Origin of the sequence: Algoriphagus ratkowskyi, from assembly GCF_002150505.1 — a bacterium.
In the GTDB taxonomy this organism is placed as follows: Bacteria; Bacteroidota; Bacteroidia; order Cytophagales; family Cyclobacteriaceae; genus Algoriphagus; species Algoriphagus ratkowskyi.
In genome coordinates this window covers 57,672-115,342 of the sequence record NZ_MSSV01000012.1, presented here as the reverse complement: position 1 = coordinate 115,342, position 57,671 = coordinate 57,672, and the positions used below count along the sequence as shown (strand labels likewise).

Annotated in this window: 49 protein-coding genes (2 of these 49 cut by a window edge); 30 read left to right on the top strand and 19 right to left on the bottom strand. The window is 40.4% G+C overall.

Features of this window, described 5'->3' with window-relative positions; all coding sequences use genetic code 11:
• From BVH02_RS13995 to BVH02_RS13965, 6 genes are all read right to left on the bottom strand, one after another.
• A protein-coding gene (locus BVH02_RS13995) for a beta strand repeat-containing protein (protein ID WP_086502081.1) crosses the window boundary here: on the bottom strand, window positions 1–3,139 show its 5' portion. It extends 1,958 nt beyond the left edge of the window; only the first 3,139 of its 5,097 coding nucleotides appear in the window; its start codon is at window positions 3,137–3,139; its stop codon lies beyond the left edge, outside the window.
• Window positions 3,140–3,372: 233 nt separating this feature from the next.
• Window positions 3,373–4,995 carry an LVIVD repeat-containing protein gene (locus BVH02_RS13990; RefSeq protein WP_086502080.1) on the bottom strand — a complete coding sequence of 541 codons (1,623 nt, stop codon included), beginning with the start codon at window positions 4,993–4,995 and terminating at the stop codon, window positions 3,373–3,375.
• A gap of 666 nt (window positions 4,996–5,661) precedes the next feature.
• A complete protein-coding gene (gene rho / locus BVH02_RS13985; RefSeq protein WP_086502079.1) occupies window positions 5,662–7,488 on the bottom strand; it encodes a transcription termination factor Rho in 1,827 nt (608 codons plus the stop codon).
• A 675-nt stretch (window positions 7,489–8,163) separates the two neighbouring features.
• The gene (recO, locus tag BVH02_RS13975) at window positions 8,164–8,853 is read right to left on the bottom strand and encodes a DNA repair protein RecO (RefSeq protein ID WP_086502077.1); all 690 of its coding nucleotides are present in this window, start codon (window positions 8,851–8,853) and stop codon (window positions 8,164–8,166) included.
• Window positions 8,854–9,062: 209 nt separating this feature from the next.
• Window positions 9,063–9,647: a thymidine kinase gene (locus tag BVH02_RS13970; protein WP_086502076.1), complete on the bottom strand. Its 585-nt coding sequence runs from the start codon at window positions 9,645–9,647 to the stop codon at window positions 9,063–9,065.
• Between the two features lie 7 nt (window positions 9,648–9,654).
• Window positions 9,655–9,879, bottom strand: coding sequence for a 2Fe-2S iron-sulfur cluster-binding protein (locus tag BVH02_RS13965; RefSeq protein WP_317045434.1), 225 nt, complete (start codon window positions 9,877–9,879; stop codon window positions 9,655–9,657).
• 135 nt (window positions 9,880–10,014) lie between these two features.
• Between BVH02_RS13965 and BVH02_RS13960 the strand changes: the two genes are divergently transcribed.
• The 3 genes from BVH02_RS13960 (at window position 10,015) to BVH02_RS13950 (ending at window position 12,446) form a co-directional block, all read left to right on the top strand.
• Entirely contained in the window at window positions 10,015–11,139 is a 1,125-nt protein-coding gene (locus BVH02_RS13960; protein ID WP_086502075.1) for a hypothetical protein, read from the top strand.
• Window positions 11,140–11,288: 149 nt separating this feature from the next.
• Window positions 11,289–11,849, top strand: a complete 561-nt coding sequence (locus tag BVH02_RS13955; protein ID WP_086502074.1) for a Pycsar system effector family protein — start codon at window positions 11,289–11,291, stop codon at window positions 11,847–11,849.
• Between the two features lie 21 nt (window positions 11,850–11,870).
• Entirely contained in the window at window positions 11,871–12,446 is a 576-nt protein-coding gene (locus tag BVH02_RS13950) for an HD domain-containing protein (protein ID WP_086502073.1), read from the top strand.
• On the opposite strand, the gene rodA is transcribed toward BVH02_RS13950, so the two are convergent.
• From rodA to BVH02_RS13925, 5 genes are read right to left on the bottom strand one after another with little or no spacing between them, the layout of a single operon-like run.
• Window positions 12,443–13,717, bottom strand: coding sequence for a rod shape-determining protein RodA (rodA, locus tag BVH02_RS13945; RefSeq protein ID WP_086502072.1), 1,275 nt, complete (start codon window positions 13,715–13,717; stop codon window positions 12,443–12,445). The genes BVH02_RS13950 and rodA overlap by 4 nt on opposite strands.
• Window positions 13,717–15,519 (bottom strand): penicillin-binding protein 2, encoded by a 1,803-nt coding sequence (mrdA, locus tag BVH02_RS13940; RefSeq protein ID WP_086502071.1) that lies wholly within the window; start codon window positions 15,517–15,519, stop codon window positions 13,717–13,719. The genes rodA and mrdA overlap by 1 nt, the downstream gene beginning before the upstream one ends.
• A complete protein-coding gene (locus BVH02_RS13935; RefSeq protein ID WP_086502070.1) occupies window positions 15,519–16,040 on the bottom strand; it encodes a rod shape-determining protein MreD in 522 nt (173 codons plus the stop codon). The genes mrdA and BVH02_RS13935 overlap by 1 nt, the downstream gene beginning before the upstream one ends.
• Window positions 16,030–16,866, bottom strand: coding sequence for a rod shape-determining protein MreC (gene mreC, locus BVH02_RS13930; RefSeq protein WP_086502069.1), 837 nt, complete (start codon window positions 16,864–16,866; stop codon window positions 16,030–16,032). The genes BVH02_RS13935 and mreC overlap by 11 nt, the downstream gene beginning before the upstream one ends.
• 7 nt (window positions 16,867–16,873) lie before the next feature.
• Window positions 16,874–17,902, bottom strand: coding sequence for a rod shape-determining protein (locus BVH02_RS13925; RefSeq protein WP_086502068.1), 1,029 nt, complete (start codon window positions 17,900–17,902; stop codon window positions 16,874–16,876).
• Window positions 17,903–18,218: 316 nt separating this feature from the next.
• Between BVH02_RS13925 and BVH02_RS13920 the strand changes: the two genes are divergently transcribed.
• The 3 genes from BVH02_RS13920 to infB all read left to right on the top strand — a co-directional run bounded on the left by BVH02_RS13920 (window position 18,219) and on the right by infB (window position 22,911).
• Window positions 18,219–18,695 (top strand): ribosome maturation factor RimP, encoded by a 477-nt coding sequence (locus BVH02_RS13920; RefSeq protein WP_086502067.1) that lies wholly within the window; start codon window positions 18,219–18,221, stop codon window positions 18,693–18,695.
• A 5-nt stretch (window positions 18,696–18,700) separates the two neighbouring features.
• Window positions 18,701–19,945, top strand: a complete 1,245-nt coding sequence (gene nusA / locus BVH02_RS13915; protein ID WP_086502066.1) for a transcription termination factor NusA — start codon at window positions 18,701–18,703, stop codon at window positions 19,943–19,945.
• Between the two features lie 62 nt (window positions 19,946–20,007).
• Complete coding sequence (gene infB / locus BVH02_RS13910) at window positions 20,008–22,911, top strand: translation initiation factor IF-2 (protein WP_086502065.1); 2,904 nt, start codon at window positions 20,008–20,010, stop codon at window positions 22,909–22,911.
• A gap of 415 nt (window positions 22,912–23,326) precedes the next feature.
• Here the strand turns inward: infB and BVH02_RS13900 are convergent, their stop codons facing one another.
• On the bottom strand, window positions 23,327–24,970 hold the full coding sequence (locus BVH02_RS13900; protein WP_086502063.1) for a carbon starvation CstA family protein: 1,644 nt from the start codon (window positions 24,968–24,970) through the stop codon (window positions 23,327–23,329).
• 227 nt (window positions 24,971–25,197) lie between these two features.
• Between BVH02_RS13900 and accD the strand changes: the two genes are divergently transcribed.
• The 7 genes from accD (at window position 25,198) to BVH02_RS13865 (ending at window position 32,241) form a co-directional block, all read left to right on the top strand.
• A complete protein-coding gene (gene accD / locus BVH02_RS13895) occupies window positions 25,198–26,040 on the top strand; it encodes an acetyl-CoA carboxylase, carboxyltransferase subunit beta (protein ID WP_086502062.1) in 843 nt (280 codons plus the stop codon).
• A 130-nt stretch (window positions 26,041–26,170) separates the two neighbouring features.
• Entirely contained in the window at window positions 26,171–27,472 is a 1,302-nt protein-coding gene (gene nqrF / locus BVH02_RS13890; RefSeq protein WP_086502061.1) for an NADH:ubiquinone reductase (Na(+)-transporting) subunit F, read from the top strand.
• 81 nt (window positions 27,473–27,553) lie between these two features.
• Entirely contained in the window at window positions 27,554–28,705 is a 1,152-nt protein-coding gene (locus BVH02_RS13885) for a formimidoylglutamase (protein WP_086502060.1), read from the top strand.
• Window positions 28,705–28,932 (top strand): cytochrome b5 domain-containing protein, encoded by a 228-nt coding sequence (locus BVH02_RS13880; RefSeq protein ID WP_086502059.1) that lies wholly within the window; start codon window positions 28,705–28,707, stop codon window positions 28,930–28,932. The genes BVH02_RS13885 and BVH02_RS13880 overlap by 1 nt, the downstream gene beginning before the upstream one ends.
• The gene (locus BVH02_RS13875; RefSeq protein ID WP_086502058.1) at window positions 28,933–29,775 is read left to right on the top strand and encodes an N-acetylglucosamine kinase; all 843 of its coding nucleotides are present in this window, start codon (window positions 28,933–28,935) and stop codon (window positions 29,773–29,775) included.
• A 96-nt stretch (window positions 29,776–29,871) separates the two neighbouring features.
• Window positions 29,872–30,684, top strand: coding sequence for an N-acetylmuramic acid 6-phosphate etherase (gene murQ, locus BVH02_RS13870; protein ID WP_191278339.1), 813 nt, complete (start codon window positions 29,872–29,874; stop codon window positions 30,682–30,684).
• 156 nt (window positions 30,685–30,840) lie between these two features.
• Window positions 30,841–32,241 (top strand): pseudouridine synthase, encoded by a 1,401-nt coding sequence (locus BVH02_RS13865; protein ID WP_086502056.1) that lies wholly within the window; start codon window positions 30,841–30,843, stop codon window positions 32,239–32,241.
• A 56-nt stretch (window positions 32,242–32,297) separates the two neighbouring features.
• Here BVH02_RS13865 and BVH02_RS13860 read toward each other — a convergent pair whose 3' ends face one another.
• Together BVH02_RS13860 and gltX are read right to left on the bottom strand one after the other, a co-directional pair.
• Window positions 32,298–32,501, bottom strand: coding sequence for a hypothetical protein (locus BVH02_RS13860; protein WP_086502055.1), 204 nt, complete (start codon window positions 32,499–32,501; stop codon window positions 32,298–32,300).
• Between the two features lie 12 nt (window positions 32,502–32,513).
• Window positions 32,514–34,052: a glutamate--tRNA ligase gene (gltX, locus tag BVH02_RS13855; protein ID WP_086502054.1), complete on the bottom strand. Its 1,539-nt coding sequence runs from the start codon at window positions 34,050–34,052 to the stop codon at window positions 32,514–32,516.
• Window positions 34,053–34,471: 419 nt separating this feature from the next.
• Here gltX and BVH02_RS13850 point away from each other — a divergent pair, with 419 nt between their 5' ends.
• The 4 genes from BVH02_RS13850 to gldJ all read left to right on the top strand — a co-directional run bounded on the left by BVH02_RS13850 (window position 34,472) and on the right by gldJ (window position 41,272).
• Window positions 34,472–35,713: a hypothetical protein gene (locus BVH02_RS13850; RefSeq protein WP_086502053.1), complete on the top strand. Its 1,242-nt coding sequence runs from the start codon at window positions 34,472–34,474 to the stop codon at window positions 35,711–35,713.
• Window positions 35,710–36,300 (top strand): hypothetical protein, encoded by a 591-nt coding sequence (locus BVH02_RS13845; RefSeq protein WP_086502052.1) that lies wholly within the window; start codon window positions 35,710–35,712, stop codon window positions 36,298–36,300. The genes BVH02_RS13850 and BVH02_RS13845 overlap by 4 nt, the downstream gene beginning before the upstream one ends.
• Window positions 36,301–36,514: 214 nt before the next feature.
• The gene (gene mfd, locus BVH02_RS13840; protein ID WP_086502051.1) at window positions 36,515–39,868 is read left to right on the top strand and encodes a transcription-repair coupling factor; all 3,354 of its coding nucleotides are present in this window, start codon (window positions 36,515–36,517) and stop codon (window positions 39,866–39,868) included.
• 177 nt (window positions 39,869–40,045) lie between these two features.
• The gene (gldJ, locus tag BVH02_RS13835) at window positions 40,046–41,272 is read left to right on the top strand and encodes a gliding motility lipoprotein GldJ (RefSeq protein WP_086502050.1); all 1,227 of its coding nucleotides are present in this window, start codon (window positions 40,046–40,048) and stop codon (window positions 41,270–41,272) included.
• Window positions 41,273–41,414: 142 nt separating this feature from the next.
• Here gldJ and BVH02_RS13830 read toward each other — a convergent pair whose 3' ends face one another.
• Window positions 41,415–42,020 carry a DUF1684 domain-containing protein gene (locus tag BVH02_RS13830; RefSeq protein WP_086502088.1) on the bottom strand — a complete coding sequence of 202 codons (606 nt, stop codon included), beginning with the start codon at window positions 42,018–42,020 and terminating at the stop codon, window positions 41,415–41,417.
• A gap of 205 nt (window positions 42,021–42,225) precedes the next feature.
• Between BVH02_RS13830 and BVH02_RS13825 the strand changes: the two genes are divergently transcribed.
• The 3 genes from BVH02_RS13825 to BVH02_RS13815 all read left to right on the top strand — a co-directional run bounded on the left by BVH02_RS13825 (window position 42,226) and on the right by BVH02_RS13815 (window position 46,253).
• On the top strand, window positions 42,226–43,215 hold the full coding sequence (locus BVH02_RS13825; RefSeq protein WP_086502049.1) for an N-acetylmuramoyl-L-alanine amidase: 990 nt from the start codon (window positions 42,226–42,228) through the stop codon (window positions 43,213–43,215).
• A gap of 211 nt (window positions 43,216–43,426) precedes the next feature.
• Window positions 43,427–43,987 carry a type 1 glutamine amidotransferase domain-containing protein gene (locus BVH02_RS13820; protein WP_086502048.1) on the top strand — a complete coding sequence of 187 codons (561 nt, stop codon included), beginning with the start codon at window positions 43,427–43,429 and terminating at the stop codon, window positions 43,985–43,987.
• A gap of 382 nt (window positions 43,988–44,369) precedes the next feature.
• Window positions 44,370–46,253, top strand: a complete 1,884-nt coding sequence (locus BVH02_RS13815; RefSeq protein ID WP_086502047.1) for a DUF4139 domain-containing protein — start codon at window positions 44,370–44,372, stop codon at window positions 46,251–46,253.
• A 226-nt stretch (window positions 46,254–46,479) separates the two neighbouring features.
• Here BVH02_RS13815 and BVH02_RS13810 read toward each other — a convergent pair whose 3' ends face one another.
• On the bottom strand, window positions 46,480–47,703 hold the full coding sequence (locus BVH02_RS13810; protein ID WP_086502046.1) for an alkaline phosphatase family protein: 1,224 nt from the start codon (window positions 47,701–47,703) through the stop codon (window positions 46,480–46,482).
• Window positions 47,704–47,893: 190 nt separating this feature from the next.
• Between BVH02_RS13810 and BVH02_RS13805 the strand changes: the two genes are divergently transcribed.
• Together BVH02_RS13805 and BVH02_RS13800 are read left to right on the top strand one after the other, a co-directional pair.
• A complete protein-coding gene (locus BVH02_RS13805) occupies window positions 47,894–48,346 on the top strand; it encodes a DUF1569 domain-containing protein (RefSeq protein ID WP_086502045.1) in 453 nt (150 codons plus the stop codon).
• Complete coding sequence (locus tag BVH02_RS13800; RefSeq protein WP_086502044.1) at window positions 48,343–48,711, top strand: VOC family protein; 369 nt, start codon at window positions 48,343–48,345, stop codon at window positions 48,709–48,711. The genes BVH02_RS13805 and BVH02_RS13800 overlap by 4 nt, the downstream gene beginning before the upstream one ends.
• 28 nt (window positions 48,712–48,739) lie before the next feature.
• Here BVH02_RS13800 and BVH02_RS13795 read toward each other — a convergent pair whose 3' ends face one another.
• From BVH02_RS13795 to BVH02_RS13785, 3 genes are read right to left on the bottom strand one after another with little or no spacing between them, the layout of a single operon-like run.
• Window positions 48,740–49,312 carry an anthranilate synthase component II gene (locus tag BVH02_RS13795; protein WP_086502043.1) on the bottom strand — a complete coding sequence of 191 codons (573 nt, stop codon included), beginning with the start codon at window positions 49,310–49,312 and terminating at the stop codon, window positions 48,740–48,742.
• Window positions 49,296–49,841, bottom strand: coding sequence for a CvpA family protein (locus tag BVH02_RS13790; protein WP_086502042.1), 546 nt, complete (start codon window positions 49,839–49,841; stop codon window positions 49,296–49,298). The genes BVH02_RS13795 and BVH02_RS13790 overlap by 17 nt, the downstream gene beginning before the upstream one ends.
• A 1-nt stretch (window position 49,842) precedes the next feature.
• The gene (locus BVH02_RS13785) at window positions 49,843–50,295 is read right to left on the bottom strand and encodes a GatB/YqeY domain-containing protein (RefSeq protein ID WP_086502041.1); all 453 of its coding nucleotides are present in this window, start codon (window positions 50,293–50,295) and stop codon (window positions 49,843–49,845) included.
• Between the two features lie 63 nt (window positions 50,296–50,358).
• On the opposite strand from BVH02_RS13785, the gene BVH02_RS13780 reads away from it, so the two are divergent.
• The 8 genes from BVH02_RS13780 to BVH02_RS13745 all read left to right on the top strand — a co-directional run.
• Window positions 50,359–51,075, top strand: a complete 717-nt coding sequence (locus tag BVH02_RS13780) for a pyridoxine 5'-phosphate synthase (protein WP_086502040.1) — start codon at window positions 50,359–50,361, stop codon at window positions 51,073–51,075.
• Between the two features lie 138 nt (window positions 51,076–51,213).
• A complete protein-coding gene (locus BVH02_RS13775; protein ID WP_086502039.1) occupies window positions 51,214–51,972 on the top strand; it encodes an alpha/beta fold hydrolase in 759 nt (252 codons plus the stop codon).
• Between the two features lie 99 nt (window positions 51,973–52,071).
• Window positions 52,072–52,782, top strand: coding sequence for an SAM-dependent methyltransferase (locus BVH02_RS13770; protein ID WP_086502038.1), 711 nt, complete (start codon window positions 52,072–52,074; stop codon window positions 52,780–52,782).
• A 3-nt stretch (window positions 52,783–52,785) separates the two neighbouring features.
• Entirely contained in the window at window positions 52,786–53,856 is a 1,071-nt protein-coding gene (locus BVH02_RS13765) for a dipeptidase (RefSeq protein ID WP_086502037.1), read from the top strand.
• Window positions 53,857–54,193: 337 nt separating this feature from the next.
• Window positions 54,194–54,892, top strand: coding sequence for an orotidine 5'-phosphate decarboxylase / HUMPS family protein (locus BVH02_RS13760; RefSeq protein WP_086502036.1), 699 nt, complete (start codon window positions 54,194–54,196; stop codon window positions 54,890–54,892).
• Between the two features lie 12 nt (window positions 54,893–54,904).
• Window positions 54,905–55,942, top strand: a complete 1,038-nt coding sequence (locus tag BVH02_RS13755; RefSeq protein ID WP_086502035.1) for a zinc-binding dehydrogenase — start codon at window positions 54,905–54,907, stop codon at window positions 55,940–55,942.
• A gap of 1 nt (window position 55,943) precedes the next feature.
• Window positions 55,944–56,741, top strand: a complete 798-nt coding sequence (locus BVH02_RS13750) for an SDR family oxidoreductase (protein WP_086502034.1) — start codon at window positions 55,944–55,946, stop codon at window positions 56,739–56,741.
• Between the two features lie 181 nt (window positions 56,742–56,922).
• A protein-coding gene (locus tag BVH02_RS13745; protein WP_086502033.1) for a sugar phosphate isomerase/epimerase family protein crosses the window boundary here: on the top strand, window positions 56,923–57,671 show its 5' portion. The gene runs 136 nt beyond the window's last position; 749 of the gene's 885 nt are visible here — the first part of the coding sequence; it begins with the start codon at window positions 56,923–56,925; its stop codon lies off the right edge, out of view.

Below are 57,671 nucleotides of genomic sequence, written 5' to 3'. Positions count from 1 at the left end.
CTCCGCCACCACCGCCAGCGGAATTTTCCTTTGATCCACCGCCGCCACCGCCACCACCACCGTAGACCTTAACTGTGATTTGGAAGATTCCAGCCGGCACATAAAATGTCCCATTTGAAGGGAAAATTTTTGGTTGGATACCAAAAAACGTAATGTTATTTGTACTTGTAGGTACTGGACATGAAGTTGGATCTGAAGCTTTTCTGACCGAATTTATTGTCAAGGAAGTTAAATCCTCATTGGTAATTGAGCTTGTAGGAAACGTGCCTACACCATTGATAAAATTGACAGTAAGATTTGTAGCAGCTCGTGGATTTGCTCCGCCCATGGAGTAATTCACCACAAAACTTCCGTTAGCTAAAGTCGAAGGAACGAGGTTGAGTGTAATCGTAGCGTTTCCTCCAGTACTCGAAGGGGAGACTGAAAAAATTTGACCTATTGTGTATTGAGGTTCTACATTGATGACGCCAGTGGCTACTACTGTACCGCAACCTCCATTAAGAGGAATACTATAAGATTTTGGGCCGGGAGTTACGGTAGGATCGACAGTTCCGCTGATGCTAATTGTTCCGTTAGCTGCTGTTCCTGTCCAGATCGCAGAAAGTCCTAAAGGAAGTCCATTTGCTCCAGAAACTCCAGGGTTTGTAATACCTGTCGCAAATGTTGTGCTGTGGGTAATTGATGTGAATGCACCAGTGTAGCAAGAACTAGAATTAGGATTTGAAGGCGGAGTTGCTATGGTTTTCTGAACAGTGATAGTATTCGAAGTTGCAGGACTGCTTGCTCCGCAACCTTGCGCATCTGTATAATTTACAGTAACAGATTTATTGCCCGGGGTCAACCATTTTAAAACAAGATTTGGACTTCCATTTCCTCCAGAGGTGATTGAGTAATCTACACCCGTTGTACCAGGTATTGTCCAGACATAAGCTGTTTCCCCAATTTGTGTCGAATAAGTGACATCTGTATCTACGCAGGCAGTAGGTCCAGAAGGCTGTGCTGTAAATGAAACTACCGGCAATGGATTGACAATGATTGCACCAGAGACTGCGCTCGTTACGGCAGTGCTGCATGAGGTAGCGGAAGATACTACTACGTAATAGTAAAGTGTGCCTGCTGTGTTATTTGCCGGAGTATAACTATTTGTGGTAGCTCCTGGAATTGATGTACCCCCGACATTTGAATTGGCAGTATTTCTATACCATTGATAAGTGAATCCTTGACCTCCCCCAACCGAGAGTGGGTTGAATGCAGTGGTATTAATACAGCGTGTTTGGCCAGTTAAAACCGGAGAAGTAATCGCAGAAGTAGCATTGACTGTGATAGTTCCAGTAGCATTGACTGTTCCGCAGCCCCCTGAAAGAGGGATTGTATAAGAGAAAACTCCTGAGACTGATGGCGTACCTGAAATCGTAATAGTATTAGAAGAGAAAGTAGCAGTTACTCCCGTAGGTAATCCAGTAGCAGCGCCAATCGCTGTTGCTCCTGTGGTGGTATGAGTTACTGGGGTCGGCATAGGCGAACCTATACAAACTATAGGGGTAGCAGAGGCTGCTGTCACCGTGTTATTAGGAGCTACAGTATATGCGCCTAAAACAGGACTAGTCACAGAAGAAGTACAGGTTGGGGAGCTAACTACCACGTAGTAATAAGTAGTGCCAGCGGGGGTTCTGGAAGGATCTAATGTATTATTAGTTTCTCCTATTATAGCTGTTCCTGTTGTATTATTAGGAGCGGCGTTTTTATACCATTGATATGTATAGCCGAAGCCCGTGCCTACAGAAAGATCAGGAAAATCAGTATTGATGCATTGAGTACCTCCAGGGGATGTGAAAGATTTTATAGACGGAGTTTCATTTATTGTGATAGTTCCAGTTGCATTAACGCTTCCACATCCACCGGTTAAAGGAATAGAATATGGGAAAGATCCAAAAACGGTTGGTGTTCCTGTAAAAGTAATTTGATTCCCAGCCCAAGCAGCAGTTACTCCGTTTGGTAAACCTGTAGGTGTACCAATGCCAGTTGCTCCAGATGTGGATTGAGTTACTCCAGCTGGAAGGGCTGAGCCTTGGCAGAATGTATTGGATGAAATAGTTCCAGCAGTATTGTTTCCGGTAACGGTGATGGTTCCAGTGGCTATTGCGCTAATACAGCTTCCGGTAGGAGTAACTGTATAGTTGTAGGAGTTTCCGGCTGCTGCTGCAGTCGGAGTTCCAGAAATAGTTACAAGACCATTTGTATAAGCACCGGTGACTCCTGGTGGCAAATTGGAAAATGTAGCTCCATAAGCACCTCTCATGGTATAAGTGATATTTGTGATCGCAGGTCCCCCAGCACATAGAGTCTGATTTGCAGTGCTTGCAGGAAGTGTATTAGAGCAAATCCATGCGATGGTTATCCTACCATCTCCTCCATTTCCTCCGGATGCTCCGCTCTGACCTTCTCCACCACCCCCCCCACCAGGTTGAGTTCCGTTTTTTCCTACTTCAGTATCATTATTATATCCTCCCCCATCTCCTCCTGAACCTGCGCCATTAGATCCGACACCCCGAAGTCCTGTACTAGTCCCATTTGCACCTGCTCCTGATGAGCTTCCAGCTGCCCCTCCGCCTGAGCCGTCGCTATTTCCCGAATTAGATGGAGTTGCAGAATTACCCCCACCTCTATAAAAGTATGGTCCTATACTTGGAAGGCCGCCAGTTCCAAAGATAACATCCCTTCCTCTGCTTCCACCATTTGCATATAATTGTTTGGGCCCTGTTGGTCCAAATACGGAAGGATTTCCATTGCCTGCTGAAAATGATACAGGGGATGCTGAAGTTTGACCTATCCCTCCAGATCCAACCATATAAGCAATAGCTCCCCCCGGTGTTACAATATAGATATTTGCTAAAATAAAAGCTCCTCCTCCTCCTCCTGCTGCTCCCTTGTTTCCATTATTAAAACCACCACCTCCGCCAGCTCCCCAGACGGATACTTTAATAGTGTCTATTCCATCTGGAACTGTGAAGTTTCCTGCACCAAAATTATATGTCACTGTCTGTGCTCCTAAAAAATTATAAGATAAAACAAAGCACATCAGACTTGCTAGAAAGATATTCTGCGAATGTGTATTAGTTAAAAACTGCTTCAAAAGCATTAATATCTAGGTTACAAATACAGTTTCATTGCTATAAAAATGTATTTTAAATTTAACTAGCAAGCAACTTGTTTTAAACCAACAAGCTCAAAATAATCGTCTTCTTAATTAGAAAATTCATCTAAGTGATCTTTCTAAATACTGTATATCTACTTGTAATGAATCATAACTTAAGGAGAAAAAAACCGACTCAGGATTAAGTCGGGTCATTTATTGATTTTATTTAGGTATTGCTACTTTAACTTCCCTTCTGTGTCTGTAAACTTGCCGATTATTTGAGCTCCACTATTTATTGTAACAGAACCATAAACCGTTATGGAATTACCTTCTCCAATAAATTCAAGAGTAGATCCATTATTCAGTTTTAAATCTCCATAAATGACCGTGTTTCCTTGAAGTTTCAATGTAGAAAGGCTGCCTAAATTCAGGCTTGTGTTCTTTTTAAATTGGCCAAAAACAAAGGAACCGTTTACGGCCATTATTGCATCACTATTGATGTTTAGGTTTTGCTCAATAGCCAAAGAGCCACAAAACAAGAAGGTACCGCCAATGTTAACTGCTTTCAATACGCTAGAACCTGAATAGGAAACTGACTCATTGCCGTTAATATTTAAGTAGGCAGTACCATTATAGGGCGGTATTCCAGAGCAATTCTCAGCGCCTTCACTTTTACTGATCTTCAAAATCTGCAGACCACCAGATCCCGTAGCGACAAAAACAAATTCCTCTTCATTTCTTACAAAATTGGAAGAACCATCCAGGTCCAGAACTCCCAGGCTTTTAATTGCTGAGAGATCAGCTACATCTGTAATAGAAATACCTGCACCACCATTTGCCATAAAGAGCAAGTTTTTATCTACTGATACAGCATTGGTAACAATTTCACTGGCAGCGACATCAGCAGGATTGATAGGAATAGCAAGCTTTTGAACTAAGCTTCCGTCAGTCATTTTGTAGATACCTGCACCATTGGCTCCTTCGGCTACATATAAATTATCTTTATCAATATCTAGTGTTCTTTTAGCTCCAGCTACATCTGCTTTCAAAGGAATATTTATAACCTCGGTAAGGCTGTTAGGATCCAAAATATGTACTCCTGAGGTGCCGCTTAGTACTGCAAGCTTGTTATTCCCAAAAGCCACAGCTCTTAGGTCTTCCATTTTAGTGCTAGCTCCAGGTGTCTTAGACGCATCAAAAAGACCTATTGCTCCATCGTTCCCACTAGTTACAGCCGTTTTTGAATTTGTGTTAGCAACATCAGTCGCAACATAACTAGGTAAAGAAGTATAAACAAAATCAGAAGAAAATTTCCCGGCAGTAACTGATACAGTAATTAAGTTGGCTGGGGATGTTACTTGTGTGTTTTTGTCTATGTTGACAGCCGCTGCTAAATATAGCTTTCCATTCTTGTACTCAATTGCACTGATATCAGCGTCTTTAAATATAGCTTGTTCTGTAATCTTAGGGCTGTAGATATTTGAGATATCAAATATATCCACTGCTCCTAAGTAGGTGTCGCCTGCTGTATTGTAAGATACGTAGGCATATTTGCCATCAATATCCACATGAGTAGCCTGGAGTTTTTTTCCTTCAAACTCTGGAGCATCAACCTGAGACACCATAATGAGAGGGATATTAGACGCTACCTCTAATAGCCTACCTGATGGAATGTCAGGGTCAATTAATCCAATTACTCCCGAATTATCTAATTTCACACGTGAAGTGAGAGATTCACTGTCCGAGTTGACTACGATATAACTTTCTAAAATAGGCCCATCGATAATTGATTCTGAGCTGTCATTACAGGAATAGAATGTAAAGACTAAAACTAGGGCGAGTAAATAATAGTTTTTCATAGTGGTTTAGATAAAACATGTGGTAATTTTCATCTATATAAAATTGTTTTTCATATATAGTATTTAGAATTTTATTTCGATATAATTTAAATAATAACTGATTATGCCGAAAAACAGATAAATACCTAGCAAAATTGAAATAATATTTTGAATAAAAAATAGGTATAGCTAAATACTTTTTAAATTTAAGAGATTTTTTTCGCAAGAGTTTATTATGTTGACGTTGCTTTTCCAAAGCACTAATCAGGTGATATATACCAAATTACAGGTATCGAATTTGCCTATAATAAGGGAAGAAACTTCTCGTGCAAGGGTGATAAATAGGATTTGGTTTGACCAAGTAGATTATTAAATATGATATAATTTATTTGATCCTAGCTTAGGTCAAGCTGGAGTAATTTTACCAGACTTTACTACCAAAAACTTCTCGGTTTTTGGATAATAGTCTGGTAAAAAAATTGTAGCCTTACGTATATTTATTCTATGATTCCTCAGCTATCAGCAAAAGAATATGGTGTAAAATTAATTTGCTCTAGCACTTCCAAAGTTTAAAACTTTGAAAATTTATGTTTCAGAAGATAAAACAAAAAAAACCGACTTTCTCAAGTCGGTTTCTTTATATCATTAAAGCTACATCGGGCATCCAGCATTGAACACCCAACATTCTTATCCATTCATACTGATCAAGAACTCTGCATTGTCGCGGGTTCCTTTCATTCTATTAAGCAAGAATTCCATTGATTCCTGAGAATTCATGTCGCTCATCAGTTTACGAAGAATCCAAACACGCTGCATCTCTTCTTTGTCCATCAATAGATCCTCACGACGAGTACCTGAATTAAGTACATCGATAGCAGGATATATTCTTCTGTTAGATAGCTTACGGTCAAGTGCAAGTTCCATGTTACCAGTACCTTTGAATTCTTCAAAGATCACCTCATCCATTTTTGAACCAGTTTCTACCAACGCTGTTGCAATGATGGTCAAAGAACCGCCATTCTCTACGTTACGGGCTGCACCGAAAAAACGCTTTGGCTTGTGAAGCGCATTCGCATCCACACCACCGGAAAGGATTTTTCCTGAACTTGGAACGACTGTATTATGCGCTCGCGCAAGTCTCGTGATAGAATCAAGAAGGATCACTACATCATGACCTACTTCTACCATACGTTTGGCTTTTTCCAAAACGATGTTGGAAACCTTCACGTGTCTGTCTGCTGTCTCATCGAAAGTGGAGGAAATTACCTCTGCCTTCACCGAACGAGCCATATCTGTTACTTCCTCCGGTCGCTCATCGATCAGCAAGATCATCAAGTGAACTTCAGGGTGATTTCTGGTAATGGCATTCGCGATCTGCTGTAGCAATACCGTCTTACCTGTTTTTGGCTGAGCTACGATCATACCTCGTTGGCCTTTTCCGATAGGAGCAAAGAGATCTACTACTCGCGTAGAGAATTTATCTCCGGTAGTGGATAGGTTTAATCTTTCTTCTGGGAAAAGTGGAGTCAAATATTCGAAAGGAACACGATCTCTGATTTCGTCGGTAGTCTTACCATTTACAGTCTCGATTTTCAACAAGGCGAAATACTTTTCACCTTCTTTTGGAGGACGAATAGATCCTTTGATGTGATCTCCTGTTTTTAAACCGAAAAGCTTCACTTGACTAGGAGAGACGTAAATATCATCCGGAGATGCGAGGTAGTTGTAATCCAACGAGCGAAGGAAGCCGTAGCCTTCTTGCATCATTTCAAGAACACCTTCATTTTCGATTACTCCATCGAATTCACGTGGATTCACTCCTGGACGTCTGCGGTTGGAATGAGGAACTGTTTCGGCTGCTGGAGCCATTGTTTCGTCAGGAGATTTGAAGTTCTTCCTTTTCGGCAGTTCTACTTCATGCTCTTGCTTTGGTTGTGGAGTCGCAGGAGCTTGAGTTTCTTCCTTAGCTTCTGGCGTTGTTTCTACTTCTTCGAAAACTTTACGTCTTGGTCTGAATGTTTTTGGTTCTTCAGCGTTCGCCTCAGCTTGTGGTTGTGGCTGTGGTTTTCTTTCTGGTCGCTCAGGCTGAGCTTCTTTTTTGGCTTTCCAGTCCGGTCTAGCTTCTTTGGCTCTTGGTTCAGGGGCTTTTTTAAGCTCTTCGGCAGGAGTTTCTTCTGCTTTAGGGATTGCCGTTACGTTTTGTCTCTTGAATTTAGGCTTGTATTCCGGCTCTTCGCTTGGTTTTTCAGTCGCAGTTTTTGGGGATTCTGCTGGTTTTGGAGACGCTTCAGGCTTGAGGGATTCAGCTGGTTTGTCTATTCCTTTGGCTGGCTCTGTGGCAGCCGAAGGCTTCTTTTTTGGTAAAGCTTGTTCTGGGGTGATGGCCTGTTGATCAAGGATTGCGTAGACAAGTTCGTCTTTCTTGAGAGATTTGTGATTTTTTACACTAAGCTCCTCAGCGATTTCCTTCAGTTCAGACAGTAACCTGACTCTGAGTTCTTCTATGTTGTACATAAAGAGGGTATGAAATAAATAAAATGTAGTAATGCGGTATTTGGGATCGTGGATGATTTTCTGAGCAAAAAAGATCTGCAGGAAACACTCAAGTCAAAGCGGGCTGACTTGCACATTCACGGTGATGTTACAATATTAACCCATGAGTTTGGATTATACAAATTATTGTTTTGGAAATGTGATAAGAGGATTAGTGAATTTCTAGAGCCACAAAGGTGCGCACTGGGATACAAAGAGAATGGGAGAATGAGAAAATGGAGATTTTATAAACGAATAAGAATGTCTAGCGAAAATATCTGGTTGACTTAAAAACTTCGTATTTAGGCTTTGGAGGGTGATATAACTTGGCAGGAGATTTAAAAAACTGTTAAATATCATTCGCTTTTTCACTGTAAAGTTTTACTAAAGAACCTTCGAGATCAAAAAAATCTAAGAGGGTCACAGTGAGAACATAGTGAAGGGGAGAATAAAGAGTTTAAAATTAGAATTGAAAATTTAGAATGAGAGATCCGAGATTGGAGATTTTTTATAGAGAAGCACGGAGATTTGAAAGGATTACTGCGCATTAGAATTTTAGCGGGAGCATCAGGAGGTAAACATCACAACATAAATCTTCGAGATGAAAAAAAGATCTCAAAGGTTCTTTAACCCTCGCAGCTTTAGTAAGCAGGAAAATTATTCATAGATCTGCCTCAGAATCATCAGGGATTTCCAGTTCCCAGGATTATCCAAGTGCTGACTATAGAAGTCGAGTAGGTGATCCAACAGTTTTTGGCGGAGCGCTTTGCTTATTTTAGCTTCATTAGCGAATGAATAGGTCATAAGTGCCGATAGGTAGTTTTCAGCTTGAGCAAGTTCTGTGGGTGAAAATGGCTGCGATCTACTTTCTGATAAAAAACCCAATGCTGCTTGCGGTGCGAAACCTAGATACCTAGCTTTTTCGATCAGGAACACTAATGGAAATTGTCCGACATGCACGTCCTTGCTGTCTAATATAATTATACATTCCTGTAGAAAATCAAACAAGCTTTCATTCTGATAATTCTCATAAATAGACTTGCTGATCACTTCTGTGATGAAAAGGGCAATACCTGTCCGAGTAAAATCAAAGGGGATCAGCTGATGTGCTCTTGTTAGCTGAGCTTCCGATATTCGTTGTAATCCACCATTGTCTTTATCGTAAACCACAAGTTCAAGTAATGTCAGTGGTTGGTAAAGTGCTATTTTGGATTTATTTCCTTGGGTTCGAACGCCGTTCACTAGATAGGATTTTAGTCCAAGCTCCCGGGTAAAGATCTTCACGATGATGCTCGTTTCCTTGTATCGAATGGCGCTAAGAACTATCCCTTGGGTCTTTTTGAGCATTAGTTGGAATAATAGACTGTCTCGTATTTCTTAGTGTATGAGTGGTTGGGCAACTTCATTATATAATATTCATCATTCGACCTTTATCATTTTAAAGCCTGTTGTACCATTTCTCAGTTGAGTATGTCAGCCTGAGCGAAGTCGAAGGGTCCTTGACTACGCTCGGACTGACAAATAGTGAAATCGGTCATCTGAAATCCAAGACCTGACTACTTCCTATCCTCGTAAAAGCACTTTCTACACCGTGCTTCATAGCTTTCTTTTTCTCCAAGCACTACTTTCTCTTTGGCGTCGGAAAGGCGAAAGGAGAAGGCGGCCAACTCCCCGCATTTCATGCAAATGGCATTTACCTTAGTGACATATTCTGCTACAGCCATCAGTTTGGGCATAGGTTCAAAAGGCTCGCCTTCAAAATCCATATCCAGGCCAGCGAGGATAACTCGTTTTCCTTGTCCGGCTAGCTTTTGTGCAACGGTTATTATTTGCTCATCAAAAAATTGCACCTCATCTATTCCTACTACGTCACAATCTCCTGCCAAGAGGAGAATATCATCTGCGAAGTTGACTGGGGTGGAGCGAATGACATTTTCGTTATGAGAAACTACATCGTTTTCGTCGTAGCGCTTGTCTATGGAGGGCTTAAAGATCTCCACTTTTTGCCGCGCAATTTTCGCGCGATTCAGACGGCGGATTAATTCCTCTGTTTTTCCCGAAAACATAGAACCACAGATCACTTCGATCTGACCTTTGTTCCCTGAGGATCTCAATCTACCTATTGAAGGTTCTATAAACATGATTTCACTATTCGCTATAGGCTATATGTGGAAACTTATTGAATTCGCCAACACGGACAACTATCTCACCTGTTGTAAGTTCCGCTTGGCACGACAGCCTTTCCCCACATTTCAGTCTTCCTTGGCTGAGGTAATCAAGCTCGGGTTTGGTAGGAGGGGAGAGATTTTCTTCGCCGGACTTCAAGATGATTTTGCAGGTGGTACATCTGCCTTTTTTCCCACAAGCATGCATCCAGTCGATGCCATTTTCATGAATAATTTCGATAACTTTACGATGTACGCTATCAGAATTAATCCTCAGATTAAATAGATTTTCTATGACGATTTGAGGCATTTGTTCGTTGACTTTTGTAAACACCACTCTTCAATGACAACTCAAATTAACAGCAATTATTTAGAAAAATACTCCGAAGACTATGCCGCAATTGTTTGTGGTCAGTTTTTCTCTTCCAAACCATACATGACTGGGCAAGATATCGTGCAGTTGACGAATAGTGCTCAGGTGAATTTCTTTATCATCAAAAGACTTTTTGAATTGTGGCAGGATGAGCTAGCAAAGCTTAAGAGCAACCCGTATTTTGACTACCGAGATATCACCGTGCATGAAGCGTTGACGGATTTTATGAATGTACTTTCTCGTAGAATTAAAATAGAGAAAGAACAATTGCAGCCGCTCTTGGAAACATCGATTAGGCAAGCAGTTGAAGTTGCTACTGATCCGGTCTCCTTTTACCAGAATGAGATCTCAAAAGCACCAGTAGGTCAAATCAATGAGTTCCTGAGAGACAACAAAAAATATTATAAGTGGCACTCACAGACCATCACATTTCTAGTGGATAAAGCAGGATTTGGTCATGATGAAAGTGCTTACCTACGAGCCATCGCTGCCAACTATCAGGCAATACAGGGGTCTTTGGAATCCGTTAATCTACTTCTGGCAACTCTTGGTGACATAAAGCCATTTGACCTGGATGCCTATTTAGGTCAGAATGCTCAGGAGCAAATTTTGGTTTCTGATTCAATGCCTGAGCCCAATAGGGAACAGGAGTCAAAAAGCTCATTTTTTGATCAGGTAGAAATTAATGCTACTGGTATCGGAGATGTAGCACCTGAGCCAGTCAGAATGGTGGAGGTAAAGCCTGAGCCTGCGAAAACAGTTCATGTAACTCATTCTAATGCTACCTCAAATGGATTTGATCCATATAATTTGAAAGCAAAATTTGAAACACTTTCCTATAAAGGGATGAAAGGGATATTGGGAGAGCTAGCTGAAAGTCTCGCTATCAATCAGCGCTTTATGTTTACTAAGGAGCTTTTTGACGGGAATGCTGATTTGCTCAAGCACGCATTAAAATCCATAGACAAGTGTCATTCATTCGAGGAAGCGATAGGTTTGGTCAATTCACGGTATGTAGAAGAACTGGGCTGGAAATCGGATTCAGAGTCTGTTCAGGAATTTCTGTTACTTGTCTATCGGAAATTTGAAGTATAGTGATTCTGACTTGTAAATATAAAAAGAGCTTTTTTATAGCTTTTTTTATATTTACATAATCAAATCTCCTTAAATTATAGGAATTGCTTAATTCAGAGATTAACTTGTTTTTAACATGTTGATATGTTTCAGCAAGTTTTTTTCAATCAATGCGTAAGAAATTCCAAGGACTTAAAGACCTGCCACCTCTAGATCCCGGTATAGATGCCGTGGATAATTATTGGTATCTAATCATGTATTTGCGTGATTTAATCAAAGCTTCTGAGATAAAAGCCGGTTTAGTGCTTTCTTTTTACGGTTTATTGATGAATGTTTTCTTCCAGTTCTATGAGCATCTAATTGAACTGGCAACATCTGATTTTATCACATATGGATTCATGGGCACTTGGTTCGTTTTTAGTGTCGTTTCTATCTATTATAGCTTCAGATGCTTTATGCCCCAAATAGAAACCAACTATGATAAAAGTGTATTCTTCTTTGGAAATATTATCTCGTCGTATGGGCCTATTAAGGACTACATAAAAGAACTGGAAAAAGTGAGTACAACAAGACAGCCACTCTTCGACCAGCTCGGAGAGCAAGTGTTTATCAATGCTAAGATCACTGCCACCAAATTTAGAAATGTCAACCTTTCTGTTCGCTTTTTATCATTTAATATTGGCTTAATGTTTGTCTATATATTGTATTACGCAGTAAAGACAGCTTTTTAGCCATTAGACCTGTTTCATCCCATGCAAGGATATCGTACGCTCCGAATACAAGTTTTATCCAATCTTGAAGCCAATTTGCCCAAGACTTTGACCTATCATGGGCTGGATCACACCATGGATGTGCTGAACGTATGCAATCAGTATATAAGAAGAGAAAAACTCCCTAAAGAAGAAAGGGACTTATTGAGAACAGGGGCGATAGTACACGATATGGGCTTTCTCAAAGGTTCAGCAAATCATGAAGAAGTAGGTGCTGGAATGGCAGAAGTTATTTTGCAGAAAATTGGTGTAAACCATGATAAAATAGAGACAGTTAAAGGTTTGGTGTTGGCTACTAAAATCCCTCAAACCCCCCAGAATCATTTACAACGAATTCTCTGTGATGCTGATTTGGATTATTTAGGAAGGGAAGATTATCCTGAGATCAGCAAGAAATTATTCGAGGAACTAAAGACTATGAATGTGATCTCTACAGCGCAACAATGGAAGGAACTGCAGATAAATTTTTTGAAAGCTCATCGTTATCATACACCATTTGCCATTAAAAATAGAGAGCCGAAGAAGCAAATATGGCTTAAAAAGCTGCTGGCATCTTAACCCATTCTACCTAGCTGAAGTGCCCTAGAGCTGTCCATTTTAATGAAAATGAAAAGTAAAATTGTGAATGACCAAAGCGAAGAACCTCCATAACTAAAGAATGGCAGAGGGATTCCTACTACTGGAAATAACCCGATGGTCATTGCGATATTGACCATAAAGTGAAACGTCAAAATCGAAATCACACAATAGCCGTAGATCCTTGTAAATCTATTCTTCTGTCGCTCAGCCATCAGTACTAATCTGGTGAGTAAAGTGACAAACAGTGCTATTACTACGAAACTACCTAGCCAGCCAAATTCTTCTCCTAAGGTGCAAAAAATAAAGTCTGTATGTTGTTCTGGAACAAAATCGAACTTTGTTTGGGTGCCCTGCAAATAACCTTTTCCGATAAGTCCACCCGATCCTATAGCAATTTTTGACTGAGTAACATTCCAACCTGCACCAAGTGGGTCAAGGTCTGGATTGAAGAGCACCATAACCCTGTTCTGCTGATGCTCCGGAAGTTTGGATACAACAAAGTCAAGACTATAAGTGAAGGCTATCAATACTATTCCGATGATACTAAAAGCTATAATCTGTTGTGGTGTCTTCTTTCCCATCAGGATAAAGATCACCACGATTACGATTATAGCGCCAGCTAAATAAAGATTATTTTCTATACCTAAGGCAAGAAGAACTAGGGCAATTAATCCTATTCCAATCACATAGTATTTTTGTGGAAGCCCCTCACGATAAAACATTATCAGCATGGAAAAATACACCATAGCCGTGCCTGTATCTGGTTGGAGGATGATTAGTATCACAGGTATCAGAAGTACTGCAAATGCTTGTAATTGATATTGGGGCTTGGAAAGATCAAAAGTGGGTCTTTCCATAAATTTTGCTAATGCAAGGGCAGTTGCAAATTTGGCGAACTCTCCAGCTTGAATTCTAAAAGAACCCACACCAATTGAGAGTACTTGGCCATTTACTGCTTTACCTAAGAAAGGAGTGAGTAGCAAAAGCACAAGAAAAAATAAATAAATTGGGATAGCAAGATTTTCGAACAGACGATAATCTGCCGCCATAATCACTATTATGATGGCTATTGCTGTACCTATCCAAACTAATTGAATGCCAGAGTTTATTGACGTATCGAAGATGCCTTTATCTACTTGACCATCATAGACAGCTGCATAGATGTTAAACCAGCCTATCATTACTAATGCGAAATAGATCATAACAGTGATCCAGTCTACCCGATTTATGTTGATATCCGTCTCTCGCATTAATTCATAAATTTGCCTTCGATGACATATTTCTCAAGATCAGATCTGGAGACGCTGTCTTTCAGATATTTCTCTATCATCAATGAAGCCATACTAGCAGCAGCTCTACCACCCCATCCTGCATTTTCTACATAGACTGCTATTGCTATTTTTGGATTGTCTTTTGGAGCAAAGGCTATAAATACAGAGTGGTCTTCTCCGTGCGGGTTTTGTGCAGTTCCGGTTTTACCGGCGATCTGAATATCTTTCATTAGTGCTCGCTGGGCAGTGCCAAATAATGCCTGAACCATAGCATCTTGAACCATATCAAAATGGTGTGCATCCACGCCCACATCATGTTTGGTTAGGTACTCTTGGGGGATTTTACTTTGATCTCCATCTATGGCCCTGATTAAGTGAGGAGTGTAATAATAACCTTTATTGGCGAATATGGCTGCCAAATTAGCCATCTGAACTGGAGTGACTAGTAACTCTCCCTGACCAATAGACAGGGAATAAATTGTGGAGTATTTCCAGCGGCCATTTCCATAGAAACGATCATAATATTTACTGGAAGGCACATCTCCACCTTTTTCATTTGGCATGTCAATTCCTAAAGTTCCGCCAAGGCCGAACTTCATTACATGTTCACGCCATATGTCCAAGCCGATTTCTGTATCCTTATAGGTATTACTCGAGACTTCCTGATTGATAATCTGACGAAAAGCCTGGTGGTAATATGGGTTACAGGAGTTACGTATTGCTCCAAAAAGATTCACTGGGGATGGATGATTGTGGCAAGCAACCAATGATCTATTGCATGCAAATGTGGTTTCTGGTGTTAAAACGCCTTCTTGCAAACCGATGAGACTTTGTACGATTTTGAAAATTGAGCCAGGTGGATAGGTCGCCATTATTGGACGATTGAAAAGGGGTTTTGTTTCTAGCCTATTAAGCGCCGTGTAACTTTTTCCAAAATCTGAACCAGTCAGGCTATTTGGGTCATAAAAAGGAGCAGAGATCATGGAAAGAATTTCCCCTGTTTTTGGCTCTATAGCCACCACAGACCCAGTTTTTCCCTTCATCAACATCTCACCGTACTTCTGGAGCTCCATGTCAATGGAGGAGTTGATATTTTTTCCTGCTACAGACGCAGTATCGTATTCACCATCTTTAAATGGACCTTTGTCTACTCCGCGGACGTTGACCATTTTATACTTAACACCCTTTTTTCCACGCATTTGGTCTTCATAATAGCGTTCCATTCCACTAAGACCTACGTAATCCCCTTGAACATAGTAGCCAGAACTATCGCGCTCGAGCTGTCTACCACTGATTTCACCTATGTAGCCTAATGCATGCGCTGCTACCGGTTCAGGGTAGGAGCGGACAGAACGAGTCATGATGAATAATCCTGGGTAATCAATCAGGAAATCTTGAATCCTCGCAAATTCATTTGTCGAAATCTGCTTTATGAAGGTTGATGGTTTTACGTAGGAATATTTTCTTGCTGCCTGGTAGGTCTCGATTAAGTGCTCTTTGGTAATCCCAAAAATTTCTAAGAAACGGGTAGTATCCTTTACCTGAAACTCTTTTGGGACAATCATCAAATCAAAAATGGGATTATTATAAACCAGCAATTTTCCGTTGCGATCATATACTAAGCCACGATAGGGGTGGTCAACTACACGTTGAATAGCATTTCGCTCAGCTCTTTTGAGAAAGCTGTCGTCCAACACTTGTATCATAAACAGTTTGGTCAAAAGAACCGCACTTATTATGAATACAAAAACAATTATTACTATGGGGCGTTGGTCGTTCATCAGATTCCTCTCCTGCGTTTGAAGAACAGCAGTTGTACAATTATAGCCATAATGACTGTGAATATCGAGGAGAAAAGACTTTTGTTCAACACACCAAATAATCCCCCTGTTCCCCATTGATCGGCAACAAAAAACATCAGTGAAAAGGCAAATACTAATGGTAATGAATAACTGACGTACCAGCCAATCCCCATTTCAGGCAATGTAGGAATATTCGCATCATCATAGCCGCCATTTGGACTGATTGCTTTGAGCCAATAGGTTCTCAAAAAAGCCATTAGAGTTGCTGCTGCAGCATGAAGTCCAAGTGTGTCGTAGAACACATCAATGAGTAAGCCTAAGCCGAAACTGATCAGGATTACTGGAAAGCTACGCATACTGATAGGAAAACTCAAAATAGCCAATAAGTATATAAAGCAGAATGCCACTCCAAAAAGCGCTAGATTTTTCAAAAGTAAAATCTGCACCAAGCATAGGCAGATCACTAGGAAGACGTAAGCGATCAGATTTTTAAAATTCATTTTCTATTTGCGAAGTCTTGTAAAGTGAGTCAAGCTCATTGGCCTGTGTATTTTCCACTAAATAGACGTAGTGAGCACTGCTAAAGTCTGTGCTTAAGCTTATGACAATATCCAAGAAATTTGGGTTCTCGCCTTTTTCAACACTAGATATAATCCCAATCTCAATGCCTTCCGGAAACACATTACTGAAACCGGTCGTCACTATTGTATCACCTACATTAGCAATAACATGGCTAGGCACATAGAGTAACTTGGCGTGCTTAGAATCAAGACCATCCCAATTGGTAGTACCAAATGAGTTGTTAGTTTTAATTTTGGAAGACAATGTCATTCCAGTGTTGAGCAGGGAAATGCCTACAGAGAAGTTTTCAGATACTGACTTGACTCTTCCTATCACACCTTGTTCGTTGAAGATGCCCATTCCAGGTTTGACGCCATCTTTTGACCCTTTATTAAGGGTGAGGTGGTTTTGTGCAAAGCGCAACGAATTACTGATAATCCGAGCGCCCTTGAAATTATATTGTACTTCCAATGCAGAATCTAACGCTAAAGCGATGCTATCAGGAATATAACCCCTTTCCTTAAGATGCTCAAGAAGTCCGGCATTCTCACTTAGGAGCGCTTCATTAGCCTCCGCAAGTGAAAAGAAATCCATGACATCTGAGCGGGTCTTTAGGACAGAGCCAGTTAGGGCATTGGAACTATTATAGAAAGCTGCACCCTGGGGCGAGTTATTGGAGACAATTAATCCGATCGCCAATACTTCAAGCAAAACAAATAAGAGGAAAGACCTTAGACTATAAAGGAATTGAAGGATGCGTAGCATTCTAGGTTTAAGTCATCAATACTGTTCGGAAATTCTGTACATTTTTCAAGGCTGTGCCTGTTCCTCTCACTACTGCTCTCAGCGGATCTTCTGCTATGTGGATAGGAAGCTTAGTCTTCTGATGGAGTCTTTTGTCAAGACCTTTCAATAAAGCGCCGCCACCAGTAAGGTGAATACCATTATCGTAGATATCCGCAGAAAGTTCAGGTGGAGAGATCTCCAGTGCTTTCAAAACAGCTTCCTCAATTTTTGAAACAGATTTGTCCAGAGAGAAAGCTATTTCGGAGTAAGAAACTTTGATCACCTTAGGAATACCAGTCATTAAGTCACGACCTCTGATTTCGTAATCTTCAGGTGGATCGTCTAATTCCGTTAAAGCAGAACCAATGGCAATTTTAACTTTTTCAGCAGAGCGTTCGCCTATGAGTAAATTGTGCTGGCGACGCATATAGTCCAGAATATCTTTGGTAAACGTGTCACCTGCCACTCGTATTGATTGGTCTGCGACTATACCGGATAGTGCGATCAGTGCAATCTCAGTCGTACCTCCTCCTATATCCACAATCATGGATCCCATCGGTTTCTCTATGTCGATACCAATTCCTATAGCCGCAGCGATAGGTTCGTAGATCATATAGACTTCCTTGGCTCCAGCGTGTTCTGCAGAGTCACGTACGGCTCTTTTTTCCACTTCGGTGATTCCCGAAGGAATACAGATCACCATACGGTGAGACTGTGGGAATAAGCCTTTCTTCTGACCAGGGATCATTTTGATCAATCCTCTGATCATTTGTTCTGCAGCGTAGAAATCGGCTATTACCCCATCTTTTAATGGACGGATGGTCTTGATGTTTTCATGCGTTTTCTCATGCATGTTCATGGCTTCACGACCTACTGCCAATACACGATTGGTAGTTTTGTCGATTGCGATGATGGAAGGTTCATCTACTACAATTTTATCTTTATGAATGATCAGGGTGTTTGCTGTACCGAGGTCAATTGCAATATCACTAGAGAAAAAGTCAAATAATCCCATTTTTAGGTCTTGAATGTATTTACTGGAGTTGAGAGTTTAATATACTATGCTAAGCATTCATATTAAACGGGGGTCGGCAAAATTATTATCTTAATGGGACAAAATTGATATAATCGGGATATTTTTTGGTAACAATATTAAATGATTCTAAAGCTTCTTTAGTTGATTCATGCTTTTCTCAAAAAAAACCTAATTATCTCTAGCTCTTCATTTAGGGATCGCATTGTTTTTACTACAAAATTATTTTACCTTTGCGTCGTATTCGAAAGTTTCTGGAGGGGACACCATGTATGTCCCCTCTTTCATTATACCTACTATGACTGACTTGAAACAAGCTATCGAAGAGATTGTGGAGAAGCATCTACCGGATGAGAATCATTTCATCGTTGAGGTGAAAATGTCTGAGAAATCAGGCAAAACGCTTCTCAGTATCCTTATGGACGCTGATGAAGGGGTGACTATTCGTGCTTGCGCTAAGTTGAGCAGAGCAGTTTCGGAAGAGCTTGAGGCAAAAGAGATGATGCCGGAAGCATATATTCTGGAAGTTTCTTCACCTGGATTAGACTTTCCTTTAAGTAGTAGAAGACAATTTGAGAAAAATATTAACAGGGAGCTAAAGATTTCTTTGACCTCGGGAGAAGAAATTCAGGGCAAATTGCTGGAGGTATTAGAAACCGGTGTAAAAGTGCTGGTGAATAAGAAAAAAGAAAAAGGCAAAAAAGCCACTGAGGAGGAAGTTACTCTTCTTTTTGAAGAGATGAAGAAATCAATTGTACAAGTATCTTTTAAATAAATCAAATGGATGCCAAAGTCTTAATAGAATCCTTCGCTGAATTTGCGAGATCTAAAAATGTGGATCGACCTACGATGATCCGTATCTTGGAAGATGTGTTCAGAGCGATGATTCGCAAGAAGTTTGAGAATGACGAAAACTTCGATGTGACCATTAATGCTGATCAAGGTGACCTTGAGATATTCCGTATCCGGGAAATTGTTGACGACAATTCTGAGGATATTTGGGATTTAGACAAAATCAGCTTTGCTGAAGCTCGTAAAATCGAACCGGATTTTGAAATAGGAGAAGAAGTTTACGAGAAAATTGAATTGGAAGCTTTTGGAAGACGTGCTGTGCAGATGGCTCGTCAGACCTTGATCCAACGAATCAAAGATCTCGAAAAAGATATTCTATATAGTAAATATGAAGAGTTAGTTGGTGAGATCGTAAGTGCTGAAGTGTACCAGATTCTAGGAAGGGAGATACTTCTGATGGATGGTGATGGCAACGAATTGATTTTGCCAAAAGCAGAGCAAATTTCTAAAGATCGCTTCAGAAAAGGAGATACCGTAAAAGCAATTGTTCATAGAGTGGATATGTCTAATGGTAATCCAAAGATTATTCTTTCTAGAACTTCTCCGATTTTCTTGGAACGCTTGTTCGAGAATGAAGTTCCTGAGGTATATGATGGGTTGATTACAATTATCAAAATTGTAAGAGAGCCAGGTGAAAGAGCTAAAGTAGCAGTGGAATCTTACGATGATCGTATAGATCCAGTTGGAGCTTGTGTGGGAATGAAAGGTTCAAGAATTCATGCAGTAGTAAGAGAATTGCAGAATGAAAATATTGATGTGATTAATTTCACAGAAAATTTGGACCTCTACGTTACTCGCGCCTTAAGCCCTGCCAAGGTTTCTTCTATCACCGCAAATGAGGAGACAAAAAGAATATCAGTATTCCTGAAGCCAGACCAAGTATCACTTGCTATCGGTAAAGGTGGATATAATATCAAACTTGCGAGTAGATTGATTGGATATGAGATCGATGTATTCCGTGAGTTGAATGAGAGCGAAGAGGAAGATGTTGATTTGAGAGAGTTTGTTGATGAAATTGACAGCTGGATCATCGACGAATTAAAGAAAACAGGCTTAGATACTGCAAAAAGCGTATTGAGCTTGACCAAAGAGGACTTGACTCGTAGAACAGAACTTGAAGAAGAAACTGTAGACGAGATATTCAGGATCCTCGGACAAGAATTTGATCAATAAAACGGGAAATAACCCCCGTGTAATACCCTAATTATTTAAGATTTCGAAAGAAGTTTTTGCTTATGTCAGAAGAAAAAATGATGCGTTTAGGCCAAATAGCCAGAAAACTCAACGTTGGTACGGCAACCATAGTTGAGTCCTTGGCTAAAAAGGGTTATGAGGTGGAGAATAATCCTAATTCAAAAATCAACATGAATCAAGTTGAGATGCTGAATAAGGAATTCAAATCTTCTGCCCTAGATAAAGAGGAGGCATCCCACCTCTCTATAGGGAAGCGCCATGAGCCTATCTCTATAGAGCCAGAAACTCCTAAAGAGGAGCCAAAGCCAAAGCCAGCGCCACCCGCTCCTGCGCCAACTCCCCCTGCACCAAAAGCAGCTGAGGAACCAAAGCCAGTAGCACCTGTGCCAACTCCTGAGGTTGCGCCAAAAGCAGCTGAAGACCCTAAACCAGCGCAGCCTTCTACACCTACTCCGTCTGCCGAGCCGGAGAAAGTTTCTTCTGAAACTCCTAAATTAGAGGGTATTAAAGTCTTGGGTAAAATTGATCTAAGCAAAAATGTTGCTCCTGTACCTAGACACAGACAGCAACAAGGTCAGAACAAGCATGGTCAAAAGTATGGCGACACTAGAAAACCTCATCCAGGTCAGCAGCCGAAGCCACAGCCAAAACCAGCTCAGGAAGCCAAAAAACCTAATGTTCCGCCAGCACCACAGGTGAGAAAGGAACAGCCTAAGCCAGCTCCACAGCAGCCTACGCCTACTGCTCCTTTAGCTCCAGTGGCCCCTGTAGCCAAGGATGAGGTGATTTCTGCAAAAGCGGAGTCTCTGAAAGGACTTACTGTATTAGGTAAAATAGAACTTCCAGCTGATCGACCTAAGAAAAAAGGCGGGCCAGTAGCTTCTTCTGACGAAAGAGGAAGAGATAAAAAACGACCGCGTAAGCGTATTGATAAACCAGGAGGACCTGGAAATCGTCCTCCGGGAGCACCTGGAAGCAGACCGCATCCTGCGGGAGGTCGTCCAGGTGGTAATCCAAGAACTGGACCGCCTGTAAGAGCTCAAAAGGCTGAACCTACTCAGAAGGAAATCCAAGATCAGATCAAGCAAACTCTAGCCCGTCTTCAAGGTAAGAGTGCCGGAGGAGGAAAAGGTAAGAGCCGTAGAGATAAGAAAGCTGAAAGAGTAAGAGATGTAGATTTCGAAACTGATGAGGTTAAAATCTTAAAGGTTACTGAATTTATCTCCGCAAATGACTTAGCTGCATTGATGGATTTGTCTGTAAATCAGGTCATTTCCGCTTGTATGTCTTTAGGCATGTTCGTATCGATCAACCAGAGATTGGATGCTGAAGCAATTACAATTATTGCTGATGAATTCGGGTATGAAGTAGAGTTTACCAAATCTATTGAAGATGAAATAGAGCCAGAAGAGGCAGATTCAGAAGAAGATTTGCTGGAGAGAGCTCCGATTGTTACCATTATGGGTCACGTCGATCACGGTAAGACTTCCTTGCTGGATTATATCCGTATGTCCAAAGTGACTGCTGATGAAGCGGGTGGAATCACCCAGCACATTGGTGCATATGACGTAATGACTAAGACTGGTCATAAAATTGCCTTCCTTGATACACCTGGTCACGAAGCATTTACTGCGATGCGTGCTCGTGGTGCAAAAATCACGGATGTTGCAATTATCGTAATAGCAGCTGATGATAGCATCATGCCTCAGACTAAGGAAGCTATAAACCACGCACAAGTTGCTGGTGTACCAATGATCTTTGCGATTAACAAAATAGATAGACCTTCTGCCAACCCTGCCAAGATCAAAGAAGAGCTTGCTAACATGAACCTCTTGATAGAAGAGTGGGGAGGTAAATATCAATCTCAAGATATCTCAGCCAAAACTGGTGAAGGTATAGATGACTTGCTGGAGAAGGTGCTTCTAGAATCTGAAGTATTAGAACTTAAAGCAAATCCTAATAAGAATGCTGCTGGTACAGTAATCGAAGCTTCCTTGGATAAAGGACGTGGATATGTTTCGACCATCATGGTTCAGGCAGGTACCTTGAAAATTGGTGATATTATTCTAGCAGGTCAAAATCACGGACGTGTGAAAGCGATGTTTGATCACAAAGGTAAGAAGCTGAAAGAAGCGGGACCTTCTACGCCTGTTCAGGTACTAGGACTTGGAGGAGCTCCACAAGCTGGTGATATTATCAAGGTGTATGATACCGAGCGTGAAGCTAGAGATATTGCCAATTCAAGAGAGCAAATCCAACGTGAGCAAAGCTTAAGAACTAAGAAACATATTACATTGGATGAAATCGGTCGTCGTCTGGCTATCGGTAGCTTCAAGGAGTTGAATATCATTATAAAAGGTGACGTGGATGGATCAGTAGAAGCACTTTCTGATTCTTTATTGAAGCTTTCTAAGGATGAAGTGAAAGTAAGTATTATCCATAAAGGTGTGGGTCAGATTTCTGAATCTGATGTTCTTCTAGCATCTGCTTCTGACGCAATTATTCTTGGATTCCAGGTGAGACCTTCTTCAAATGCGAAGAAACTTGCTGAGCAGGAAGAAATTGAAATTCGTCATTACTCTATCATCTACGATGCGATCAACCAGATCAAGGATGCTATTGAGGGTATGCTAGAGCCTACATTCGAAGAAATCATTACTGGTAATATCCAAGTAAGAGAAGTCTTCAAAATCACTAAGATTGGTACTGTTGCAGGTTCTTACGTTACCGATGGTTTCATCACCAGAAAGAACAAGATCCGTGTGATCAGGGACGGTATCGTTATTCATGAAGGCGAGATCGATCAATTGAAGCGATTCAAAGACGATGTGGCTGAAGTGAAAGCTGGATACGAGTGTGGTATTTCTATCAAAAACTTCAACAATATCGAAATTGAGGATACAATTGAAGGTTACGAGATGAAAGAGATCAAGCGTAAGAAGTAGTCTACGCTTAGCTATATAATTGAAAAGGAACAGCGCATTGCTGTTCCTTTTTTAGTTTTACCCTATGTTATTAGCCCTATACTATTTGCTTTGGTTTTTGCTATGTATTTCGATACTTAGCCTTTTAGCGGGACTGGTTCGACCGGTATATGTGCTGTGGTTCTTGGACAGAATGAATCGTCTAAAAGTCTTAAAAATATACGGATGTGCTAGCCTCATACTTTTAAGTATACTATTCATTTGGAAATATTTTTTAGACTTATTTTCGGCCTAGTTTATTGATATTTCCTTTAAATGGTGTTCGCAAAGTGGTATGCCACCGATATCAGGTGATTAGCTTGCTTGTTAATTCTAAAAACTACCCTACACATTAAAACTATGCAAGAAGGATGCAGAGGTATGTTTATTATTTACTTCATGTCTTTTGAAGTGCTTTTGCGGGTTCATTAACCTCTTTTTTCAGGCTTTTTGTAGCCAAAACCATCAAGGAAATTGCCAGAATAAAAAGAAGGGAAGCGATTATAGCAAGGACATAAACCTCATCTTTAAAGTTTTTCCATGCAAATAGTCCTAAGGAAGAAAGTGTGACTGTGAACATGAAGAACATCGGTATGGTCACGAAAAGTGCATTTATCTTTTTCTTGATCAGCCAAACAGCAATTGTCAAAAGTGCTAGAGCTGCAAGCAACTGATTGGCAGAACCAAATATTGGCCAGAGCGTTGTGAACTCACCTGAAAGTAATAGGAGGATAGAAAATATTACCACAATTCCTGTTGAGACGTATCGATTTTTAGCTAGATATTGACCAGCTGCCTGAGGCACGTCTTCAAAGTATTCCTGTAAAGTGAACCTCGCTAATCGAGTGCAGGTATCTAAAGTGGTAAGAGCAAATGCAGAAACTGTCAAAGCCACAAACCCAACAGCAAAAGCTTCGGAAATCCCCAAGGTAGCAATCATTCCTCCTAAACCAGTGGAGAATAGAGCTACTGGACCTTCCCCGGAAAGGCGGGACATATATTCACCACGAGTTAAGATTACTACTGCTGCTACAGAAATTATTGCTAAAAATGACTCTATTAGCATACCTCCAAATCCTACCAATTTAGCATCTGACTCTTTATCCAATTGCTTAGATGTGGTGCCTGAAGCCACTAATGAATGAAATCCACTGATAGCTCCGCAAGCGATGGTTACAAAGAGTACTGGGAAAATGTAGCCTAAATTTTCATCGGATATGTGTATTTCATTACTCATTTGGATTTCAGGATTGGCAATGAATACACCCAATACCGCTGCTATTATCAAACCGTACAGCAGAAAACTATTCAGGTAATCTCGGGGTTGAAGTAGCATGCCTACTGGAGTAACAGACGCTATGAATGCATAAGCCAACAATGCCAAAACCCATATTTTGTAATCTAGCACAAATGGGAATTGCATACCTAGATAGACAAAGAAGTACATCAAGATCACTCCAATTATTGTGATGATGATAAAAGCTGTTTTTCTATTTCCCAAAGATTTATTCACAATACCGAAGACAATGGCTAAGAAAATAAATAGAATGGACGCTGATGCAACGCCTGGATTTGTGACAAATGTTTTGGCAATAATATCGGCGAATACTCCTATTACAAGGATTAAAGTTGAAAAACTGAAGATTACAAAAAGCTGTTTGCCTTTCATTCCAATTTGATTTCGGATGATAACTCCAATTGATTTTCCATCGGTTTTGAGGGAAGTGGCCATACTTCCCAGGTCGTGAACAGCGCCAAAAAAAATACCTCCAACTAAGATCCAAATTACGGCGGGAATCCAACCAAACGTCACTGCAATGATCGGCCCTACAATTGGACCTGCACCTGCAATAGATGCGAAATGATGACCTAAAACCACGATAGGCTTACTTGGCTCATAATCCACGCCATCTCGATGTGTATGTGATGGAGCAGGGTTTTTGTCATTTAAGTCAAATTTTCGGTAAACATATTTGCCGTAAACTTTGTAAGCTGTAAATAAAATAACTGCGGAAATGAGGAGAAGAACTGCTAGGTTCATGATGAGAAATTTTGAGAAGAATAGAATGTACAGGGAAAAATCTAATCGTAATGTGTGAATTCAAAATAAGGTAAATATTAATCACTGAAAAAATGATTTTTCACAATGTGTCATTTACCTATAGGCAATTGATTTCTCCTTCAATTACCAATCAGGTTTTATTTACGGGATTTAACGATTAAATTTGTAACCTTTGACTCGTCAAAAAAACAACTTAAACACAATATATGGCTTGGTTTAAAAGAACTGACAAAGGCATCAAAACATCTACAGCTGAAAAGAAAGATGCACCCGATGGCCTTTGGTTTAAGACCCCAAATGGAAACATCATTCATACAAGAGAGCTTAAGAATAATGCTTATGTATGTCCGGATGATGATTTTCATGTGAAAATTGGTTCGAAAGAATATTTCGAAATTCTTTTTGACAACAATAAATTCAAGGAACTGGATGTTAATATGACATCAGCGGATCCATTGAAATTCACCGATACCAAGCCTTATGTTTCCCGAATAGAAGCTACGATCCAGAAAACAGAGTTGAATGACGCTGTTCGATCTGCTGTTGGGAAGATGAATGGATTGGACATCGTGATCTCATGTATGGATTTTAATTTCATCGGTGGATCTATGGGTTCTGTCGTGGGGGAAAAAATAGCAAGGGCTATTGATCACTCCCTGAAAAATAAGATTCCATTTTTAATGATCTCCAAATCTGGTGGTGCTCGGATGATGGAAGCAGGCTTTTCTTTAATGCAAATGGCGAAAACCTCTGCCAAGCTTGCATTATTAAATCAAGCAGGTGTTCCGTATATCTCTATGCTAACCGATCCTACTACAGGTGGCGTGACTGCTTCCTATGCGATGTTAGGCGATTTCAATATTGCAGAACCGGAAGCACTGATTGGTTTTGCAGGTCCAAGAGTAATTCGTGAGACAATTGGGAAAGATTTACCTAAGGGATTCCAAAGTTCAGAATTTGTTTTGGAGCATGGATTTCTAGATTTCATCGTAGATCGACGCCAATTGAAGGGCCGATTGACCACCTTGCTAAACCTTTTAAATAATTAAACGCTTTACTGTTATAAGGATTTGATTATTCGACCCAAATTTGAGCAATGATTTGGTCTCTTTTAGTGATTAATAAATATATTTGTGCTCCCGTTTGGGGCATCCATAAGAAATATTAAACCGAAATTTCATGGTTTCAGTGATTATTACTTCCATCGTAGCATTTACAGTAATTATCTTGCTACTGGTATTCATCCTCCTTTTTGCCCAGTCTAAACTGGTCAATTCAGGTGATGTCAGCATCATCATCAATGGTGACGAGAGCTCCCCAATTGTAACTGCAGCGGGAACAACACTGCTTTCTACATTAGGAAGCCAAAAAATCTTTCTTCCATCCGCTTGTGGTGGGGGCGGAACTTGTGCTATGTGCAAATGCGTGGTCGAAGAAGGTGGAGGAGAAGTTCTTCCTACCGAAGTAGGCCATTTGAGCAGAGCAGAGCAGCAAAGTAACGTTCGTTTAGCATGTCAGGTGAAAGTTAAAAATGACATGAAGATCAGAGTACCTGATGAGATCTTTGGTATTAAGAAGTGGGAGTGTGAGGTTGTTTCTAACTACAACGTCTCTACTTTTATCAAAGAATTCAAGGTGAAACTTCCTGAAGGAGAGACGCTTGATTTTGAGGCAGGTGGATACATTCAAATTGACGTTCCTGTAATAAAGGTAAATTTCAAGGGAATGGACATCACTCCTCATCCAGATCTTGGTCACCCTGCTGATGTATATCAAAGTGATTGGGATAAGTTCGGACTTTGGGACTTAACGATGAAAAATGATGAGGAGCTATTTAGAGCTTACTCCATGGCAAATCACCCAGCAGAAGGTAATATCGTGATGCTTACTATTCGTATAGCTACTCCACCATGGGATAGAGCGAATAACAAATGGATGGATGTAAATCCTGGAGTTTGTTCTTCCTATGTATTCTCTAGAGTTCCTGGCGATAAAGTAACTATATCTGGTCCTTATGGAGAATTCCATATCAATCCTACGCAGCGTGAGATGGTTTACATCGGCGGTGGTGCAGGTATGGCGCCATTGAGAGCACAGATTTTCCATCTTTTCCATACTGAGAAAACCAGCAGAAAGGTTTCTTATTGGTATGGAGGTAGATCAAAAAAGGAGCTTTTCTATGTTCCTCAATTCAGAGATATCGAAAAAGACTTCCCGAACTTCCAGTTTAATATTGGTTTGTCGGAGCCACTTCCAGAAGATAATTGGAAGCTTAAGAAGTCAGCGGAGGAAGAAGGTGACGGATACGTTGGTTTCATTCACCAAGTACTTTATGACAATTACTTGAAAAATCACCCTGAGCCAGATGAAGTAGAATATTACCTATGTGGCCCTCCTTTGATGAACTCAGCAGTATTGAAATTGCTTGATGATCTAGGAATTCCTCAGGAAAACATCCGATTTGATGACTTCGGAGGTTAATTTATAATTAAAGATCCCGCTCAGGCGGGATTTTTTATTGACATCCTTTTTTGATTATTTTTACCAAAGACAATCACCCTTATGAATATCCAGTCCTACTTCGATCCGGTTGCTGAATACCTTTGGCAGAAATCATATTCCCACAATTCATTCTTTAAGCAAATACACTTTTTCGGTGAAGAATTTCCTGATCTAAAAGGAGTGCAAATTGCCTTAGTCGGAATCAAAGAAAACCGAGGTCTAGCCAAGGTAGAGAGTGCAGACCGCGGAAGTAGCGAGATTCGTGAGAAGCTGTATGAGCTTAAGAAAGGCTTTGGAGCCTACAGAGTAGCTGATTTAGGCGATTTGATTTCGGGAGAACAGCTTAGTGATACTTATCAAAGAATTCAGGAGGTAGGAGAGTTTCTCATGAAACAACAAATTCTGCCGATCTATTTTGGAGGGTCTCATGATTTGGATTACGGGCAATATTTGTCCTACCAGAAAATGAAAAAGCTAGTGAGTTTATTGACTGTGGATGCAAAATTAGACATGGAAGAGGATGGACCTCTTGCGGACCAACACACGCAAGAGATCATTTTGCATCAGCCTAATTTTCTCTTTTCCTCAGCACACTTAGCTTATCAGAGTTTCCTAGTAGACCCTTCCCTGATCAATGTAGTAGAAAAGTTATACTTTGAACATGTTCGCTTGGGAGAACTAAGAAATGAGTTTAAAGAGGTGGAACCGTTGATTAGAAATGCTGATTTGTTAAGCTTTGACTTATGTGCAATCCAGTCTGCGGATGCTCCCGGAGCTGTCAATGCCGAGCCTTTTGGACTTACAGGTGAGGAAGCTTGTCAGATTTGCTGGTTTGCGGGGACAAATGAAAAACTGAGCTCAATTGGGATTTATGGCTATGACCCTTATTACGACGATTCGGTCAATAAGACTGCAAAAGTAGTATCAGTGATGATTTGGTATTTCTTGGAAGGTTTCTATTCTCGCAAGGACAGCCTCTCTTTCAAGAGCAGTGATTATACCAAGTACACAGTTTCATTAGACTCCAAACCAAACACGCTGGTTTTCTATAAAAGTAAAAGAAGTGGCAAATGGTGGATGGAAATTCCTCACAATGAAACTGAAAAATTTGACAGAGTAAGTACAGTGCCGTGTAGCTATGCTGACTATCAGATGGCACAAAAAGGTGAGATTCCTGAGCGTTGGATCAATGCTCAAATCAAACTTCTTTGATGAAAATCTATACTAAGCAGCAACTTGCGCTAAGAAATGGTCAGGATAAACCCGAAATATGGGTTGCCTATCAAGGAACAATATATGATGTGACTAGTTCTAGACTTTGGAAAAAAGGCATGCACTATGAGCATTGGGCTGGCCAGGATCTCACTGAAGAGCTTCCAGATGCACCCCACACAGAAAAAGTATTTGAGAAATTTGAAGCCATAGGGCAATTAGCATAAATGATTTTAATCGCAGATAGTGGTTCCAGCAAAACTGACTGGAGAGTAATTCATTCTGACATGAGAATCAGTCAGCATAGGGGAATTGGTTTTAACCCGTATTACCAAACCTCCGAAGAAATGTCTATTCAGATGCAGAATAGTTTTCTGGTGAATTTGGAAACTGAAATCGAAGAGATATTTTTTTATGGGGCAGGTTGCTCTACCGATGATAGAAGAAATGACGTTTCATCTGCCTTGAAAACGGTTTTTCCAAAAGCTAAAATCACAATTGACCACGATCTCAATGCGGCGGCTAAGGCCACTTGCGGGCATCAATCTGGAATAGCTTGCATTTTAGGAACTGGATCGAACAGCTGTGATTACGATGGGAAACAAATTGTGGATAAGCGCCCTTCTCCAGGTTATATTTTTGGCGATGAAGGCGGCGGAGGCTATGTTGGCAGGAAGCTTTTGAAAGATTTTATCAATGACGAGATGCCATTAGAAATCAAGCAGGCCTTAATTGATAGCTTTCAGCTGAATAGTACGATGATTCAGGAAAATGTTTATCAACAGCCTTTTCCTAATAGATACATGGCTAGTTTTTGTAAATTCATTACGGAGCATAAATCAAATCTTTATTGCTACATGCTTTACTACAATTCTTTTCAGGAGTTCTTTAAGCAGCACGTGATGAAGTACAAGGATTATACAGAGAAGCCAGTAAACTTTGTAGGATCGATTGCCTTTTACAACAATGATATACTTCGGAAAGCTGCTTCCGATCTGCAGATTAACGTCAATCTTATTATAGAAAGCCCTATTGCAGGCTTGACACTTTACCACAAAGAGAAATTATAAACACATGAAATTGAGTATTCCTCAGGCGACACCTGCTTGAGGAAAATATCAGTATTGCGAGATTCCATGTGACTCATAAATAACAAATTTAAACGCATGATAGTAACGGAAAGCACCTCTCATTATGACAATCTGGAGCAAATGGATTTGTTGGATTTACTGCATAATATCAATAAAGAGGATAAGAAAGTGCCTTTGGCAGTAGAGAAAGTCATTCCTAACATCCGAGGATTGGTAGATCAGATCGTTCCTAGAATGAAAGCAGGAGGCAGGCTGATTTATATCGGTGCTGGTACAAGTGGCAGACTTGGCGTATTGGATGCATCAGAGTGTCCCCCTACCTATGGTGTTCCATTTGACATGGTGCTTGGAATCATAGCGGGTGGTGATACCGCGATCAGAAAGGCCGTAGAAAATGCGGAAGACGATCCTGATCAAGCTTGGAATGATATCTTGATATATGGTTTCAATGAACATGATACGGTTATAGGCATTGCTGCATCTGGTACAACTCCCTATGTGATTGGTGGTGTGAAAACAGCTCGTGAAAAAGGATTATTGACGGGAAGCATTACCTGTAATCCAGATTCTCCGCTCTCTCAAGAAGTGGATCATCCTATCGAAGCAGTTGTAGGACCGGAGTTCATCACGGGAAGTACACGTATGAAATCGGGTACAGCTCAGAAACTAGTTCTCAATATGATCTCTACCACGGTGATGATCAAACTCGGAAAAGTGAAAGGTAATAAAATGGTAGATATGCAGCTTTCGAATGCGAAACTCGTGCAGAGAGGCACTAAGATGATCATGGAAGCAACAGGGCTAGATGAGGAGACAGCTAATAGACTTCTACTGAGTGAAGGTTCTGTTCGGAATGCAACCGAATACTTTTATAAACACCTGAACTAGGGTTTGCCAAAAGCTGACAGGTTTCCTAATCTAGATTATTTTTGTAGTGCATGATTAGATATCTCCAGATAGGCCTTACCTTTGCAGCCGATTAAGCGGTTGAAAACCAAGCGCTTATTTTAATTATAATCAATCCAGCAGTGATGCTGCAAATCTATGAGAGATAACAATTCAAAAAAGCCGTTTTTCGGCGAAGGTAAAAAAGACTCCAAACCATCTAACTCAGGTCAACGAGGCGGTTTTAAAGGGAAGTCAGACGGATTTAAAAGTAAATCTGAAGGATACCAAGGAAAATCAGAAGGGTATAAAGGAAAGTCAGAAGGTTTCAATAAATCTAAAGATTCAGGTTTCTCTAAATCTGGACCAGGCAAGAAGTCCTTTGGGAAAAGCGAAGATGATTTTTCTGATTTTAGCAAAAAACCTAGATCGATCAGTAAGTCCGGATTCAAAAATCTAGGCGAGAAGAAGTTTGGTTCAAAAGGACCTTTTGGGGTTAAAAAAGAACAAGGCTCAGACTTTTCAGAAAAGAAGGATTTTGGTGGAGCTAAGAAGCAATTTTTCGGGAAAAAAGAAGAGGCAGAAGGCCCAAAGCCATACAAAAGAGATGCTAAGCCAGGCAAATCCGATTCTTCAGAAAAATCAGAAGGTCTTATTTATAAAGGTCGTGGAAGGGATCAGAAACCAGTTTTTGCAGCAGGAAAACCAACCTACAAGTCTGACAAATCTGAAAAGAAAGACAGTAAGGGATTTGGTAAAAAGCGTTTTGTGGATCAGGATACAGATATAGAAAGACCAGATTACAATTTTGACGCGCTTCCTCAGAAAAAGAAAAAAATGGAGGCTGATGAGAGTCTCATTCGCTTGAATAAATACATCGCCAACTCTGGGATTTGCAGCAGAAGAGAAGCTGATTCATTGATCAGCAATGGTTTGGTGACCTTGAATGGAGAGATCTGCACAGAGCTTGGAAGAAAAGTAAAGAAAACTGATCGCGTAGTATATCAAGGGAGAAAGATCAATCCTGAGAAACCTACCTACGTTTTGCTGAATAAGCCAAAGGATTTCATCACGACAACTGATGATCCGATGGATCGCAAAACGGTGATGCACCTAGTTGGGAATGCTTGTGAAGAGCGAATCTTCCCTGTTGGTCGTCTCGATAGAAATACCACTGGACTATTATTGTTCACTAATGATGGAGAATTAGCTGCTAAGCTTTCTCACCCATCCAATCAGATCAAGAAGATCTATCAGGTGACTTTAGATAAGCCATTGACGAAAAAAGACGAAGAAGCAATCAACGAAGGATTGACTCTGGAAGACGGAAAAGTGGATGTGGATGATTTTCAGGTGTTGTCTTTAGATAGAACTATCCTTGGTTTGGAGATTCATATTGGAAGAAACAGAATTGTGAGAAGACTCTTCGCTCATCTGGGTTATGATGTGACAGCCCTTGATAGAGTGGTTTTCGCAGGACTTGACAAAAAAGATTTGAAACGAGGGCATTACCGCTTCCTCTCAGAGCAGGAAGTGATTCGCTTGAAGTTCTTTATATAAACAGAAAAAGCTCCCAAATCGGGAGCTTTTTTTATGTGTTAGCGAGAAATATTGATTTAAGATTTCTCTTCCTTTTCGTCAGATTTCAAATCATCTCTGTCTTTCAGTTTTTTGTCCTCTACATTCTTATTGAGAAACTCATTGATTTTATCAATAGAAAAGGAAGAGGAGATCTCACCAAAGGAATTTATTTGCATTTTGAAACCGTTCAAGTCTTCATGGACTTTCGGATCTTCATTTTTCTTTTTCTTCTTAGTCATAAGCTTAAGGTTTTAACCGATTACATCTAATGTGGCTAACGCAAATCTGATACGCTTGGCTGCTTCTTCAGCTCCTAAAATAGCAAATATCTCCATCATATCAGGTCCCACTCCATTTCCAGTCACAGCAAGACGTACGGCTTGCATCACTTTTCCAAGTTTTATGTCCTTAGCCTCAGCAGTTTCATTCAGCATGGCTTTTGCCGTTTCTGCATCATACTCGCCAGTGAAACCCTCCAGTAATTCAGCATATGCTGATAGTACAGTGACTGCATCTGAATTCCATCTTTTGCTGGCAATATCTTGATCAAACTCGGTCGGGGCTATTACCACGAATCTACTTCCTTGCCAAATCTCCGCAGGAAATGTAACCCGCTCTTTCATCAAACCGACTAAAGCTTCGGCGGTATCTTGAAGAATTGTAATTTCTTCATTCGCAGCATCAGCGATCACATAGTGCGCTAATTCTCCATTTGATTTTGATTTCAAATACTGCTCATTGAACCACTTGGCTTTCGCTATATCAAACTTGGTTCCTGACTTACCGATTCGCTCCATAGAGAATGCTTCGATCAACTCACTCATGGAGAAAATCTCACGCTCGTCTCCAGGATTCCAGCCTAGGAAAGCTAAGAAATTCAAAAATGCATCTGGTAAGTAGCCAGCTTCTCGGAAACCTGCCGCAGTTTCACCATCCTCCTTATTTTCCCAGTTTAGAGGGAAAACAGGAAAACCTAACTTATCTCCGTCACGCTTGGAAAGCTTTCCATTTCCGTCAGGCTTCAGTAAGAGTGGTAAGTGAGCAAACTGAGGCATCGTTTCTTCCCAGCCAAAGAACTTGTAAAGCAAAACGTGCAATGGAGCAGATGGAAGCCATTCCTCACCACGGATCACGTGGGTAATATTCATCAAATGATCATCTACGATGTTTGCCAAGTGATAGGTTGGCATACCGTCAGACTTCATCAGTACTTTATCATCTAGTGTGGAGGAGTGAACCATCACCCAACCACGGATCATGTCATTTAGGCGCACATCCTCTTTAAGGGGGATTTTGACACGAATCACATAGGGATCTCCTGATGCTAGTCTAGCTTTCACTTCATCTTCCGAAAGAGTCAGCGAATTATTCATCTGAGTTCTCGTGATACTATTGTATTGTGGCTGAACTACGCGCGCAGCAGTCAAGCGCTCGCGCATGGCATCGAGTTCTTCTGAGGTGTCAAACGCATAATAAGCATGCCCAGCTTCTACCAAGTCAAGCGCATATTTCATGTAGCTATCTTTGCGCTCAGACTGGCGATATGGGCCGTCCTCACCTGGATTCCAAGGGCTCTCGTCAGGAGAAATACCTAGCCAAGCCAAAGATTCCTGAATGTAAGCTTCAGCTCTAGGCACAAAGCGCGCTTGATCGGTGTCTTCGATTCTTAAAAGGAATTTACCGCCCATTTTGCGGGCAAAAAGGTAATTGTAAAGTGCGGTACGTACACCGCCGATATGTAAAGCCCCCGTTGGTGAGGGAGCGAATCTTACGCGAACTTCTCTACTCATGGATTTATGTGTCAATACCCTCGTCAGTAAATGGGAAGGCTTATTTTGATTATTATGATCAGGGGGCAAAGATAGGGAAATGGAAATTCAATAATCTAAATGATTAAAGACTCTAGGATGACGATTGATGTGCAACTTCAATCTTAATTTTTTTTTAATAGCAATGTCAGTGCTTATTTGGCGAAATCTGAGAAGCAATCAAACAATTTAAATAGCTCTGAAATTCAGCTTTCATTCTACTTAAACATTGATTTTTGTCAAAAAATACAGTTTACATTGATGATCTAGTTTTAAATACAGTTTTCATAGTGCATATTTGCACCCTTATTGTAAACAAACCAACATTTTAAGTATTATTATGAAGTCAGAAAATTACAAAAACCTTTTTTGTAATAACTCTTTGTTTCACATTTTCTTGTGTGGACCAGGTTCAAGAACCTAATATTGATTTTGTTCAAAATGTAGAAAAAGGAAAGAGAGTTAGTGTTGATTATGAAAAGAACTTGGCTGAATTGAGCTTAGTTTTTGGAGAGGTGTTAAAAGATCCACAAGCATTGAATGAGTTATTCTCATTTTCTAAAATTGATGGTAACTCAGGAAGTATTAAGTATAATTTAAAAAAATTGTTTGAAAAGGGTGAAAATCCAACATCTAGAAAAAAATCAGCGATAGTGGATGCATTTAAAAGATTAACTAATGAAAAAGCAAGGTTGACGAACAGTTCACCTACTTATTTGATTGATTTTATTGAGAATAACAATATTTCAGTTACTGCTCCTTATTTAGCTGAAGACTTCAAAATGGATGAAATTAATGAATTGACGGTTTCTTGGTGGACAGAGGAGTTTGAAAGGGAAAACTTGGAGAAAGATGTAAATTGGACTGGAAAGACCAGAGCTGTTAAATTGAAGTTTGATTCCTTAGTATTTCCTTCTATTGATGAAACATTGGAAGCTAACTATTTTTTAGTTGATGATGAGTGGGCAATGGTAAACCCGACTGTTGTTTTAGGAAATTTTGATGAGCCTACCTCGAATGAAATTGAAGATGGTCAAGATAAAGTTAGTAACAATATGAGGCTAAATGGCGCCCCTGTTCAACTGTGTGATGTAAATGGAAAATCATCTCAAAATCTTATAGTGAAAATTCCTGCTATAAGATTAGAAGAAAATATTGCTTCTTGGCCAAAGGATAATCATATATATCTCTGGGTTGGAACTTCAGGCAGTGTAACTCAAGGAACTAATGGTACGCCAAACATTTCAGCGGACGTAAATATGCCGATTGGAGGGCTGAAAATTACCAGAAAAGAAGCCAATATTCAAAGATGGAAAAGTACTGAAACACCATTTATTATTTCTAATTGGAATCCAGATGCAGATAATATGTATTTAGTTTGGGGTTATGTAAAATCTAATGTGAACATTGATGTGACTGGATCTATAAAAGCCACAAAAGATGGGGTCTCTACTGAATTAAGTGTTAAAATTGCTAAAAAAGAGGAAATTCAATTAATTTCAGCTTTGTCATTTGATAAGTGTTTTACACTTTATAATAATGTAAATGGGCTTGATCAAGGATATGGTTATTATGGTGATACTAGTTATCCTAAGTATCCTTTTGGAAAAATTAGAGCATATTTTACTTTAGAGACATTATGAGAAATATTATAAATTTATCTATCGTTTTAGTTATTTTCCTCAGTTCTTTTTCTGTAGGAGAAAGCCAAGTGCTAAGTACTTCTAAAAACACCATTTCTTGGAATTATACCTTTTATCAAGGTCAAAAAAATGGAGGAGGGGAGGTCTTATCCCAAGGTATTGTGATAGGTTATTCTAGATATTTTACCAAAAGAATATATGCTGATATTAGTTATGGGATGATGCATTTCGAAGGGAGAAACAGCAGTTTCTTTCTGGATGATGATGAAATAGATTTTATCAACATGAGAACATATTCAATAGGGGCAGGATATGACTTGTTTCAGTCTGATAAATTTATTCTTTCTGGTGAATTAGCATATTTACGCCAAACCAATGAACAGCTACTTTCTGAGTACGGATCTCCTGAAGGTGGAACATACGTAAGAGAAACTGGATTGGCCAAAGATGCTACTCTAAGACTAACTATTAAATCCAAAATTTATATAACTGACCATTTGCATGTTATCCCTTCTTATTCACGTGGATTAGGGCTGGGCAAATATAAAAGTGATTGGCTAAGTATAGGTTTAGGTTATAGCTTTTAAAATATGAATTAGAACGGCGGAATATGTGAAATTCCGCCGTTCTATTTTTTGATTTATCCGTTGTAAAGCTATTCTGCTCGGATAAAGACAAAGTTTCCGAACTCTAATCCCCTTCCTATTTTTGGATTAGCTGCGAAAAGCTTTTTGGATTCAATCGTTAGAATTCATAAAACGCTAACTTTGCGCCACCAACTTAGAATCAAACCACAAGCTTTTGGATCGCCAAGATTTTCTTTCCATTTACCAATCAGACCCTATTTTTCAAACGATCGCGCACGAGATTTCAAGTAGCGACAAGCTCACACACCAGATAAAGGGCTTATCGGGAAGTTTGGATATGGTGCTATTTTCTTCTCTTTTTCAGACCAAAGGAGGATTTCATCTGATCATAGCGCAAGACAAAGAGGAAGCTGCTTACCTGAATTCTGATATTCAGAATCTGCTGAATAGTGAGGCTCACATGATCTTCCCTTCGAGTTTCAAGCGGGCCTATCAATACGAGGAAATTGACAACGCCAATGTCCTGATGCGTTCTGAGATTCTAAATCTCGTGCTAGAGGAGAAGGGCAAATCACGTATAATCATCACGTATCCCGAGGCGATTTACGAGCGAGTGATCAACAAACGCTCACTTCTTGAAAACACTTTTTCTGCCAAAGTAGGTGAGCAAGTGGATATGGAGTTCGTCACAGAAATCTTGGCTAGCTACGATTTTGAGCGGACGGATTTTGTCTATGAACCAGGTCAATTTGCCATTCGAGGAGGAATTTTGGATGTGTTTTCATTTTCCAATGAGCACCCTTACAGATTAGAGCTTTTTGGAAAAGAGATTGAAAGCATCCGAACTTTTGATCCAGAAAGCCAACTATCAATTGCCAGCGTGGATCAAATAGCGTTGATTCCAAACGTACAAACCAAACTTCTTCAAGAAGTGCGGCAATCATTCTTGAGCTTTCTGCCCGAGCAAACGATCGTCTGGATTAAGGATTATCAGTTGACATTGGATGTGATGGATGAGTGCTTTCACAAAGCATCTTTAGCTTTCGACCAGATCATCAATAAAACTAACAATACCAAAGTTGTCCTCGGTCCTGGAGATTTATTTGATAGAGGAAATGACTTTTCAACGCTTTCTGCCAATTTCTCTCGAGTGGAATTTGGGAAGCAGTTTTATTTGAAAAATGCCAAGCAAACTACTTGGGACTCTCAGCCTCAAGCTTCGTTCAATAAGAATTTTGAATTATTAGTAGCGCAACTTGCCGAGAACGAAAAGAAAGGTTTTGTCAATATTCTAACAGCTGAAAATGGTAAGCAGATTGACAGACTGCTGGGGATTTTCAAAGAACTAGACCCGACTTTACAAGTACAAAGTATGCTGCTTGGACTTCGGGAGGGGTTTGACGATAAACAGTCTAAGATTGCCTGTTTTACGGATCATCAGCTTTTTGAGCGTTTTCATCGCTATAAAACCCGAGACAAAGCCAGTAAATCCAAAGCTCTTACTATTAAGGAACTGAAAGCTTTGCACCCAGGCGACTACATCGTTCACGTGGATTATGGAGTTGGCCGATTTGCAGGTTTGGAAAAGGTGGATGTGGTCGGTAAAATGCAGGAAGCAGTTCGACTTGTCTTTAGAGATGATGATTTGCTGTATGTGAATATTCACTCTTTGCATAAAATATCCAAGTTTTCGGGTCAAGAAGGTTCTGCTCCGTCTATGTCTAAACTGGGTTCTCCAGATTGGGAAAATAAGAAATCCAAAGCCAAGAAGCAGGTTAAGGACATTGCAAAGGACTTGATAGCACTTTATGCGAAGCGTAGATCAGCACATGGTTTTGCATTTAATCCTGATTCTGTTCTTCAAATAGAGCTAGAATCTTCCTTTATCTACGAAGATACTCCTGACCAAGCTACAGCCACACAGGATGTAAAAACGGATATGGAAAAATCATATCCTATGGACCGACTGGTCTGTGGTGATGTGGGTTTTGGAAAAACTGAAGTTGCGATACGAGCAGCTTTCAAGGCGGTGAATGATCGTAAGCAAGTAGCTATTTTGGTTCCTACTACGATTCTGGCGATGCAGCATTTCCAGACGTTTAGTGAACGCTTGGGTAATTTCCCTGTGAAAATTGAATACATCAATCGCTTTCGCAGCGCTAAAGAAATCAAAGAAATCATAGCTCAAGTTAAAACTGGAGAGATTGATATTCTAGTAGGTACACATAAGATTGTCAATAAGGACATCGTCTTTAGGGATTTGGGCCTTTTGGTGATTGATGAGGAGCAGAAGTTTGGAGTGAAAGTAAAAGATCAGCTGAAAAACCTCCGTGTAAACGTAGATGTGCTCACCTTGACAGCGACGCCAATTCCAAGAACTTTACACTTTTCCCTCATGGGAGCAAGAGACTTATCTATCATTGCTACGCCTCCGCCAAATCGTCAGCCAGTAACTACAGAAGTTCAAACCTTCCAAGAAGAAGTAATTCGGGATGCAATTTCTTATGAATTACGACGTGGAGGTCAGGTTTTCTTTGTGCACAATAGGGTAGGAGAGATTGACTCTATTGCCAATTTGATCATGAGGTTAGTTCCTGATGCCCGTGTGGTTGGTGCACATGGCCAGATGGATGGGAAAAAGCTTGAGAAAGTCATGGTGGATTTTATTCATCACGAATACGATGTGTTGGTATCTACCAACATTATAGAATCTGGTTTGGATATCCCAAATGCAAACACGATTATGATCAACCGTGCACACATGTTCGGCATGAGTGATCTGCACCAGATGCGAGGAAGAGTTGGTCGAAGTAACAAGAAAGCATTTTGTTACCTCCTTACTCAACCGATGTCCGGCTTGACAACAGAAGCTAGAAAGCGCATGCAAACGCTGGAGGAATTCTCAGATTTGGGAGATGGTTTCAAAGTGGCGATGAAGGATCTAGATATTCGAGGTGCAGGTAACCTTTTAGGAGCCGAGCAAAGTGGATTTATTACAGACTTAGGCTTTGAGATGTATCACAAGATCCTCGATGAAGCTGTTCAGGAGTTGAAGGAAAATGAATTCGCTGCATTATTTGAAACAGATTTGGCAGAAAAAGTCAAGGTTTTGGTTCAGGATTGTACGATAGAGACAGATTTGGAACTGCTGATTCCTGAAGAGTATGTAGGGAATATCAGTGAGCGTTTGGGGCTTTATTCAAAGCTAGACGCTATCAAGGATGAGGAAGAGCTTGGCAAATTCTCTACCATGCTATTGGATAGATTTGGGCCTTTACCTGCCTCTGTTGTGGATTTGATGGAAACGGTTCGTCTAAGATGGAAAGCAGAGAAGCTTGGAATTGAAAAGTTGGTATTGAAAGGAAGTATAATGAAATGTCACTTATTGCCTTCAACTCGCGATGATTATTATTCTTCGAATATTTTCCAAAAAATCATGCGATTTGCGCAAATGAATAGTAAACTTTGCAAAATAAAGGAGTACAAGAATCGTTTGATTCTTACACTATCCAATGTTTCGACTATTTCTAAGGCGCAAATCAAGCTTAAGGAGATGAATGAAGCATAATTTTGAAATAATTTAATGGCATAAAAATTGCAGATTTGCCTACCGATTTTGTTGATCTCTTGAAGATTTGACTGTTTTTTGTCAAAGCCATTTAAGGGACTTCATATCAAATCATTGGAAGTGCTTGACATTGCATTTATATTAGCACACTGAAAAAGACCTTAAACAATTATATATATGCGTCTGAGTAACAAATCTTGGGGAATGTGGGTAGCGGCTTTTGCTATAATAGGAAGCTCTATTTTAACCTCTTGTAATAAAACTCCGGGATACGGCAGAAGAACTGCTGCAAAACCTGGTAAAAAAAGTGCGACTACCGGTGCAGAATTCAGTTTTGAAGAAAACGATTCTACCCAATTTTTTGTAGCCAAAAATGCTGAGCAAATTCCAGGTCCTAACTTGAAGTTTATCCAAGGAGGAAGAGCTGTTCTTGGTTCGCAAGAAGAGGATGTGATGGCTTTCCGTGACAATCAGGAAAGAACAGTAACACTATCAAACTTCTATTTGGATGAAACCGAAGTGACCAACAACGATTATCGAGAATATCTTTTCGATATGAAGAAAAAAGTCAGTGCAGATTCACTTCTCAAGCTAGAGCCTAAAGATAATGTGTGGGCTGGTGGTGAAATGAGTTTTAATGACATGTACCAATCTTATTACTTTAGATTTCCAGGGTTCAATTTTTACCCTGTAGCGGGAGTATCTTGGAATCAAGCAAATGCCTATTCAAAGTGGAGAACGGAATACGTTCAGGAGATTATTAGAAAAGACAGGGGAATAGACTCGTCTTTTACTAAAAGTCAACTTATAGAAAGAGGTGTAGCACTTGCTGACTATAGACTACCTACTGAAGCTGAATGGGAATACGCAGCTAAAGCAATGATCGGCACTCAGTACTTAGACGAAAATCAGGAATACGGCCGAATCTATCCATGGGATGGAAGGGGAGTTCGTAATCCTTATAATGTAAAAAGAAAAGGTAAGCAAGGTGATTTCCTTGCCAACTTCAAAAGAGGTAGAGGTGACTATGCTGGTATAGCAGGAGGACAGTCAAATGATGGAGACATTATTCCTACCAATGTTTATGATATGGCTCCAAATGATTTTGGTTTGTACCACATGGCTGGTAACATGAACGAGTGGGTTCAGGATATTTATCGCCCACTAACATTTCAAGATGCAGATGACCTTAACCCAGTTAGAAATACAGGGGTAGGAGATGAAGAAGATACATATAAGACTTCAATGCTTACAGACGAACTAAGAGTTTACAAAGGTGGCTCTTGGAGAGATGTAGCATATTGGCTCGCTCCAGGTACTAGAAGATTTATGCACCAAGATTCTGCTACTAATCATATTGGTTTCAGATGCGCTATGATCTCTATTGGACAAAAAGGCAAATAAGAAATACTTAGCTAGAATAAGCCCCATCATTTCAATGATGGGGCTTATTTTGTGGAAATTTCTTGGTGGAATTGTGAATCTTCCGGCTGCACTATACTACAATTTTACTTTTCTTAATTTGTAATTTGTGAAGAAACGCCCGTCATTTAAGCAACATCACGCCTGCTTTGATTGAGAGCTTTAGATCATTTTCCTTAGGTGGAATAGGGCATGCATAACCTGTAGCATAGGCGCAGTAAGGGTTATACGCTTTATTGAAATCTAATTCAATCGTATCTCCGGAAGGAATTTTTAAGTCCATGTACCTTCCGCCACCATAAGTTTCAGCCCCATTGGATTGGTCTGTGAAAGGTAGAAATAGATAATCTTCGTATTTCTCTTGCGTTCTGAGCTGATGACTTTGGTAGACATTGAGTTGGTATTTGTTTCCATCCAGTGTAAAGGTCGCCACCCCATATACATCGTAATCTTTAATAGAATTAGCTTTTGTTTTCATCTGAAAAAAATTGGCTGTTGGAAGCTTCTCGAAGTTGGCAACGATGTGGTATTTCTCATCGATGGGGAAATACTGATGTCCCTCAAAAGCTTTCCAATCCTTAATGGATAAGGGGGATTCTATAGGGTTTTTATATTCCTCATTCAATTCATGCTGGAATTCCAGAATAGACTTCTTATACGCATCTTGTGCCTGTAGCCATTGTATTGGTCCAACTAGTATAATAAATACAAGTAATAGAAATGCTTTCATGATGACCTTAAGTAGGAAAGTAAGGATTCTTGGAATATACTGATTGGTTAGTTTTGATAATGGAAGATCAAAAATAACTTTTACAAATCTATAAATCACTTATAGTTTAAATTATAAATCATTCAAAATCAATGATTAAGCAAATCTGGCTAACTTGGGGTGGAAGGAATTTGATATCAGTTATTACTAGTTAACCCCTATTCTTATGGAAAGTAATTATGGATTTGTGAAAATGACCTCTTCTGAATTTATTTCTTGGATACAGTCTCAGCGCATCGCGCGTACTATTATTACGGTGCAACAACACCACACTTGGAGTCCGAATTACACACATTTTAATGGCAGAAATCATTTTGAAAGACAGATAGCCATGAAAAATCACCACATCAGAAATAATGGATGGAGTGATATTGGCCAGCATTTTACCAGTTTCCCAGACGGTACTATTGTGACAGGAAGATCACTAGAGGCTACCCCAGCCTGTATTTATGGAGCTAATCGTGATTCCATTTGCATAGAACATTTGGGTAATTTTGATGTAGGGGGAGACACAATGACAAATGCACATCGACTTGCCATTATCCAAATGAACGCTGCGCTTTGCGATAAATTCAGACTTCCAGTGAGCACTTTCAGTATTATCTATCATCACTGGTTTGAGTTGAGTACTGGCAAAAGAAACAATGGAACTGGAGGGAATAAATCTTGTCCTGGGACAGATTTCTTTGGTGGAAATAAAGTTGATGATTGTATGACTAATTTCCTCCCATTTGTGCAGCAGCAAATGCAAAGGACTGCAATTCCGAGCTTGTCAGATAGCATCGAGAAGTATATCGTAGTGACTGCTGGTTCACTAAATATTAGGACAGATGCAAAAGGATCGGCCTCTAAGGTTAGGAATCGAGACGCGGCACAATTAGGTGCTATATTAAGAGTGTATGGAGAGTCTAACGGTTGGTATAAGATATCCAGCAGTCAATCGCACTGGGTTTATGGGAAATTCACTTTAGATGTACAAAGAGCTACCGTCAATGCTAATGTGCTTCGTGTGCGAAGTGGTCCAGGTACTGAGTTCTCTATCGTGGATAATCTCATGAAGTCTGAAGAAGTATTCATTTCAACACTTAAAGGTGAGTGGGCCAAAATAAGTTTAGAAGAAAAATGGTTAAGTAAAAGCTTTTTGAATTTCAGATAGTCTTCACTCAAAAAGGCTATATTTTTTACCGAAATATCAGCTTTCAATCCTCAGATTGTGGAATAATTCTAAAACATGAGAATCATGAATCCTGCTAATCGTTCTCTAAGGCATGATTCTCTTTTTGGAATGGTGTTGGTTATTCTATAAGTGCTTCCGAATCGAAGCTACTTTTATCTGAAAAGTATTTGCCAACTTAACCACTACTATCATGAGTTTATTAAAAGATGTACGAGTAGCAATTCTTGCTACGAATGGATTTGAAGAGTCAGAACTTACAGAACCCAGACGAGCATTAGAAAAAGAAGGAGCTGAAGTGTTTATAATATCTCCCGAGAATGATCATATCAAAGGATGGAAAAATGGGGATTGGAGTGATGAAGTAAAAGTAGATGCACGTGTAGATCAAGTCAGTGCCACGGACTTTGATGCCTTGATGCTTCCAGGAGGTGTGATAAATCCAGATTTATTGCGAAGGGATATGACGTCTGTTGCTTTTGTGAAAAGCTTTTTTACCGATCATAAACCAGTTGCTGCAATTTGCCATGGTCCTCAGATGCTCATTGAAGCAGGAGTGACAAATGGTAGGACGCTTACTTCCTTTGAATCTATTAGGAAAGATTTGGAGAATTCTGGAGCACATTGGATTGATGAAGATGTAGTGGTAGATAATGGATTAGTCACTTCCCGTAGCCCAAAAGATTTACCAGCATTCAATAAAAAAATGATAGAGGAATTCCGAGAAGGAAAGCATGCCGGTCAGACGGAGTAACATTGCTGCTTAAATAAAAGAGCCCGATTAAATATATTTAATCGGGCTCTTTTATTTAAGCATTTATAGATCCATTTTACAATTAACCTAAAACTGCTCCCACATGAAGAGCAAGATATAGAGCTCCTATCCCTTTTATGGAAATCGAACGCAGTATAGTTATATTGAAGGAAGATTTTTACCAAAAATCTAACTAAAACACCTAATATGTAGATTCCTAAAAGAGTTAATTGATAGATGATAGGCAAGTGAAATTACCTTAATGGTATGATACGAATAGCTTACGGACGCGTTTAGACATACTGAAATTTAGATTTTTTAATAACATGTGATTTCGTCAACCGTTAAATTTTTACCTCATTAATAGTTCAACTCCCAGCTCATGAAAAAACTAGTCCTTTTGTTCACCCTTTGTTTGGTCGCTTTCATTGCTTTTTCACAAGAAATCAAAGAGTCCACATTCCAGTCAATAATTCAAGAAGTCACTGTCTTTCTTTCGGGTGCACAAGTCTTCGAAACTTCAAGCGGGCAAGTTTCTGCCGGAGAATCATTTATTTTGATCAAGGGACTTTCTCCCTATTTAGATGAAAAAAGTATTCAGGTGAAAGGTATGGGAAATTTCACTATTCAGGCAGTAAACAAACGCCTTGACTATCTTTCTGAGCAGAAGAATGGAGCGAAATTACAAGCGCTTCAGGATTCTATCTACGAAATACAAAGAAACCAAAGTATAGAGTCTGCACGCCTAGAAGTCTTAAAGGAGAAAACTAGTTTGCTGAACGCAAATAAAAATATTGGGGGAACTCAGAATGGAGCTAGCCTTACAGAGCTGAAGCAGGCGATGGATTTCTACGATGCTGAGCTGATGAAAATCAAAACAGAGGAACTTAAAATTCAAGCGAATATTCAGAATGAAAATTCCGAAATGAATAAGCTACGTAATCAAATCACCTCAATGCAAGCCTCAGCATATGAATCAACCTCAGAAATCAGAATTCGAGTAAAAGCAGATCGAGCGGGTACTGCAAACTTCGAAATCAACTACCTTGTGGCAAACGCTGGCTGGTATCCTAAGTACGATGTGCGTGTGAAAAATATAAGTTCTCCGCTTTCACTAATTTACAAGGCTGAGGTTTACCAGAATACCGGAGTGGATTGGAAAGACGTTAAACTCAGGTTCTCGAATGGCAATCCTAATCAAGGTGGCCAAATCCCTGACTTAGAGAAGTGGGAGTTGAATTTCGCCAGACTGACGACGTTCAATCGGAGAACTCAAATTTTCGGCTCGGTGTCCGGCAGAGTTACAAGCGCTTCGGATGGTAGTCCACTTCCAGGCACGACAGTCATAGTAAAAGGAACAACCATCGGGACTGTCAGCGACGCAGAAGGGAATTATTCGCTTACCCTGCCTAACGGAGCCAGTCAATTAGTCGCATCCTTTATCGGATATCAGATGAGACAACTTCCAATTTCTTCCTCACAGATAAATATCTCAATGATGGAAGATATGCAGGCATTAAATGAGGTAGTTTCAATGGGGAATGCCTTACAAAGTAAAGTTGCTGGGATGGATATATCGAATAGAGAGCGAAGAATGAGTGCTCCTCAGATGAAGGTAGAAGATGCTAGCGGTATTGCCACTTCAGTGATTGAAAATCAAACAACCGTGGAAATTGAAGTTGCTGAGCCATATTCGATCAAGTCAAATGGAGAGCGGACCCTGGTGGATCTGAAAAACTTCCAAGTTGATGCTTCTTACAGATATTCTGTAGTCCCAAAGCTGGATGATGATGCTTTTCTAATTGCTGAAATCGCCGATTGGAGCAAGTATAGTTTGCTGCAAGGAGAAAGTAATTTGTATTTTGAAGATGGCTTTGTGGGCAGATCAATCTTGGATGGCTCCTCACTTCAGGATACATTGGAGATCTCCATGGGTCGTGACAGGAGTATTGTGATCAAGCGAGAGAAAAATGATGAGTTTTCCAAAAAGCGGGCAATCGGATCAAATACTACAGAAAGTAGAGAGTATAAAATCACAGTGAAAAATAATAAGTCTCAGGCAGTGACTATCAATGTGGAAGATCAGATTCCTGTATCAGTAAATTCAGATATTACGGTAGAAGCATTAGCTCTTTCCGGAGGAAAACTTGATTCACAGACTGGAAAAGTGACTTGGACTATCACTTTAGCACCTGGTGCTCAGGAGATGCTTTCTCTTCAATATGAGGTGAAATACCCGAAGAAGGAAAAAGTGATGTTGGATTAGAAATAAACTTAGTGTCAAAAATAAAAAGGGTTAAACTAACGTGGTAAGTTGGTTTAACCCTTTTTTAATAACAGAAATTTTAGCTGTTTCACCGAATGCAAATAAAAGCGCCAAAGATTAGATTAGAAGTACCCGTGGAAGCAGCTTAGGTATCCTAACTTTGGTCTTCCCGCCAGCTTAGACAAAATATTTACTCTTTAGTATCATTTCGCACAATTAGAACCCTCTATTTTTCCACCCAATAATTCAAATACCCTGAAGGTGTTTCAAGCACTACTTTGAAGATTTTGGATTGAGTGCCATTCAGTGAAAATGTTTTTTGGCCATCCTCTAAATTCACTTCGCCTACCAGCCAATAGTTGTCCAAACCACCAGTTTTGAAATCGTTGGTAGTAGAAACCCAGACTCTTCCCTTTTGCCCTTTGGAAAGTGATTGCCAGTTCATTGAAATTTCTCCATTTTTCAGTTCAGCTTTTAGATCAGTAGCATCTACTGGTCCAATAAATGGAGTTCCATCTAATTCCATGGCTATTTTTTTGGGAATCTTGATTCCCAGGTGGTATGCCATAGAGGGTAGGATATCCACCATTGCGGGTACTTGCTGGAAGTGTTGGTTTGTCATCTTGGCATTAGTTACAATCCAGATTCTTCGCTCACGATCTGATTGCCCGCCATGGCCAAATCCATCCAACTCACGGCCGTGGTCTGTGGTAATTACTATCAGCCAATCTTCTTTAAATGATTTTTCCCGGAATTGAACGGCCTCCCAAACACGCCCAATTTGCACATCAGCTTTTTGCAAACCTTCGATCATTTGAGGGCTATTGCCATAGGCATGTCCCATGTCATCAGAATATTGTAAATACATCCACGAAAGATCTGGACCTTCCTTCCGGATATGTCGAGCAGCTTCTTTGGACACCGCTTCATCGATTTGGTGGATATACTCTTTATCCTCTCCGTGCGGGAAATTCAAAGAGTCTAGCTCCAATCCATCAAAGAAATAGTCAAAAATAAAGTCGCCTGTTTCGGCCAAATTTACTCCGACTAATTTGGTTCTATTATCTAACCAAGTAGAATAAATCGCCGTTTTCTTACTTGGATCAGCCTCTTTCAGCATCCTGAAAATCGTCCAGTAATTATAATTCGGTGCCTCAATGTCATTGTCCCAGACATTGTGTTTGTTTGCCCAAACTCCTGTAAGAAGGGAATTGTAGCCCACTGCTGAGATGGTTGGAGTTTCTGAGTATGCACCTACTTCTCCGCCCATACTTGCTATCGCAAAGCCGCCCTCGGCAATGATTTTATCAATATTGGGTGTGGATACGGTATCAATGACATCTGCTGGAATTCCATCGAGAATCACGAAAAGAACTTTCTTGGCATTTATTTGAGCAAAAATCGGAGTAAGAGAAAATGCTAAAAAGGTGACTAATACAATTTTTTTCATGAGGAAGGCTTAGGCGTAGTTTATCTAAGTTAGCAATCAAGCAAAAATTCCTTCGCCAATCCAAAATCAACGTAAGATTATAAGGCCTATGATTTACTGTTGTAAATTGATCCTAAGATATTTTTACTAATTCAAACCATTGATTCAATGGACTTTCCTTAATTTGGTGTTGCAACTAAACTTGCCTACTATGAAAAATATTTTTCACCCTCAAATCACCCAAGAGCTTATCGATAGGATAAATGAGCTCACGCCAGAGACTACACCACGCTGGGGAATCATGCGAGTGGATCAGATGATGGCTCATTGTTCGGTAGCTTACGAAATGGCCTACACTGATAAACATGCCAAGCCTAATGCGTTTATGCGATTCATTTTGAAAATCTTTGTCAAAAATAGCGTTGTAGGTGACAAGCCTTATCCTAGAAATGGACGTACAGCTCCTGCGTTCATAATCGAAGAGCGTAGAGATTTTGAGACTGAGAAAGCACTTTTGATAGGTTATCTGGAAAAAACGCGTGACTTGGGAATTTCATATTTTGAAGGGAAAGAATCTCTGTCCTTTGGTCCACTAACTGCTCAGGAGTGGAATACACTCTTCTATAAGCATCTTGATCATCATCTCACACAATTCGGCGTATGATCCATCCAGCTAAATCTATTCGCACATTTATTGGTACCAAAAACTACGAAGAAAGCATCCGTTTTTATGAAGTGCTTGGCTTTGAAGTGCGATCAGTCGGTGAAAAGATGTCTGTAGTGGTAGTCAAGGAAAACCTTTCTTTCTACCTACAGGATGCCTATCTGAAATCCTGGTGTGAGAATTCTATGATCTTCTTGGAAATTGAATGTGATCTGGAGTCTTATTGGGAAGCGATCAAGGTGCTGGGTTTGCCAGATAAATTCCCGGGAACAAAGCTGAGCACAATTCAACATAACGACTGGGGCAATGAGTTTTTTCTTCACGATCCAGCCGGCGTTCTCTGGCATTTTGGGAATTTCAAATGAGCCCAAAATTTAATAATTTAAGTAAGGTTTAAGTTTTTGAAGTGATAAGTCGAACCCAATTATTCACCAATTCCAAACCGTACTCAGTCAAGTATGCTTCGGGATGATATTGAATTCCTAATATCGGAAGTTTCCGATGTGCAATACCCATTACTTCACCTGATTGCGTCTCCAAGATTACTTCTAATTCCTCAGGAATCTTATGTAATTGAAGTGAATGATAGCGTGTTACCTTAAAAGTTTCAGGGATTCCAGCTGTATAGGCATGAGAAATATTCTTTCTGACTTGATGCACTTTTCCATGAGTTGGAACAAAATTCTTTTTCAATGTAGCTCCAAAAAATTCGCCAATAGCCTGATGACCTAGACAAACTCCGAGGATGGGGACTTTATCGTGGTAGTGAGCTAAGATTTGATTGAGATTTCCTGCATCCCGTGGAATGCCTGGTCCAGGAGATAACAACAAACCGTCAAATTCCAATTTTTTGACTTCTTTCAGCGAAACATCATTGCGAAGCACAATTAATTCTTCGCCAGTCCGTCTCAACAAATCAGCTAGCATATGACTGAATGAGTCAAAATTATCAATCAGTAGTAGCATCTTTTACCTTATCCACTACCTCTTCCAACTTCTTCAAACTCTCTTCTATATTTGGAAAAAATGGCTCCACTGCAGCAACTATTGCAGGCGCGATGGGTTCTATGAAATAAAGCATTTCGGAATCTTTTGTCCATTTTTTAGGCATTTCCAGTTTAAATAAACCAGCCTGCCAGAAAAATAGGCTAATAAAAAATGCAGCTTTTACTGCGCCAAAGAGCGCTCCGACAATGGAATCTAAGGGACCTAATAACACCATATCCATGAGCTGCTTCAGTATCCAACCCGCAACTTTTATAAACAAAAGAGTTAATACAAAAACAACTACAAATCCCATAATTGGAAAGCCTAGGTTGAATTCGGTTACATTTTTTCCAAGCCAATCACTCATAGGATCCATGAAATTCAGTGCTAGTATCACTGCAATCACGAAACCAAAAAGCCCTAGAACACCAAGAAGGAAACCTTTACGGTATCCTTCATAGGTTCCTAGACCAAGAATGATCACGATAATGATATCTATGATGCTCAACTTAACTGTTCAATATAGCTTTAACCTTCTCTGAAATCACTTTTCCATCAGCCTTGCCAGCTAATTCCTTGCTCGCAACTCCCATTACTTTACCCATATCTTTTGGGCTTGATGCTCCAGTCCTAGTAATAATCTCTTGGATCGCAGCTGCGATTTCTTCATCAGTCAATGCTTTCGGCAAAAACTCTTGTAGCACAGCGAGTTCAGCCATTTCCACTTCATACAAATCAGGACGAGACTGCTGCTCATAGATGTCCGCAGAATCTTTACGTTGCTTAGCTGCTTTGGTCAACAACTTCAACTCATCTTCTTCTGTAATCTCAGCTTTTGCACCGCTTTTTGTTTCTTCCAAAAGAATCAGTGATTTGATAGATCTCAATGCTCCCAAACGGGTCTTGTCTCTAGCAATCATTGCTGATTTAATTTCGCCTTCTATTTTCTGCTTTAAACTCATTAGTCCTAAGTTTGTGTTACACTTCTTAATTATACAGACAAAAATACCTTTTTCGACTCGGATATGACCAAGCTTAGCGTAAATATTAACAAGATCGCCACCCTTCGTAATGCGCGGGGAGCCGATAATCCAAATGTAGTGCAAGTAGCATTAGATGTAGAACGTTTTGGTTCACAGGGAATTACTGTTCATCCAAGGCCTGATGAGCGTCACATTCGCTATCAGGATGTCATGGATCTGGCGAAAGTGGTGACTTCAGAATTTAATATTGAGGGCTACCCAGATCAGCGATTCATGGAAATGGTACGTTTGGTAAAACCTGCCCAAGCGACGCTTGTTCCCGATCCACCGACGGCGATTACTTCAAATAATGGCTGGGACACTATTACTCATCAAAGTATGCTAAAGGATATTGTGGCTGAACTCCACGAGTCTGGCGTGCGTGTTTCGATTTTCATCAATCCGGAGACCAAATACTTTGAGCCAGCAAAACTCACAGGCACAGATCGCGTAGAGCTTTACACCGAGCCTTATGCATCTCAATATCATATTGACCGAGATTCGGCAGTCAAGCCTTATGTAGAAGTGGCGGAATTGGCGCGGGAATTGGGAATGGGACTAAACGCCGGACATGATCTTGATCTTCACAATTTGGCATTCCTAAAACAAAGCATTCCATATTTGGACGAGGTATCTATCGGTCACGCGCTTGTATGTGACGCGCTTTATTATGGTCTGGAAAATACGATTCAGATGTATAGACGAAAACTTGAGCTGTAAGACAGAAGACCGGAGACAGAAGACCAGAGGTAGTCAGTGGATGGGAACTAGGAGAAAATAAAATTGTAAGTGAACTGAGATGAAGGTAAGAGGTTCATAGGGTCTCGTAAATCCAAAATCAAAAATCGTAATTTTAAAATGAAGTTAAATTTCAAGAAATTAGGCTCTGGAAAACCATTAATCATCCTTCACGGACTTTTTGGTTCAGCAGACAATTGGTTTAGTATTTCTAAAGAGCTTAAAGACAACTTTACGCTTTACCTCGTTGATCAACGTAATCACGGCGATTCTCCTCAATCATCTGAGTGGAATTACGAGGTAATGGTTGAAGACTTGAAGGAACTTATGGATGATGAGGGCTTGAAAAAAGCTTTCTTGATGGGGCATTCTATGGGTGGAAAAACGGTAATGAACTTTGCGTTAAAATATCCGGAGAAAGTAGATAAATTGATAGTTGCCGATATTGCACCGCGATTTTATGCTGTACATCATCAGAGTATTCTGGAAGGTTTAAATTCACTTGATCTTACCGAAATTCAATCTAGAAAGGAAGCCGACGACGAATTAGCCAAATATATCCCAGAAATTGGTGTTCGGCAGTTTTTGTTGAAAAGCCTCGGTAGAGATGTTGATGGTTTTATGTGGAAAATCAATCTTCCCGTAATCACTGAGAACATCAATGAGGTAGGGACTGCATTGCCGGAAGGTCAAAGTTTTTCAGGTCCTACACTTTTCATGGCAGGGTCAAATTCAAGTTACATTCAGCAGTCAGATTTGGATGACATTGATGCATTTTTCCCACACAATGAAGTGGAATTCATCGCAGACGCTGGACATTGGTTACATGCTGAGCAACCTGATGCGGTGATTGACGAAATCAGAAGGTTTTTGAAATAACCTTATAATCAACTTCTTGGAACATTTCACGAAAGTTTCTGCTCTCAGCAAGTCCTATTTCACCTAACTTTCCGTTCTTTTTAAAACAACACACCTAAAATGGCCAAAGGAAAACTCTTCCTCATACCGAATATACTAGCAGACAATACGCAAGATGCTGTCATTTCACCTCAGGTGAAAGAGGTAATCTTGAATACCAAAGTGTATCTAGTGGAGAATATGCGAACTGCACGTCGATACATCAGCAGTCTCAAATTGGGGGTGAATCTGGAACAAATTCACATGGAGATCTTGGACAAAGGCACCTCGTCGGAATTCATCAACCGACTCATGCAACCCCTTATGAATGGTGCTGACATCGGAATTATTTCAGAAGCGGGTTGCCCTGGTATTGCTGACCCTGGAGCTCTGGCTGTGGAGCATGCACATAAAAAAGGTATTCAAGTTGTGCCACTTTCAGGGCCAAGTTCCATGTTTATGGCATTGATGGGGTCTGGTTTTTCTGGACAATCTTTCGCTTTTCACGGTTATTTACCTATTGATAAGAAGGATAAAACTGCAGCAATCAAGAAGCTCGAAGCTGAATCTCTTCGTGAAAGAAGGGCGCAAATCTTTATGGAAACTCCTTTTCGCAACAATCAATTGCTGGAAGATCTGCTTCGGGTGCTTTCTCCTCAGACAAAGCTTTGCATTGCAAAAAATATCACTGGATCAGACGAGATGATCCTGACCAAAACTGCAGAAGAATGGAAGAACTTTCCATTTGACTTGCATAAAATTCCTACTGTTTTCATACTTCAAAGCTTTTAAAATATGTTTACGATAGACGCCCATCTTGATTTGAGTATGAATGCACTGGAATGGAATCGCGACCTGACATTATCCGTTTCAGCAATCAATGCCAGAGAAAAGGGGATGTCTGACAAACCTGATCGAGGAAATGCAATAGTTTCTCTCCCAGCTTTGAGAGAAGGTAATATAGGCTTGGTCGTCGCTACGCAAATTGCTCGCTATGTTGCGCCGGGTAATTCGCTTCCTGGCTGGAATTCTCCGGCTCAAGCTTGGGCTCAAAGTCAAGGTCAGTTGGCTTGGTATCAGACTATGGTACAACAAGGCGAAATGGCACAAATCACGAATCTTGTTGAATTGGATGCGCATCTCGCACTTTGGGAAAATGGAGAAGATAATTCTAGAAAGCCAGTAGGTTTTATTCTTTCTCTCGAAGGAGCAGATTCAATTGTGACGGTTGATTATTTAGAAAAAGCATACGAATATGGACTTAGAGCACTTGGGCCTGCTCATTACGGACCTGGTAGATATGCGCACGGCACAGATGCTTCAGCTCCCTTGAATGCGGAAGGGAAAGCATTAATTCGCAAAATGGATGAGCTGGGAATAATCTTAGACACTACACACCTATGCGATTTGGCTTTTTGGGAAGCGCTGGAGATTTATAATGGGCCAGTGTGGGCAAGTCATAATAATTGCCGGGCACTGGTAGACCACAACAGACAATTTTCGGATGAGATGATCAAGGCATTGGTTGATCGTGGTGCTGTGATCGGTGCAGCCATGGATGCCTGGATGCTGAGCCCAGGGTGGGAAAGAGGTAAATCTACGCCGAAAGAGAGAAATGTGACATTAAACACCGTGTTGGATCACATGGAACATATTTGTCAGATAGCCGGGAATGCCAATCACATAGGAATTGGTTCTGACCTGGACGGAGCTTTTGGTACTGAACAGTCTCCTCACGATATAAATACAATTACTGATCTTAATACTATTGCAGAGTTGCTTCGCAAAAGAGGTTTTACAGAAAAAGACATCGCCAAAGTCATGCATGGTAATTGGCTAAAATTTCTACGAAAAGCCTGGTCCTGATTTTATAGTGGACACTAGCTAGCCCTTTTCTAAAACAGATTAGGGCTTTTTTTTGGTAGTGATTTAATCACTGAGATCACAGAGGTTTTCCCGGAGGTCCCCAATGGAAAAATAGTATGCATTGATTCGATGTCTCAAATTAGGATTTCTGTCCGTGCCTGAATAGCAGGATTAAAAACTGAGATAGGACACTTTTTTTATTTTTACAGAATAAAACACTCCATTCATCCCAAAACAGGAAAGTATCTTTTCCATTTTTACCTATCTTAAAAATCTGAGCAAATCTTGATTGCTGTCGGGACTCTTTTTCATTGATTTACTTTTAAACAAACCTAAAATGAAACCTATAGTACAAATATCCCTAGATCTTACGGACATTGATGAGGCTCTGGAAACGGCTGCCTTGGCCTTGCGTGCTGGAGTAGATTGGCTGGAAGCAGGTACTCCACTTATTCTAGCTGAAGGTCTTCACGGAGTCAGGAAATTGCGGGAAGCTTTTCCAGGAATTCCTATTGTGGCCGATCTCAAAACCATGGATGGAGGCTATCTGGAAGCTGAAATGATGGCGAAAGCTGGTGCAACTCATGTAGTCGTGATGGCAAGAGCACATGCCGAAACCATCAAATGCGTGGTGCAGGCAGGAAAAGATTATGGAGTGAAAGTGATGGGTGACAATTTGGGATGCCCAGATATGGTGGAGGGAGCTAGATTTTTAGAGGATCTGGGATGCGACTATGTGATTCATCATATCGGTTACGATGAGCGGAGAGGTATTGCCGCAGCTGGCCATAGAATGCCGAGTCCGCTCGATCAATTACGAGAAATTGTGAAGGCAGTGAATGTACCAGTTCAGGCAGTTGGAGGACTAACTCTAGAGCAAGCGATTCAATGTCCCCAATTCGGCGCTCCTCTGGTGGTTCTCGGTGCGCCTCTGACAATAGACGCAGATGCTTTCAAAACTGCAGATGGAGATCTCGAAGCCTCTTTAAGGAAGATTTGCGCAGCAATCCATTCTCAAACTATCAACAAATATTAAACTCATTATTTTATGTCAATTTCAGGTAAATCAGCCGCCGTAGTTAATTTTTCAGAGAAAAAAGGCTCAGTGGAAATCAGAGAAATTCCCATTCCAGAAATTGGGGATGAAGATATTCTTTTGGAAGTAGAAAATGTCGGCGTTTGCGGAAGCGATCTGCATCAATGGACCTCAGATCATTCATGGCCAGTGAATTATCCCGTGGTTTTGGGCCACGAGTTTGGGGGCAAAATCGCTGTGGTCGGCGACAGAGTAGCTGGATGGGAAATAGGCGATCGCGTAGTCAGCGAGACAGCAGCAGTGATCGATCCTCAAAACCCTATGAGTAAAAATGGCTTGTACAACCTGGATCCTACCAGAAAAGGATTTGGCTACGGAGTGAATGGTGCAATGACGAGATTCGTGAGAGTTCCTGCTAGATGTTTGCACCGTGTGCCTGCTGGATTGTCATTCGAAGAAGCTTGCCTCACCGAACCTTGCTCAGTTGCTTACAATGCAGTAGCTGTTAATTCTCACATCAAACCAGGAGATCGGGTAATTGTAATCGGTCCAGGAACCATCGGGATTCTTTGCGCAGCTGTTGCGAAAATCTGTGGAGGTGATGTAGCTATTTTGGGTTTAGAAAAAGATCGCGGAAGACTGGAAATTGCAAGAAGCTACGGTGTCACTCCGATCATCAATGACGCTTCAGAATGGGCGAGAAAAACCGATGGCTTGGGAGCAGACTTGATTATCGACGCGGCAGGACATAGCTCTACTTTAAAAATCGCAATGGATTTAGTACGACCTAATGGACAAATCACCAAGGTGGGATGGGGACCAACTCCCTGTAATTTTTCTCTGGATCCTTTGGTACAAAAAAATGTGCGACTTCAAGGAAGTTTCAGTCATAACTGGCCGATTTGGGAAAAAGTCATTGGGCTACTTGCCAGCGGAATTCTGGATGTGAAACCCATCATCGGAGGCGTTTGGCCGATTACAGAATGGCATGAAGCTTTTGAGAAAATGCATAGTGGAGAAGTGGTGAAAAGTGTGCTAAAACCAGTTTAATATGCGGTTAAAAGGTAAGGTCATTATAATTACCGGAAGCACGATGGGCATTGGGAAAGCTATTGCCAGAAAGGCTGTTTCAGAAGGTGCAAAAGTGATCATCCATGGATTAGAAGAAGATCTAGGAGCGGATGTGGTAAAGGAACTCGGTGATAAAAATGCAAGGCTTCATATTGAAGAAATCTCAGCAGATGGCGCTGCCCAGCGATTAGTGGACTTATCCATTAATTCTTGGGGTCGCTTAGATGCGATTGTGAACAATGCCGCCCTTGTGGTTCCCTCGAATATTATTACTACCGACAAAGAATTTTTGAATAGAGTTCTGGAGGTAAATACCATTGCTCCATTTCAGCTAATTCAGGCAGCACTTCCTTATCTCGCAGATAGTCACGGAGCAGTTTTAAATATAGGCTCGGTGAATGCCTGGAGCGGAGAGCCAAATTTATTGGCTTACAGTATTTCCAAAGGCGCTTTGATGACGATGACAAGAAATCTAGGCGATGTGCTTATTCGAGAATATGGCGTAAGAGTAAACCAAATTAATCCCGGCTGGGTACTCACAGAGAAGGAAATCGAGCGAAAAAGAGAACATGGACTAGCGGATAATTGGTACGAAGATTTGCCTGCATTGTATGCTCCTGCTGGTAGAATACTTTGGCCAGAGGAAATAGCAGCTGCTGCGATTTATTGGCTTTCGGATGAAAGTGGGCCGATCAGCGGACAAGTGATAGATCTGGAGCAATATCCTATGATTGGCAGAAATGCTCCCAAAGACACGAGTACAATTCCTCATAGATAAATGAGAGATTATCCCCAAAGATTGCAGTTGCCTTAATGCCTTTGCTTATCAGGCTGGAAGACAGAAGACGGGAGACAGAAGAGGCCTAAATGCTTGCATTTACCAATTCCTAAAACACATCTGACTTTTGCTTCAATCGGATAGAAAACTCATACAAATTCAAACTTAAAAACATTACACAATGCCAAAAATAGCCGCCTTCCCCAAAGCCTTTATGCATGCACTTTGCAAGGACGGAAGCATGAAAATTTCCGAATGGATAGAACTTGCCTCAGGATTAGAAATTGATGGACTGGAGTGGTATGCCGGGTTCCTTGAAATGGAGAAAGAAGAAAACTGGCGTCAATTCCGCAGAATGGTGGAGGATAAAGGAATGGTCATCCCCATGATGTGTTGTTCCCCAGATTTTACTCATCCAGACAAGGCTTTTCGAGAGAATGAAATTCAGAAACAGAGGCGTTGGATAGAGATGACGGACGAGCTTGGTGGGAAATACTGCCGGGTTCTATCTGGTCAGTATCGCCCTGAACTTTCCGAAGATGAGGGAATTAAATATGCTTCAGAGTCTATTCAAGCCTGTTTACCTTATGCAAAATCCTTGGGGATTACGCTTATTTTGGAAAATCACTACAAAGATGACTTTTGGGATTACCCGGAATTTGCCCAGAAAAGAGAACTTTTCACCAAGCTGGTCAAAAGCATTCAGCATCCGAATTTCGGCGTGAATTACGATCCTAGCAATGCTTTTTTAGCGGGTGAAGATCCGCTTGACTTGCTTTATGAAGTTTCCGAACGTGTCGTCACTATGCATGCCAGTGATCGATTTTTGAAGTATGGCACAATTGAAGATTTGAAAAAAGAAGAAGGTGGTGCAAAAGGATATGCAGCGAGACTAAGTCATGGTGAAGTCGGAAAAGGCATGAATGATTA

Coding starts and splice junctions, on each gene's coding strand:
- BVH02_RS13970 (WP_086502076.1), bottom strand. CDS start 9,647: ATGTTTATAGAACCTTCAATAGGTAGATTGAGATCCTCAGGGAACAAA.
- BVH02_RS13760 (WP_086502036.1), top strand. CDS start 54,194: ATGAAACCTATAGTACAAATATCCCTAGATCTTACGGACATTGATGAG.
- infB (WP_086502065.1), top strand. CDS start 20,008: ATGTCAGAAGAAAAAATGATGCGTTTAGGCCAAATAGCCAGAAAACTC.
- BVH02_RS13830 (WP_086502088.1), bottom strand. CDS start 42,020: ATGAAAGCATTTCTATTACTTGTATTTATTATACTAGTTGGACCAATA.
- BVH02_RS13960 (WP_086502075.1), top strand. CDS start 10,015: ATGACAACTCAAATTAACAGCAATTATTTAGAAAAATACTCCGAAGAC.
- accD (WP_086502062.1), top strand. CDS start 25,198: ATGGCTTGGTTTAAAAGAACTGACAAAGGCATCAAAACATCTACAGCT.
- BVH02_RS13770 (WP_086502038.1), top strand. CDS start 52,072: ATGGCCAAAGGAAAACTCTTCCTCATACCGAATATACTAGCAGACAAT.
- BVH02_RS13885 (WP_086502060.1), top strand. CDS start 27,554: ATGAATATCCAGTCCTACTTCGATCCGGTTGCTGAATACCTTTGGCAG.
- BVH02_RS13810 (WP_086502046.1), bottom strand. CDS start 47,703: ATGAAAAAAATTGTATTAGTCACCTTTTTAGCATTTTCTCTTACTCCG.
- BVH02_RS13805 (WP_086502045.1), top strand. CDS start 47,894: ATGAAAAATATTTTTCACCCTCAAATCACCCAAGAGCTTATCGATAGG.
- BVH02_RS13875 (WP_086502058.1), top strand. CDS start 28,933: ATGATTTTAATCGCAGATAGTGGTTCCAGCAAAACTGACTGGAGAGTA.
- BVH02_RS13815 (WP_086502047.1), top strand. CDS start 44,370: ATGAAAAAACTAGTCCTTTTGTTCACCCTTTGTTTGGTCGCTTTCATT.
- mrdA (WP_086502071.1), bottom strand. CDS start 15,519: ATGAACGACCAACGCCCCATAGTAATAATTGTTTTTGTATTCATAATA.
- BVH02_RS13825 (WP_086502049.1), top strand. CDS start 42,226: ATGGAAAGTAATTATGGATTTGTGAAAATGACCTCTTCTGAATTTATT.
- BVH02_RS13935 (WP_086502070.1), bottom strand. CDS start 16,040: ATGAATTTTAAAAATCTGATCGCTTACGTCTTCCTAGTGATCTGCCTA.
- rho (WP_086502079.1), bottom strand. CDS start 7,488: ATGTACAACATAGAAGAACTCAGAGTCAGGTTACTGTCTGAACTGAAG.
- mreC (WP_086502069.1), bottom strand. CDS start 16,866: ATGCTACGCATCCTTCAATTCCTTTATAGTCTAAGGTCTTTCCTCTTA.
- BVH02_RS13965 (WP_317045434.1), bottom strand. CDS start 9,879: ATGCATGCTTGTGGGAAAAAAGGCAGATGTACCACCTGCAAAATCATC.
- BVH02_RS13795 (WP_086502043.1), bottom strand. CDS start 49,312: ATGCTACTACTGATTGATAATTTTGACTCATTCAGTCATATGCTAGCT.
- murQ (WP_191278339.1), top strand. CDS start 29,872: ATGATAGTAACGGAAAGCACCTCTCATTATGACAATCTGGAGCAAATG.
- BVH02_RS13900 (WP_086502063.1), bottom strand. CDS start 24,970: ATGAACCTAGCAGTTCTTCTCCTCATTTCCGCAGTTATTTTATTTACA.
- BVH02_RS13780 (WP_086502040.1), top strand. CDS start 50,359: ATGACCAAGCTTAGCGTAAATATTAACAAGATCGCCACCCTTCGTAAT.
- BVH02_RS13800 (WP_086502044.1), top strand. CDS start 48,343: ATGATCCATCCAGCTAAATCTATTCGCACATTTATTGGTACCAAAAAC.
- recO (WP_086502077.1), bottom strand. CDS start 8,853: ATGCTCAAAAAGACCCAAGGGATAGTTCTTAGCGCCATTCGATACAAG.
- BVH02_RS13955 (WP_086502074.1), top strand. CDS start 11,289: ATGCGTAAGAAATTCCAAGGACTTAAAGACCTGCCACCTCTAGATCCC.
- BVH02_RS13920 (WP_086502067.1), top strand. CDS start 18,219: ATGACTGACTTGAAACAAGCTATCGAAGAGATTGTGGAGAAGCATCTA.
- nqrF (WP_086502061.1), top strand. CDS start 26,171: ATGGTTTCAGTGATTATTACTTCCATCGTAGCATTTACAGTAATTATC.
- BVH02_RS13750 (WP_086502034.1), top strand. CDS start 55,944: ATGCGGTTAAAAGGTAAGGTCATTATAATTACCGGAAGCACGATGGGC.
- BVH02_RS13880 (WP_086502059.1), top strand. CDS start 28,705: ATGAAAATCTATACTAAGCAGCAACTTGCGCTAAGAAATGGTCAGGAT.
- BVH02_RS13785 (WP_086502041.1), bottom strand. CDS start 50,295: ATGAGTTTAAAGCAGAAAATAGAAGGCGAAATTAAATCAGCAATGATT.
- BVH02_RS13765 (WP_086502037.1), top strand. CDS start 52,786: ATGTTTACGATAGACGCCCATCTTGATTTGAGTATGAATGCACTGGAA.
- BVH02_RS13820 (WP_086502048.1), top strand. CDS start 43,427: ATGAGTTTATTAAAAGATGTACGAGTAGCAATTCTTGCTACGAATGGA.
- gltX (WP_086502054.1), bottom strand. CDS start 34,052: ATGAGTAGAGAAGTTCGCGTAAGATTCGCTCCCTCACCAACGGGGGCT.
- BVH02_RS13775 (WP_086502039.1), top strand. CDS start 51,214: ATGAAGTTAAATTTCAAGAAATTAGGCTCTGGAAAACCATTAATCATC.
- nusA (WP_086502066.1), top strand. CDS start 18,701: ATGGATGCCAAAGTCTTAATAGAATCCTTCGCTGAATTTGCGAGATCT.
- BVH02_RS13845 (WP_086502052.1), top strand. CDS start 35,710: ATGAGAAATATTATAAATTTATCTATCGTTTTAGTTATTTTCCTCAGT.
- BVH02_RS13860 (WP_086502055.1), bottom strand. CDS start 32,501: ATGACTAAGAAGAAAAAGAAAAATGAAGATCCGAAAGTCCATGAAGAC.
- BVH02_RS13755 (WP_086502035.1), top strand. CDS start 54,905: ATGTCAATTTCAGGTAAATCAGCCGCCGTAGTTAATTTTTCAGAGAAA.
- rodA (WP_086502072.1), bottom strand. CDS start 13,717: ATGCGAGAGACGGATATCAACATAAATCGGGTAGACTGGATCACTGTT.
- BVH02_RS13950 (WP_086502073.1), top strand. CDS start 11,871: ATGCAAGGATATCGTACGCTCCGAATACAAGTTTTATCCAATCTTGAA.
- BVH02_RS13990 (WP_086502080.1), bottom strand. CDS start 4,995: ATGAAAAACTATTATTTACTCGCCCTAGTTTTAGTCTTTACATTCTAT.
- BVH02_RS13925 (WP_086502068.1), bottom strand. CDS start 17,902: ATGGGATTATTTGACTTTTTCTCTAGTGATATTGCAATTGACCTCGGT.
- gldJ (WP_086502050.1), top strand. CDS start 40,046: ATGCGTCTGAGTAACAAATCTTGGGGAATGTGGGTAGCGGCTTTTGCT.
- BVH02_RS13865 (WP_086502056.1), top strand. CDS start 30,841: ATGAGAGATAACAATTCAAAAAAGCCGTTTTTCGGCGAAGGTAAAAAA.